The sequence below is a fragment of the Pseudomonas sp. S8 genome, from assembly GCF_050473925.1.
Classification (GTDB): domain Bacteria; phylum Pseudomonadota; class Gammaproteobacteria; order Pseudomonadales; family Pseudomonadaceae; genus Aquipseudomonas; species Aquipseudomonas parakoreensis.
This window is the reverse complement of sequence record NZ_JBFDVZ010000016.1, coordinates 1,439,140-1,496,810: the sequence shown is the minus strand read 5'-3', so window position 1 is coordinate 1,496,810 and position 57,671 is coordinate 1,439,140. Positions and strand designations below refer to the sequence as shown.

At 60.9% G+C, this 57,671-nt stretch carries 42 protein-coding genes and 1 pseudogene (2 of these 43 only partly in view); 10 read left to right on the top strand and 33 right to left on the bottom strand.

All coding sequences use genetic code 11. The annotated features are described in order from the left end of the window. On the top strand, nucleotides 1–1,435 hold the 3' portion of the coding sequence (gene glgB, locus AB1J88_RS07945) for a 1,4-alpha-glucan branching protein GlgB (RefSeq protein WP_430290704.1). Its footprint begins 797 nt before the window's first position; the window shows 1,435 of its 2,232 coding nt (coding positions 798–2,232); its start codon lies beyond the left edge, outside the window; the stop codon is at nucleotides 1,433–1,435. Between the two features lie 115 nt (nucleotides 1,436–1,550). Here glgB and AB1J88_RS07940 read toward each other — a convergent pair. After that, a pseudogene (locus tag AB1J88_RS07940) lies at nucleotides 1,551–4,093 on the bottom strand (autotransporter outer membrane beta-barrel domain-containing protein). A gap of 195 nt (nucleotides 4,094–4,288) precedes the next feature. After that, nucleotides 4,289–5,071 carry an endonuclease/exonuclease/phosphatase family protein gene (locus AB1J88_RS07935; protein WP_041067024.1) on the bottom strand — a complete coding sequence of 261 codons (783 nt, stop codon included), beginning with the start codon at nucleotides 5,069–5,071 and terminating at the stop codon, nucleotides 4,289–4,291. Nucleotides 5,072–5,612: 541 nt separating this feature from the next. On the opposite strand from AB1J88_RS07935, the gene AB1J88_RS07930 reads away from it, so the two are divergent. Together AB1J88_RS07930 and AB1J88_RS07925 are read left to right on the top strand one after the other, a co-directional pair. After that, nucleotides 5,613–5,984, top strand: coding sequence for a DUF6124 family protein (locus AB1J88_RS07930; protein ID WP_222019211.1), 372 nt, complete (start codon nucleotides 5,613–5,615; stop codon nucleotides 5,982–5,984). Between the two features lie 137 nt (nucleotides 5,985–6,121). Next, nucleotides 6,122–6,481, top strand: a complete 360-nt coding sequence (locus AB1J88_RS07925; protein ID WP_430290703.1) for a DUF6124 family protein — start codon at nucleotides 6,122–6,124, stop codon at nucleotides 6,479–6,481. Nucleotides 6,482–6,723: 242 nt separating this feature from the next. Here the strand turns inward: AB1J88_RS07925 and AB1J88_RS07920 are convergent, their stop codons facing one another. The 17 genes from AB1J88_RS07920 to AB1J88_RS07840 all read right to left on the bottom strand — a co-directional run bounded on the left by AB1J88_RS07920 (nucleotide 6,724) and on the right by AB1J88_RS07840 (nucleotide 32,196). Beyond that, complete coding sequence (locus AB1J88_RS07920) at nucleotides 6,724–11,013, bottom strand: hypothetical protein (protein ID WP_430290701.1); 4,290 nt, start codon at nucleotides 11,011–11,013, stop codon at nucleotides 6,724–6,726. 331 nt (nucleotides 11,014–11,344) lie between these two features. After that, nucleotides 11,345–12,103, bottom strand: coding sequence for a PIG-L deacetylase family protein (locus tag AB1J88_RS07915; RefSeq protein WP_430290700.1), 759 nt, complete (start codon nucleotides 12,101–12,103; stop codon nucleotides 11,345–11,347). Nucleotides 12,104–12,260: 157 nt separating this feature from the next. Continuing rightward, a complete protein-coding gene (locus AB1J88_RS07910; protein WP_041067035.1) occupies nucleotides 12,261–12,947 on the bottom strand; it encodes a glycosyltransferase in 687 nt (228 codons plus the stop codon). Further along, complete coding sequence (locus tag AB1J88_RS07905) at nucleotides 12,944–13,543, bottom strand: SAM-dependent methyltransferase (RefSeq protein WP_430290699.1); 600 nt, start codon at nucleotides 13,541–13,543, stop codon at nucleotides 12,944–12,946. Before AB1J88_RS07905 ends, AB1J88_RS07910 begins: the two co-directional genes overlap by 4 nt. After that, on the bottom strand, nucleotides 13,540–14,313 hold the full coding sequence (locus tag AB1J88_RS07900; RefSeq protein WP_430290698.1) for a PIG-L deacetylase family protein: 774 nt from the start codon (nucleotides 14,311–14,313) through the stop codon (nucleotides 13,540–13,542). The genes AB1J88_RS07905 and AB1J88_RS07900 overlap by 4 nt, the downstream gene beginning before the upstream one ends. Further along, nucleotides 14,310–15,308, bottom strand: coding sequence for an acyl-CoA dehydrogenase (locus tag AB1J88_RS07895; protein WP_430290697.1), 999 nt, complete (start codon nucleotides 15,306–15,308; stop codon nucleotides 14,310–14,312). Before AB1J88_RS07895 ends, AB1J88_RS07900 begins: the two co-directional genes overlap by 4 nt. Before the next feature lies 1 nt (nucleotide 15,309). Further along, nucleotides 15,310–17,469: a glycogen debranching protein GlgX gene (glgX, locus tag AB1J88_RS07890; RefSeq protein WP_041067046.1), complete on the bottom strand. Its 2,160-nt coding sequence runs from the start codon at nucleotides 17,467–17,469 to the stop codon at nucleotides 15,310–15,312. 294 nt (nucleotides 17,470–17,763) lie between these two features. Beyond that, nucleotides 17,764–18,084 (bottom strand): DUF2934 domain-containing protein, encoded by a 321-nt coding sequence (locus tag AB1J88_RS07885; RefSeq protein ID WP_041067049.1) that lies wholly within the window; start codon nucleotides 18,082–18,084, stop codon nucleotides 17,764–17,766. 27 nt (nucleotides 18,085–18,111) lie between these two features. Then, nucleotides 18,112–20,880, bottom strand: a complete 2,769-nt coding sequence (locus tag AB1J88_RS07880) for a malto-oligosyltrehalose synthase (RefSeq protein ID WP_430290696.1) — start codon at nucleotides 20,878–20,880, stop codon at nucleotides 18,112–18,114. Beyond that, nucleotides 20,877–22,955, bottom strand: coding sequence for a 4-alpha-glucanotransferase (malQ, locus tag AB1J88_RS07875; protein WP_430290695.1), 2,079 nt, complete (start codon nucleotides 22,953–22,955; stop codon nucleotides 20,877–20,879). The genes AB1J88_RS07880 and malQ overlap by 4 nt, the downstream gene beginning before the upstream one ends. Then, nucleotides 22,952–24,754 (bottom strand): malto-oligosyltrehalose trehalohydrolase, encoded by a 1,803-nt coding sequence (gene treZ / locus AB1J88_RS07870; RefSeq protein WP_430290694.1) that lies wholly within the window; start codon nucleotides 24,752–24,754, stop codon nucleotides 22,952–22,954. Before treZ ends, malQ begins: the two co-directional genes overlap by 4 nt. Before the next feature lie 18 nt (nucleotides 24,755–24,772). Continuing rightward, nucleotides 24,773–26,359 carry a glycogen synthase GlgA gene (glgA, locus tag AB1J88_RS07865; RefSeq protein ID WP_041067060.1) on the bottom strand — a complete coding sequence of 529 codons (1,587 nt, stop codon included), beginning with the start codon at nucleotides 26,357–26,359 and terminating at the stop codon, nucleotides 24,773–24,775. A gap of 574 nt (nucleotides 26,360–26,933) precedes the next feature. Then, complete coding sequence (locus AB1J88_RS07860) at nucleotides 26,934–27,887, bottom strand: D-2-hydroxyacid dehydrogenase family protein (RefSeq protein ID WP_430290693.1); 954 nt, start codon at nucleotides 27,885–27,887, stop codon at nucleotides 26,934–26,936. A 13-nt stretch (nucleotides 27,888–27,900) separates the two neighbouring features. After that, complete coding sequence (locus tag AB1J88_RS07855; RefSeq protein WP_430290692.1) at nucleotides 27,901–28,950, bottom strand: alpha/beta fold hydrolase; 1,050 nt, start codon at nucleotides 28,948–28,950, stop codon at nucleotides 27,901–27,903. Between the two features lie 86 nt (nucleotides 28,951–29,036). Further along, entirely contained in the window at nucleotides 29,037–29,471 is a 435-nt protein-coding gene (locus AB1J88_RS07850) for a YqaA family protein (protein ID WP_041067067.1), read from the bottom strand. Continuing rightward, complete coding sequence (locus AB1J88_RS07845) at nucleotides 29,471–29,917, bottom strand: DUF411 domain-containing protein (protein ID WP_430290691.1); 447 nt, start codon at nucleotides 29,915–29,917, stop codon at nucleotides 29,471–29,473. Before AB1J88_RS07845 ends, AB1J88_RS07850 begins: the two co-directional genes overlap by 1 nt. 287 nt (nucleotides 29,918–30,204) lie before the next feature. Then, entirely contained in the window at nucleotides 30,205–32,196 is a 1,992-nt protein-coding gene (locus AB1J88_RS07840; protein WP_198759359.1) for a methyl-accepting chemotaxis protein, read from the bottom strand. A 380-nt stretch (nucleotides 32,197–32,576) separates the two neighbouring features. Between AB1J88_RS07840 and AB1J88_RS07835 the strand changes: the two genes are divergently transcribed. Then, the gene (locus AB1J88_RS07835) at nucleotides 32,577–33,104 is read left to right on the top strand and encodes a hypothetical protein (protein ID WP_041067079.1); all 528 of its coding nucleotides are present in this window, start codon (nucleotides 32,577–32,579) and stop codon (nucleotides 33,102–33,104) included. Nucleotides 33,105–33,149: 45 nt separating this feature from the next. On the opposite strand, the gene AB1J88_RS07830 is transcribed toward AB1J88_RS07835, so the two are convergent. The 6 genes from AB1J88_RS07830 to AB1J88_RS07805 form a co-directional block, all read right to left on the bottom strand. After that, entirely contained in the window at nucleotides 33,150–34,073 is a 924-nt protein-coding gene (locus AB1J88_RS07830; protein WP_430290690.1) for a GNAT family N-acetyltransferase, read from the bottom strand. Next, entirely contained in the window at nucleotides 34,073–35,362 is a 1,290-nt protein-coding gene (locus AB1J88_RS07825) for a phenylacetate--CoA ligase family protein (RefSeq protein ID WP_430290689.1), read from the bottom strand. The genes AB1J88_RS07830 and AB1J88_RS07825 overlap by 1 nt, the downstream gene beginning before the upstream one ends. A gap of 49 nt (nucleotides 35,363–35,411) precedes the next feature. After that, the gene (locus tag AB1J88_RS07820; RefSeq protein WP_430290688.1) at nucleotides 35,412–37,814 is read right to left on the bottom strand and encodes an acyl-CoA reductase; all 2,403 of its coding nucleotides are present in this window, start codon (nucleotides 37,812–37,814) and stop codon (nucleotides 35,412–35,414) included. Between the two features lies 1 nt (nucleotide 37,815). After that, nucleotides 37,816–38,946, bottom strand: a complete 1,131-nt coding sequence (locus AB1J88_RS07815; RefSeq protein ID WP_430290687.1) for an acyl-protein synthase — start codon at nucleotides 38,944–38,946, stop codon at nucleotides 37,816–37,818. Then, nucleotides 38,946–40,211, bottom strand: coding sequence for an MFS transporter (locus AB1J88_RS07810; protein ID WP_430290686.1), 1,266 nt, complete (start codon nucleotides 40,209–40,211; stop codon nucleotides 38,946–38,948). The genes AB1J88_RS07815 and AB1J88_RS07810 overlap by 1 nt, the downstream gene beginning before the upstream one ends. Nucleotides 40,212–40,459: 248 nt before the next feature. Next, nucleotides 40,460–40,597, bottom strand: a complete 138-nt coding sequence (locus tag AB1J88_RS07805) for a hypothetical protein (protein WP_177327908.1) — start codon at nucleotides 40,595–40,597, stop codon at nucleotides 40,460–40,462. Between the two features lie 157 nt (nucleotides 40,598–40,754). On the opposite strand from AB1J88_RS07805, the gene AB1J88_RS07800 reads away from it, so the two are divergent. Further along, nucleotides 40,755–40,943, top strand: coding sequence for a hypothetical protein (locus tag AB1J88_RS07800; RefSeq protein WP_041067099.1), 189 nt, complete (start codon nucleotides 40,755–40,757; stop codon nucleotides 40,941–40,943). Nucleotides 40,944–40,961: 18 nt separating this feature from the next. Here AB1J88_RS07800 and AB1J88_RS07795 read toward each other — a convergent pair whose 3' ends face one another. Then, complete coding sequence (locus tag AB1J88_RS07795) at nucleotides 40,962–41,339, bottom strand: fe2+ zn2+ uptake regulation protein (RefSeq protein WP_047294218.1); 378 nt, start codon at nucleotides 41,337–41,339, stop codon at nucleotides 40,962–40,964. A gap of 288 nt (nucleotides 41,340–41,627) precedes the next feature. Here AB1J88_RS07795 and AB1J88_RS07790 point away from each other — a divergent pair, with 288 nt between their 5' ends. Continuing rightward, on the top strand, nucleotides 41,628–43,973 hold the full coding sequence (locus AB1J88_RS07790; protein WP_430290685.1) for an acylase: 2,346 nt from the start codon (nucleotides 41,628–41,630) through the stop codon (nucleotides 43,971–43,973). A gap of 89 nt (nucleotides 43,974–44,062) precedes the next feature. Here the strand turns inward: AB1J88_RS07790 and AB1J88_RS07785 are convergent, their stop codons facing one another. Further along, complete coding sequence (locus AB1J88_RS07785; protein WP_430290684.1) at nucleotides 44,063–45,064, bottom strand: FecR family protein; 1,002 nt, start codon at nucleotides 45,062–45,064, stop codon at nucleotides 44,063–44,065. Nucleotides 45,065–45,216: 152 nt separating this feature from the next. Here AB1J88_RS07785 and AB1J88_RS07780 point away from each other — a divergent pair, with 152 nt between their 5' ends. Continuing rightward, a complete protein-coding gene (locus AB1J88_RS07780) occupies nucleotides 45,217–45,486 on the top strand; it encodes a PepSY domain-containing protein (RefSeq protein ID WP_007961867.1) in 270 nt (89 codons plus the stop codon). A 53-nt stretch (nucleotides 45,487–45,539) separates the two neighbouring features. Here AB1J88_RS07780 and AB1J88_RS07775 read toward each other — a convergent pair whose 3' ends face one another. Then, nucleotides 45,540–50,357 carry a hypothetical protein gene (locus AB1J88_RS07775; RefSeq protein ID WP_430290683.1) on the bottom strand — a complete coding sequence of 1,606 codons (4,818 nt, stop codon included), beginning with the start codon at nucleotides 50,355–50,357 and terminating at the stop codon, nucleotides 45,540–45,542. Nucleotides 50,358–50,590: 233 nt separating this feature from the next. Between AB1J88_RS07775 and AB1J88_RS07770 the strand changes: the two genes are divergently transcribed. Then, a complete protein-coding gene (locus AB1J88_RS07770; protein ID WP_198759366.1) occupies nucleotides 50,591–51,631 on the top strand; it encodes an Ldh family oxidoreductase in 1,041 nt (346 codons plus the stop codon). A gap of 89 nt (nucleotides 51,632–51,720) precedes the next feature. Here the strand turns inward: AB1J88_RS07770 and AB1J88_RS07765 are convergent, their stop codons facing one another. Continuing rightward, nucleotides 51,721–52,038, bottom strand: a complete 318-nt coding sequence (locus tag AB1J88_RS07765) for a DUF883 family protein (RefSeq protein WP_007961870.1) — start codon at nucleotides 52,036–52,038, stop codon at nucleotides 51,721–51,723. 153 nt (nucleotides 52,039–52,191) lie between these two features. Between AB1J88_RS07765 and AB1J88_RS07760 the strand changes: the two genes are divergently transcribed. After that, the gene (locus AB1J88_RS07760) at nucleotides 52,192–52,446 is read left to right on the top strand and encodes a hypothetical protein (RefSeq protein WP_003224595.1); all 255 of its coding nucleotides are present in this window, start codon (nucleotides 52,192–52,194) and stop codon (nucleotides 52,444–52,446) included. Between the two features lie 8 nt (nucleotides 52,447–52,454). On the opposite strand, the gene AB1J88_RS07755 is transcribed toward AB1J88_RS07760, so the two are convergent. Beyond that, the gene (locus AB1J88_RS07755; protein WP_430290682.1) at nucleotides 52,455–53,369 is read right to left on the bottom strand and encodes a LysR family transcriptional regulator; all 915 of its coding nucleotides are present in this window, start codon (nucleotides 53,367–53,369) and stop codon (nucleotides 52,455–52,457) included. 84 nt (nucleotides 53,370–53,453) lie between these two features. On the opposite strand from AB1J88_RS07755, the gene AB1J88_RS07750 reads away from it, so the two are divergent. Then, a complete protein-coding gene (locus AB1J88_RS07750; RefSeq protein WP_430290681.1) occupies nucleotides 53,454–54,377 on the top strand; it encodes a carbon-nitrogen hydrolase family protein in 924 nt (307 codons plus the stop codon). 141 nt (nucleotides 54,378–54,518) lie between these two features. On the opposite strand, the gene AB1J88_RS07745 is transcribed toward AB1J88_RS07750, so the two are convergent. The 3 genes from AB1J88_RS07745 to AB1J88_RS07735 all read right to left on the bottom strand — a co-directional run. Continuing rightward, nucleotides 54,519–54,989 carry an LEA type 2 family protein gene (locus AB1J88_RS07745; protein ID WP_430290680.1) on the bottom strand — a complete coding sequence of 157 codons (471 nt, stop codon included), beginning with the start codon at nucleotides 54,987–54,989 and terminating at the stop codon, nucleotides 54,519–54,521. A gap of 64 nt (nucleotides 54,990–55,053) precedes the next feature. Next, on the bottom strand, nucleotides 55,054–56,520 hold the full coding sequence (locus AB1J88_RS07740; RefSeq protein ID WP_086791097.1) for a nucleobase:cation symporter-2 family protein: 1,467 nt from the start codon (nucleotides 56,518–56,520) through the stop codon (nucleotides 55,054–55,056). A 242-nt stretch (nucleotides 56,521–56,762) separates the two neighbouring features. After that, a protein-coding gene (locus AB1J88_RS07735; RefSeq protein ID WP_430290679.1) for a LysR family transcriptional regulator crosses the window boundary here: on the bottom strand, nucleotides 56,763–57,671 show its 3' portion. The gene runs 6 nt beyond the window's last position; 909 of the gene's 915 nt are visible here — the last part of the coding sequence; its start codon lies beyond the right edge, outside the window — the gene reads right to left on this strand; its stop codon occupies nucleotides 56,763–56,765.

Genomic DNA, 57,671 nt, shown 5'->3' with positions numbered 1-57,671 from the left:
GTGGCAGTGCGAACTGGACGATCTGGGCGAAGTCGCTCGCCAGTACACTTGGCCGGAACTGGCCGAGCGCTTGATTCCTTACGTCAAGGAACTGGGTTTCACCCACATCGAACTGATGCCGATCATGGAGCACCCGTTTGGTGGTTCTTGGGGTTATCAGTTGCTCTCGCAATTCGCCCCGAGCGCCCGTTACGGCACGCCGGAGCAGTTCGGTGAGTTCGTCGACGCCTGCCACCGCGCCGATATCGGCGTGATCCTCGACTGGGTGCCAGCGCATTTTCCTACCGATACCCATGGCCTGGCGCAGTTTGACGGCACGGCGTTGTACGAATATGGCAACCCGCTGGAAGGCTTCCATCAGGACTGGGACACGCTGATCTACAACCTGGGGCGCACCGAAGTGCACGGCTACATGCTGGCGTCAGCGCTGCACTGGTTGAAGCATTTTCACGTGGATGGCCTGCGCGTCGATGCGGTGGCCTCGATGCTGTATCGCGACTATTCGCGCAAGGCCGGCGAGTGGATTCCGAACCGCCACGGCGGGCGCGAGAACCTTGAGGCGATCGATTTCCTCCGGCACTTGAACGATGTGGTCGAGCTGGAGGCGCCGGGCGCGCTGGTGATCGCCGAGGAATCCACCGCATGGCCGGGCGTCAGCCAGAGCACCCAGCAGGGTGGTCTCGGTTTCGCCTACAAATGGAACATGGGCTGGATGCACGACTCGCTGCACTACATCCAGCAGGATCCGGTGTATCGCGCGCACCATCACAATGAATTGAGTTTCGGCCTGGTTTACGCCTGGTCCGAGCGCTTCATCCTGCCGATCTCCCACGACGAAGTGGTGCACGGCAAGCACTCGTTGATCGACAAAATGCCCGGCGACCGCTGGCAGAAATTTGCCAACCTGCGCGCCTATCTGAGTTTCATGTGGACTCACCCGGGCAAGAAGCTGTTGTTCATGGGCTGCGAATTTGGCCAGTGGCGCGAGTGGAACCACGATCAGCAACTGGACTGGTACCTGCTGCAATACTCGGAACACAAAGGCGTGCAGAAACTGGTCGGCGACCTCAATCGCCTGTACCGCGAAGAACCGGCGCTGCACGATCAGGACGATGCGCCGCAGGGCTTCCAGTGGTTGATCGGTGATGACGCGATCAATAGCGTGTACGCGTGGCTGCGCTGGAGCAAGGACGGCAAACCGGTGCTGGTGGTCGCCAACTTCACCCCGGTGCCGCGTCAGTCGTACCGCGTCGGCGTGCCGTTTGCCGGACGCTGGAATGAATTGCTCAACAGCGATGCCGACACCTACGCCGGGTCCAACTATGGCAATGGCGGCGGGGCGTTTACCGAAGAGGTGCCGAGCCATGGGCAGTCGCTGTCGCTGGAACTGAATCTGCCGCCGCTGGCGGTGTTGATTCTCAAGCCGGAGGGTTGATCGGCAACCGTGTCGCTTGCAATCGCCAGCAGGCCGGCTCCCACAGGGTATGCATTGCAACTGTGGGAGTTAGCCTGCTGGCGATGGCGTCGATTGGCACACCGCGTCAAGGCGCTTACCAGCTGATGCGAACCCCCAGATTGCCTGCCAGTCCGCGCAAGTCATTACTGTCGATGTTGCTGCTGTAATCGGTGCTGGCATAGGCACTCACCGCACGGTCAAGTGTCACCACCAGGCCAAGGCCGATATCTGCGGTGGAGGATTTTTGCTGGCTATTGATGGTATCGGTGCCATCGAAGGTCACTGAATCGGTGCCGGAAAAAGTGTGCCAAAGGTTGGCCCGCAGGTACGGTTCCATTGGCAGACCATTGATTTGGTAATGGCCCCTGAGTCGCGCGCCGAGGCGACCGGTCCAGGCACCGTCAGAATCGAATGACACCCTTGAGATGCCGTCGTCCTGGCTGTCGAGAGAGATTTTCTGGTGGATCACCTGCACCTGTGGCTCGACCACCCAAGTGTCGTTGAGCGCGAACGGGTAACCGGCCTCGGCCGAAAGCGTTAACGCATGGCCACGGTTGTCCAGTTCGAGCCCGCGGTCAGATCGGTTATTGCCATCGAAACGCGTGCCCATCGCCACGGTGTCGATGTACCAGCCGAAGGGATCGGTCAGCGTCCAGTACAGGCCATAACTGTCGCCTTCGAGTTTGATTTTGCCCGCGCTGTTGTTTTCGAAGCCTTCGTTGAAACCGTCGACATCGCCCTGAATCCGGCTATGGCCGACGAACAGGCCGATACGTTGGGTCTGGCCGGCGGATGTTGGCGCGCTGTATAGATCGTTGCCGACCTGGAAACCGTTGAGCGAACCGTTCAGACGTGGGGTGACGGAACCGGCCCAGGTCTGGTCGAGATTCTTGCCGTAGACCCGACCCCAACCGGCGCTGAATGCACCGGTTTCGCCGAGCAGCCGCTGATCGCCCTGGCGCTCGTGGAACGTGCCGAGTGCGCTGAGGGTCAGTTGCGCGGCGGCGGGCGCAAGCACCGACCAGTTCGGTACCTCGGGACGAAAGATCGGGATCGGCGCGGCGCCTGCCACGGCGGCTGGCAGTACAGGCAGACTGGCGCTGAAGATCGGCGGCGCCGATTCATCTGGCGCGGGTGCCACGGGTGTGATCGCTGCAGCAATCGGTGTTGCCACCACCGGTACCAGAATCGGCGGCAGGCGCGGATCGGTGTTGGGCACGTTGACTACCTGCGGTGCGACGACGGCGGAGCGCAGGTACCAGCTGTTTTCGGTGCCGGCAGTGACGCCCCCCTTGAACAGATAATAATCGTAAGCCCCGACCGACACCGGACCGCTGAAGCTGAAGGCATGGTTGGTACTGACGGTGGAGCCTTGGGCTTGCACTAGTTGAATGCCGTTTCCCTGGGTCAATCCACCGAGGCCGCCGATGTTGGTCACGCGGATGACAGTGCTACCGCTGAGGCTGCCATTGTTGACCACCAGTTTGTCGCTGGGCGAACCGTCGGCACCGAGCTCGCTCTGCAGCAACAACTGGCCGCCGTTGCCGACGTAGTTGCCGTTGATGGTCAGGGTGTCATCGGTGCGACTGTTGTTGCGGGTCAGGTCGATGACCCCGGCATTGTTGAGGGTCACGGTTTGCCCGACCACGGCGGGTGACACCGCGCCTTGGGTCGAGAACACGCTACTGCTGGCGTCGACGTTGAGTACGCCGCTGCCGCTGACGGCATCGCCAAGCACCAGGCTGCTCGACCCCAGGTCCAGTTGCGAGTCGTTAGTCAAGTTCATCGTTTCCCAATTGGTAAAACGACCGGACAGCTCGGTTCGGGTGTGGTCGAAGGTCAGGGCATCATTGCCCGCGCCGCCATCGACGTCGGGTGTCAGCGTCAGCACGGTGTCATCGAGATTTGCAGCGTTGCGCTGTCGTTGCCGTCGCCCATCAGGATCGTCGACCGGATGATTCCGCCGCCGCTCCACAGCAGCGTATCGTCGCCAACACTGGCGCGGATCTCGCCGACGATTTCGCCACCGGTCACGGTGATGCTGTCGTTACCGCCGCTGACACTGATGTTGCCGCCGATGCGGCCTCCGGAAACGATGATGGTATCGGAGCCGAACCCGGTGACCAGGTTGCCGAGGATCCGCCCGCCGGACAGGTCGAAAATATTGTTGTCGAGTTTCATGTCGACGCGGCCGATGGTGCCGCCGGTCATGCGCGCGACATCGCCGTCTTCGAACGCCGCAACGATGGTACCGCCGGTCATCAGAAACCTGTCGCGACCGTCGCCCTGGGCCAGAAAGCCGAGTGAGCCACCGGTCATGACGAAGTCGTCGATGCCCGCGCCTTGATTGATTGCGCCCGTGATGACACCAGAATGGATTTCGACAGGGTCGGTGCCAGCGCCAAAGGTCACGCTGCCATTGATCTGGCCGGTGCCGTTGACGGGGAGGGTAAGACTGTTGTTACCGGAGACGTCGGTGAGGGGACCGCTGATACCACTGTCGCAGGTATATACGTCGTTACCTGCGCCGGGCGTCAAGACACAGGCCGACCAGGCAGGTGTACTGACGAGCAGCGCAAGGGACGCGGGCAAAATATAGGTGTACGGCAAAGCCCTCAGAGCAGTAATAGATCGCATGATGGCAATTCCCAGCGTTAGCCAAAGGGAAATTCATCCTTGAAGGGGTGCCTGATCTAAAAAGCCTCTGATGTTTATGAACTGCGTGAGATCTGAACCCTAAGGTTTTGAAAGTGCCGATCCTTCAGCTTTTTAAGGTTTAGTCGTTTTTTTGCGCTGATCAAACAGTTCTGACGGACGGTTTTGTTGCAACTATCAAAGATGTACTTCAACCGCCAGCGGCAAGTGGTCCGACAGGTGCGTCCATGGTTTGTTGCCGAGGATCTGCGGGTCGTGGCTGCTGGCGTTGCGCAGGTAGATGCGGTCCAGGCGCAGCAATGGAAAACGCGCTGGATAGGTCTTGGCCGGACGCCCATGGTGGCGTTCGAACGCTTCGTGCAGGTAGTCGCGGCGGGCGAGGGCGGCATTGCCTTGCAATTGCCAGTCGTTGAAGTCACCGGCAATGATCACCGGCGCGTCCTCGGGCAAGGATTCGAGCAACTGGCAGAGCAGCTGCAACTGCAATTGGCGGTGACTTTCCAGCAGACTCAGGTGCACACAGATGGCGTGGACTTCGGCGTGGCCCGGCACGTCCAGTACACAATGCAGCAAGCCACGGCGTTCGGGGCCGGTGATCGACACGTCGAGATTGCGGTATTCGCGGATCGGGTATTTTGACAGCAGGGCATTGCCGTGGTGACCATCGGGGTAAACCGCGTTGCGTCCGTAGGCAAAATCGCTCCACATGCTGTCGGCAAGAAATTCGTATTGCGAGGTTTGCGGCCATTCGTTGTAACGATTGGAATGGCGCTCGTGTTCGCCCACTACCTCCTGCAGAAACACCAGATCGGCCGAGGTGCTGCGCACCGCTTCGCGCAGTTCCGGCAATATGAAGCGCCGATTGAGGGCGGTGAAGCCCTTGTGGGTATTGACCGTCAGCACGCGCAGGCGATGGATGACGGGTGCGTCGACGACGTGACGCTCGGGATCGCTGGACACGTTCACTCCTCTGAAAAAACGGCTTCCTGTTCATGCGACTGGTCTGTGCGCGGGCAGTTCCTTCCAGATGCCTCAGGCCGTAACACGAATCCCCCGAGCCGCCAGGAAACCTGTGGGAGCGAGCCTGCTCGCGAAGGCGCTCGACCCGACAACATCAAAAAACCGAGCAGTCCTCGGACATAAACGTAAACCCGCAGCCACGTTTAAAGTACACGAACCGTTACGCCATACCGGCTACAACGCCTTGCGCCGTTACCTACGCGTACGCCAGAATCCGCCGGCTTACACGGCTATGCGTTGGGCTTATCGTTTCCCTGTCACTGGAAAACAGTGATCGGGTTTGGTAGCCCATTTCGGTACGGTCGTATGGCGTCACCTTATGTAGCCTCTTTTTGGGGCTCAGTTTTATGGTGGGCATGCGTGGGGCTCATTCGTGAGCGCCGGGTTCCGTATCGACCGGTCTACCAACCCGCGCATGGCCGCCACCCATCGTTTGGTAGCGAGGGTGATGGCTCCTAATTCTCGATACGGAGTTTCATCCATGTTCAAAGCCACACCCAACCCCCCGGACACCTCAATCCCGTACGACCCAGCCCTCGACCCGCAGAAGATAAAAGCGGCCACCGACCGCGCCATCAATTTCTACCTCAACCCCGGCGCACTGAAGATCTCGATCCCTTCAGCCTCGTCATGCAAGGCGAACAGAATCTTCCTCATCGACCCCTCCGTGGACGAAGAAACCTTGCTCGTCGAAGCCTGCGAATCATTAGCCGCCGCCAGCGACATGGCCCGCGACATCAGCGACACCGTCGACCACCCACAGCGCCGGGCCATGCTGATGCTGCATCAGGTGATCATGCTCAGTGAACTGATGGTCAACCGAGTACTGGACGGCCGCCGCGTGCCTCAATAGTCGGGGATCCCTGTAGGAGCTGCCGCAGGCTGCGATCTTTTGATGTTGCGTTTAAAAACAGGATCAAAAGATCGCAGCCTGCGGCAGCTCCTACAGGTCATCATTCATTCAAAATGCCTCGATCGGAGTTCCAACTGATGTCCGAAACCCCACCCAATCCGCCGATCACAGAATCGGTATCGCCGTACGAATCCCTCAACTCCAGAAAACTCCACGAAGCCGCCGAACGCGCCCTCGACCATTACCTCGCGCCCGCACACATCATGGCCACACCGTACACCCCCAGCAGCATGTTCCTGGTCAACCCGCAAACCGATACCGAATCGCTGCTGGCCAACGCCTGCGAATCCCTGGCGTCGGCCACGGTCATGCTCGGCGATTTCGCCGGCACGCTCGAAGGGCCGAGCCGTCATACGGCGTTGGGCATCGCGCAGGTGGTGATGCTGGGGGAGCTGGCGGTGAATCAGGCGCTGGATAATGTTGTGCCAGAGGATTAGGCGCCAGCCGTTGTAGTTACATCGCGAGCAGGCGAAGGCCTGCTTGGGATCTGCGTTGGTCACAGGTTAAGTACCCGGCAAAGATTTCTTGTAGGCGTGAACTTGCTTGCTATTGTCATTAAATAAATCCGTCAGGCTATATTGTATTTGCAACTTTAGTTTATTCCCTGAGTGCGAAAGAAGGACAGGGGCGGGTATTTTAGCCGCCCCTGTAGTTTCAATGTCTGTTACTTTTTATAAGGTTAGGGGGTGAGTATAAAGTTATCAAACAAAACAGCCGAATTAGTGGTGGTGACAATCATTTTTCTTATGCCATTCCCTTGGAAATGAACAGATTTCGCCTGGAACTCGCTCTCTGTTAGAAGTGCTATTTCTCCTAGCAGTCCATCCGTGGAATCATAAAATTTAGCTTTCGCTGGGTAGAGTGTGTGTGCGTAATCGAACGATATAGATGAGTAATTATCCTTGAATGTAAATGTAGACGTGGAGTCGCCACCATTTATCAATAAAAATTTTCCAGCGAGAGGTGGTTCGTAACTGCTATTAGTCCAAATTCCTATATATAGTCCTGATCCCCGGTTGCGCTCTATTGTCATAGTAGGAAGATCCATTCTTCTTGGATAAGTACCACTCCTGTTCTCAAAATCCTCCCTCAGTGGGATTGATGGCGATACGACCACGACCCGCGATCCCGACACCTGTCCACTGCCATACAGCGCAGTGGCAGTGAAGCTGTGAGTGGCCACGCTCAAGCCCGTCACGGTCAGTTCCCACAGGCCGGTCGTCAGGTTAACCGTCGCCTCATCTTTGACGGTGGTGCCATCTTTGATCTGGACTTTCTGACCTTTAGCCCCACTTCCTTTAAGCGTGACAGAAGTTTCAAAGGTCGAGCCGCCCGGAAGAATTTCTTCCCCTCTAGAGTTCTCCGCCCGAGTGATGGTCGGCGCGGTACTGGCCGTCACCGTCAACGTCCACGCCGCGGACACCTGACCACTGCCATACAGGGCGATAGCGGTGAAGCTGTGAGCGGCCACGCTCAAACCTGTCACGGTCAGTTCCCACAGGCCGGTCGTCAGGTTAACCGTCGCCTCATCTTTGACGGTGGTGCCATCCTTGATCTGGACTTTCTGACCTTTGGCCCCGGCCCCTGACAACGTGACCTGGGTGTCGACGGTCGTCCCGCCGTTATCAATTGGCGCCCCTTTGGAGTCTACGGCCTGGGTGATGGTCGGTGCGGTATTGGCCGTCACCGTCAGCGTCCACGCTGCGGACACCTGACCACTGCCATACAGAGCGATAGCGGTGAAGCTGTGAGCGGCCACGCTCAAGCCCGTCACGGTCAGTTCCCACAGGCCGGTCGTCAGGTTAATCGTCGCCTCACCTTTGACGCTGATGCCATCCTTGATCTGGACTTTCTGACCTTTGGCCCCAGCCCCTGACAACGTGACCTGGGTATCGACGGTCGTCCCGCCGTTGTCAATTGCTGCCCCTTTGGAGTCTACGGCCTGGGTGATGGTCGGTGCGGTACTGGCCGTCACTGTCAGCGTCCACGCCGCAGAGACCTGCCCACTGCCATACAGCGCGATAGCGGTGAGGCTGTGAGCGGCCACGCTCAAGCCCGTCACGGTCAGTTCCCACAGGCCGGTCGTCAGGTTAACCGTCGCCTCATCTTTGACGGTGGTGCCATCCTTGATCTGGACTTTCTGACCTTTGGCCCCGGCTCCTGACAACTTCACTTGGGTATCGACGGTCGTCCCGCCGTTGGCAATTGGCGCACCTTTTGAGTCTATGGCCTGGGTGATGGTCGGTGCGGTACTGGCCGTCACCGTCAGCGTCCACGCCGCAGAGACCTGACCACTGCCATACAGGGCGATAGCGGTGAAGCTGTGAGCGGCCACGCTCAAGCCTGTCACGGTCAGTTCCCACAGGCCGGTCGTCAGGTTAACCGTCGCCTCACCTTTGACGGTGGTGCCATCCTTGATCTGGACTTTCTGCCCTTTGGCCCCGGCTCCTGACAACTTCACTTGGGTATCGACGGTCGTCCCGCCGTTGGCAATTGGCGCCCCTTTGGAGTCTATGGCCTGGGTGATGGTCGGCGCGGTACTGGCCGTCACCGTCAGCGTCCACGCCGCAGAGACCTGCCCACTGCCATACAGGGCGGTGGCGGTGAAGCTGTGAGCGGCCACGCTCAAGCCTGTCACGGTCAGTTCCCACAGGCCGGTCGTCAGGTTAACCGTCGCCTCACCTTTGACGGTGGTGCCATCCTTGATCTGGACTTTCTGACCTTTGGCCCCGGCTCCTGACAACGTGACCGTGGTATCGACGGTCGTCCCGCCGTTGTCAATTGGCGCTCCTTTGGAGTCTACGGCCTGGGTGATGGTCGGCGCGGTACTGGCCGTCACCGTCAGCGTCCACGGCGTGGATACAGTTCCTTCGCCATACAGGGCGATAGCGGTGAAGCTGTGAGCGGCCACGCTCAAACCTGTCACGGTCAGTTCCCACAGGCCGGTCGTCAGGTTAACCGTCGCCTCATCTTTGACGGTGGTGCCATCCTTGATCTGGACTTTCTGACCTTTGGCCCCGGCTCCTGACAACGTGACCTGGGTATCGACGGTCGTCCCGCCGTTGGCAATTGGCGCCCCTTTGGAGTCTACGGCCTGGGTGATGGTTGGCGGGTCGAGCGCTTGGGCAGCGCCCACATTGAAGTCCAGTGGCTGCGAATACCGGGTGCGCTCCCCCGCACGTTCGACGAAGTATCTGGCCTGGACCGTGCCGTCCTCGTTGGCTTTGATCAAATCGGCGCTGATAGGGAACGGCACCTCTCTACCGGCGGTGAACGAGTTCAGTGTGATCCAGTCGCTGTCCAGGCCGGTTTTCGAGCCCACCCACTCTCGTGTCACCTTGTCGTCGACCAGAGTACTGAGCCAGGTAACGCTCAGCGTGGTGCCGTTGCGATCCGGGTCGAGAACGTTGTCGACCACACCCTCTACCTTCGGCATCGGCAATTCCAGGCGTGGCTCGCCGACCGCGAGCAGCGGCGCGTGTTCGGACTCACGGACCGCATTGATCGCGCTATAGCGATCCAGCTTCGCCAGTACGCCGTCGTCGCTCAGCAATTGGTAATAGAGCTCCAGCTTGCCACCTTCCAGTACCTTGATATGGGCACTGTCAACGGTGATGTACAGAGATACTTTATCGTTGACGTCGCCATTGGTGATCGGTCGCAATGGCAGGTCGGGCAGGTACGGCGTGAAATCCGGCAGGGTGCCGAGCCAGAACAGTTTGATCGCCTGACTGGCCTCGAAGGAGTCATCCCACGGGATTTCGATGCGGGTACGCGACAGGTCCGGATCGAGTGCCCCTTGCTTGGCGTCTTCGGCAATTGGCGCCTTGAGACGCTGGAGTTGACCGATGACGCTGATGAACTGCCCCTTGGACAAAATATCGGCCGTGCCATCGGCTTTCTCGATGCGGTACAACAGCACCATCTGGACCTTGGCAAAGCGGCGCAGCAGGGCATTGTCGATCGGTATCTCAAGGATGCTCGGTACGCTCTCCAGGATCACGCCCGGCAGCTCGTGGTCGATCGGTGTCCCTTCCACTGGCGTGCCTTTGATTTGGAGGAAGACGGTGTCGCCCTTCGCGAACAACTTGCCGTCCACGGCAACAACCTGCCCGGTGCCCTTGGCATTGCCCAGCTTGTCGAGATCCAGCACGTTGTTCCGCGCTTCCCTGAGCAGCGGTGCCTGTGGGCGCGCCGTGTCGATGCTGACCACCACCCGCTGGGCGGCACTCCAGTCCTCGGAACGGTTGTCGGCTTTGTCGTAGAGTTCGAAAGTCACCGCCAGCCCGATGTTGTCAGAGTCCCCCGCTTTACGGATTGTGGCTTCGTCGACATGGATGACGATGGGTGTTTTGCCTTCGACCTGGTCCTGGGTCAGTGGCAGGCTTGACACGAAGACCCCGCCCCAGCTCAGGCGGATCACGTCACCGGAGAAAATGTTCGGGTACGGTTCAATCCTGATGTCGACGCCCGCGGCGACGTTGTCCTTATCGATGCCACCCTCGAGAATCTCGCGGGGAATGTGCATGATCAGCTTGGAGTGGCCGGGTTCATCGTTGTCATCATGACCACCGGGGCGGGTGAGCTTGACGAACACCTTCATCACTTCAGAGGGCTCGGCCGTCTGGCCCAGGGGGGTCACGCTGTAGGAGACATCGAAGTTGCCGGCCAGGATGTGCCGTGGCTCCACGAATAACTGCAGTTGGGTGCCGACCTCATTTTTCTCCACGGTCTTTTGCAGTACCTGATTATTGGGACCCCAGAAAATGACCAGGCTGTCGCCTTGCGCCATAGTCCCCCAGGGGCCGGCCTTGCACTGCAGACCGTGGCGCGGGAAATTGTCCAGTACCGCCGCGATGTTCAGGCCCCACACATCAGGACTGGTGGAGATCGGTTCCTTGGTGCGCCCGGGAATGCCCAGCTCGCGCAAGAGGTTGGTGTGCTCGTCGGGGGAAGGGGATGAGGCCATGGGAGGTGCTCCGGTCGAGGGCTGGGGGACTGAGTGATTTAAAGCCTGACGGAGTGGAGCTGCCTACTGTCAGATCTGACAGGTCGGGAGGGGTTTTCGATGAGTGGTAGATGTTTCGCCGGGGATGATTCTCGGCCAATGATACTGGGGTGTCGATCTCACCTCGTGTCACAGGGCGTTTTAGCAAGAGACTTTTTTTAAACTGGATCTGCGCTGACGAAAATCCCTTGTGGCAGCGGGCTTGCTCGCGAATGCGGTGTATCAGTCAGCAATTTAAGCGCCTGACACTGCCTATTCGCGAGCGAGCCCGCTCCCACAGGGGAAAAGTGTTTCAGATGAGGACGATTTCGTACGGCAAGCGCATGCGCTCGAGGATCACCCGCGGCAGCATCGGCGCAATGCCGATCGCCGGTTCGCCCTTGAGCTGGCTGGCATAGGCATGGGTGGCGTGGCTTTTGCGCGCCACGGTCCAGGTGTCGAGTCGCAGTTTGCGCGCACGTTCCCAGGGAATCAGGTTCTGCTCGCGCTCCGGCCAGTGCCAGGCCCAGACTGGCACGTCATGGAAGGTCGCGCCGACTTGCGCAGCCGCTTGGGCACTGGCACGGCCGACCGCTTCATGGTCGTCGTTGCTGTCGTTGCGCCAGGTGCTGAACACCACGTCGCCGGAGCGCAGGTAGCGCGCGATGAAGTGGGTGATGTCAGCCTCGCAGTCGAGCAGCGCATTGTCGGTAAACCCGCCGCGTACCCATTTCAGACTGTGCATCGGCAGGCCGAGCCGGCGCAGGGCTTCGACGCTTTCCTGGGGACGGAATACGCTCAGGCGTTTTTCCGACCATTGTCGTGAACCCGGGTGGCTGGCGCTGCCGTCGGTGATCGACAGCAGTTGCAGCGGATGACCGAGGCTGGAAAGCAGTTGCAGGAGACCGCCACAGGTCACCACTTCATCACCCGGATGCGGGGCGACCACGACGGCGCGGGCACCGGGGGGAACGAGGCTGTGGGTGTTGATGACGGGAATGTTGTCCAGCTGCGCAGCGCTGTTCCATATCTGCGCCGGCAGCGAGTGTTCGCTGAGGAATAACGGTTTCATGGGTATGACGTCCTTGTTGTGTCTGGCCCTCAGTCGTGTCTGCACCGTGAAAAATCCGGCGCGCGCGACCTGTGAAGGCGGATGGATTGCTGTGCGACGCTCCGAACCCTGGATTGCCGCGCAGCAGAGTATTGCTCATGAAAACCGGTTCGTCGCGTCACAGATCAATCTGATCCGCTTTTTTTATGTCTATCTGTACCATTTTTCGCAAGTAATCACCGAATCCGCCCCGGGCTCGGCTGTCCAGACGGGCGCTGGTGTGCACTTGCGGGCGATGGCTCCAGGCGATGTCGGCACCGGACAGCTCCAGTTGCCGCACCAGTTGGACATCTTCATCGCAGGCCAAAGGTTTGAACCCCCCGGCCCAACGATAGGCGTCTGCGCTGATTCCGAGGTTGGCACCGTGAATGTGCCGATGCCCGTCACGCGCCTGATAGTGGCTGTGATAGCGGATTTGCGCGGCTTCGTCGAACGATTGATCCCAGTGCTCGACGGTTACCGTGCCGCATACCGCGTCGGCGCCCAGGCCCAACTGCGCCACCAGCCAGTCGTCGGCCACGCGGCTGTCGGCGTCGGAGCAGGAGATCCAGCGTGCACCACGCTCCAGCAAAACCTGCGCGCCGGCGGCACGGGCCTGGCCGACGTTGCGAGCGTCGATGTGCAGGCTCAGCACCGGAAAGCCGCTGACAATCTGTGCCGACCGGTCGGTACAACTGTCGAGCACCACCAGCACCTCCACCGGTTCACCGGCCAGCAGTCCATGTTTGCTGGCACGCAGAGCGGCTGTCAGGCACTGCTCGAGCAAGTCTTCTTCATTGTGCGCGGGAATCAGAATGCCGATCATCGCAGGCCCTCCAGTGCGGCCACCGAGCGCGGCTCGCGGCTCCAGACCTCAAGGATGAAGTCGGCTTCCTGATGCAGCGCCAGACGTGGCAGCGGCAATTGTTCGTGAATCAAGTCATGCACCTGGCGGGCATTGAGCGGGCAGCCGTCGATGGACGGGCGCCAGTGGCACGCAAGCAATTGCCCGTCTGCGGTCAGGGAATCGCTGATGCGCCGGATCACTTCTGTCAGATCCTGGGCATCGAGGTAGTAGCCGACTTCGCTCAATACAATCAGGTCGAATTTTTCTTCCGGCCAGTCGCCGGGCAGGCGACTCTGGCGGACTTCGGCGTGGTCAAACAGGCTCAATCGATTGCGCGCCAGGTTGACCGCCGCACTGGCGGTGTCGCAACACAGCAGACGGTCACAGCGGCCAGCCAGTTCGGCGCTGAGTTCGCCATTGGCGCAACCGGGTTCGAAGATCGCCCGATAGTGCGCGCGGGGCAGGGCGGCGAGGGTGATCGCGCGTTTGCGTTGTTCGTACCAGCGCTCGCGAAACGCCCAAGGGTCGTCGCTGGCGCGGAACAGGCCTTCGAAGTAACGATCATCGACACTCACAGGAACACCACTTCGAAGGGTTGCAGCAGTCGATCCAGCACGTACGGCGCCAGCACCGGTTGCAGCCCGGCTTGCGGGTCGCCTTCCAGTTGGCTGGCAAAGGCATGCACCGCGTGGCGTTTGCGCGCCACTTGCTCGGGTGACAACAGGATTTTGCGCGCGCGCTGCCACGGCACCGCGGCGTCTTCGGGGGAGGCCCAGTGCCAGGTCCATACCGGCAGTTCGTGGCAGGTGGCGCCGACCCGGCGTGCGGCTTCGATACTGGCGCGACCGGCGGCTTCGTGATCGCAATGGCCATCCTCGCACCAGGTGCTGAACACCACATCGCCGGGGCGCAGGTGGCGTTCGATGAACGCGACCAGCGACGGCTCATCCGCGGCAACCTGGCTGTCGCTGAAACCGCCGCGCAGCCATTTCATCCGGTGCAGCGGCACACCGAGGCGGCGCAGGGCTTCCGCCGATTCCTGCGGCCGCACCACGCTCAGGCGTTCGACTGGCCAGCGCTCGGAGCCGGGATGACTGGCGCTGCCATCGGTGACCGAGATCAGTTGCAACTGACGCCCGGCAGCGGCCAGCCATTGCAGCATGCCGCCGCAGCCAAGCACTTCATCGTCCGGGTGCGGGGCGACAATCACCGCCCGCGCGCCCGGCGGCACCAGACTGAGGACATCGACGCTGTCCAGCGCCGCCAGGTGCCGGGAATGTTGCCATTGCAACAGGGAAGTCCCTTGGTGGCCGATGATCGGATCGGGTTTGTTCACGGCATTCATAGCGTCCAGGCCTCCTCGGGGTGTTCAGCCAGCGTTTGGCCAAGGGCCGCCAGATCACGCTCGGCATGGCTCTGGCGCAGGAACACCGGCAGATCGGCGTTCAACCGGGCGAAGTGTCGATCCTTGCAGAACGGCCCGGCGCCCAGCGCCCGGCCGACATCGCGCATCACTTGCTCAGCCGATTGTTCGACCACAGCGCGGGCGCGCTGGGCCAACAGTCGGGCATCGGCTTCGGGGTGCGCATCAATGTGCAGAGCACTGAAACGCAGCACATTCGCCGCTGCGTACAACGCCGCATCGACCGCACCGAGGTGGGCGAGGGCGTGTGGCTCCTGGCGTTGCGCGCAGTGTTGCCGCAGTGCCTCGGCGATCTGCCTTGCCGCGCCGTACCAGCATGCGGCAATGCCAATCCCGCCTTGCCAGAAACCGGGGCGCTGCAGGTAATCGCCGGGGTTGCCGATAGCCTGGGCTTCGACGCCGTCGAACAGCACTTCGACGCTGCCGGTGGCCCCCATGCCAACTGCCTGCCAGCCCTGAGCGGTGATGGTCACCCCCGGTTGATCGAGCCCCACCGCCACCAGTTGCTGGCGATCTTCGGCGTCCCACGCCGTGAGCAGTGCGTGGCTGAGCACCGCCGCACCGGAACACCAGGCCTTGCGCCCGTCAAGGCGCACCATGTGCCCGGCCGGTCGCACGTGCACCCGCGCCTGCGGCGGTTCCGCCGCCCACATGCCCCAAGTGCTGCCCGGCGTGGGCGTCCCCCCTAGTTGTTCGATGATCGACAGTGCGTCGGTGTGGCCTTCATAGAGTTTGCACAAGCCCAAGTCGTGTCCGCCGACTTCGGCCAGACGCTGAAAACGCTCCAGCGTAAGACCACTGCCCGGTAACGGCAGTTGATCGAGCCCGGCTTCGACCAACGCTCGCAGGCAGTGGCCGAGGGCGGCGGTGTCGGCGTAGTCCGGCGGGCGGCGCGCCAGATAGTGTTGCAGGTCCATATCAGTCTTCTTCTTCGCGTTGCAGTTCGAACAGCAGCAGCGAACGCCCGGTGACCGAGTATTCATGGCCGAACTCGAAGCGCTCCTGACCGCGAATGGCCGGTTGGTTGGTATCGATCATGCAGGTCCAGAAACTGCCTTCCGGCACTTCCGGCAGGCTGAAATTGACGATGTCGTGATGGGCGTTGACCACCAGCAGCAGCGTCGCGTCGGCACCCTTGCGGCGGATCCCGGTCTCCTGCGCACGGCCATCAAGGAGCATGCCCAGGCAACGGTTATGCGCGTCATGCCAATGTTCGGTGGTCATCTCGGTGCCATCCGGCGCCAGCCAGGTGACGTCCTTGACGCCAATGTCCTCGTTGTACTCGCCGACCAGGAAACGCCCTCGGCGCAGAATCGGATAAGCCATGCGCAACTTGATCAGGCGTTTGACGAACTTGAGCAGCGCCTTGCCGTCTTCGCTGAGGTCCCAATTGACCCAGCCGATCTCGCTGTCCTGGCAATAGGCGTTGTTGTTGCCGTCCTGCGTGCGGGCGAATTCGTCGCCGGCGACGATCATCGGCGTGCCTTGCGACAGCAGCAGCGTGGCGAAGAAATTACGCATCTGCCGGTGGCGCAGCGCGTTGATCTCGGGATCGTCGGTCGGGCCTTCGACGCCGTGGTTCCACGACAGGTTGTTGTTGCTGCCGTCCTGGTTGTTCTCGTCGTTGGCCTCGTTGTGCTTGTCGTTGTAAGACACCAGATCGTTGAGGGTGAAACCGTCGTGGGCGGTGATGAAATTCACCGACGAATACGGCCGTCGCCCACGCTGGTTGAACATCTCGCCGGACGCAGTCATGCGGCTGGCGAAGTCGGCAACCTGACCGTCGTCGCCTTTCCAGAACGCGCGCACGGTGTCGCGGAACTTGTCGTTCCACTCGACCCAGCCCGGCGGGAAGTTGCCAACCTGATAGCCACCGGGGCCGCAGTCCCATGGCTCGGCGATCATTTTCACCTGGCGCAGCACCGGGTCCTGGCGGCAGGCGACGAGGAAGCTGTGGCGTTCGTCGAAACCGTCGTGATAACGCCCGAGAATCGTCGCCAGGTCGAAGCGGAATCCGTCGACATGCATTTCGCTGGCCCAGTAACGCAGCGAGTCGGTGACCATCTGCAGCACGCACGGGTGGCTCAGGTCGAGGGTGTTACCGGTGCCGGAATCGTTGATGTAGTAGCGCTTGTCGTCCGGCATCAACCGGTAATACGAGGCGTTGTCGATGCCGCGCATCGACAGGGTCGGGCCTTGTTCGTTGCCCTCGGCGGTGTGGTTGTAGACCACGTCGAGGATCACTTCCAGGTTGGCTTCGTGCAGGTGCGCGACCATCTCCTTGAACTCGGCGATCTTGCCGCTGGCCAGATAGCGCGGGTCGGGGGCGAAGAAGGCGATGCTGTTGTAACCCCAGTAGTTGGTCATGCCCTTGTGCAGCAGGTGCTGGTCATTGACGAAGGCGTGAATCGGCAGCAGTTCCACCGACGACACGCCGAGTTTGCGGATGTGTTCGAGCACATCATCGACCATCAACCCGGCGAAGGTGCCGCGCACGTTCTCCGGCACCGACGGATGACGCATGCTGATGCCGCGCACGTGGGTTTCATAAATGATGGTTTTGTCCCACGGCACGCTGACGCGATGGTCATTGCCCCAGGTGTGCGCCGGGTCGATGACCTTGCACTTGGGCACGAAGGGCGCGCTGTCGCGCTCATCGAAACTGAGGTCGGCGTCGGGATGGCCGATGGTGTAGCCGAACAGCGCCTCGGACCATTTCAATTCGCCAACCAGTTGCTTGGCGTAGGGGTCGATCAGCAGTTTGTTGTGGTTGAAGCGGTGGCCGTTGGCCGGGTCATACGGGCCATAGACGCGGTAGCCGTAGATCAGCCCCGGGTGGGCGTCGGGCAGATAACCGTGATAGATCTCGTCGGTGTATTCCGGCAGTTCGATTCGTTCGAGTTCGACTTCGCCGGCGTCGTCGAAGATGCACAGCTCAACCTTGGTGGCATTGGCGGAAAACAGCGCAAAGTTGACCCCCAGACCATCCCAGGTCGCACCGAGCGGGAAGGGCAGGCCTTCACGGATTCTCGACGGTTCAGCGTGCGCTGCGGGCTCGGCTTTTTTTGGACTGGTCATGATTGCTCCTGCAAAACGATAGAGTTCGGGTCACACCGATTACCTGTGGCGGGCTGTGTGGCGAGGGGATTTATCCCCGATCGGCTGCGAAGCAGTCGCAAAACCATTGCACGCGGAATGTCGGATACATCGCCGTTGCTGCTTTGGGGCCGCTGCGCGACCCATCGGGGATAAATCCCCTCACCACAGAACGCTCTCCAGACAGGGAAGTAATGTGTGTTTTTTGAGGACGAGTTGGCCCTCGGTGGCGAGCAAACCCGCCACACGGTCATTCAGTTCAACAATCCGGGTGTGTCAGTTGGCCGGGGGCTTGCGTGGGGCGCGGGGCTTTTTCTCGGCGGCTTTTTCACCCGGCGGGACGACCTTGGCGGCGCCTGCCGGTTTGGCCTTGGCGGCCGCGGGCGCCTTGGGCTTGGTCGCCGCAGCCTTGCTGTCGGTGCCTTTGCCGGCGGTTTTGCTGCCCGCCGCTTTCGGCGCTTTCTTCGGTGCCAAAGCTTCGGCTTCAGCCAGTTTGCGCGCCATCTCCCAGTGGCGTGCTTCATGACCTTCAGGTTTACCCTCTGATTCCCAGATCTGATAGGCGAACTCGCGGATGCGTTTATCGTCGGTACTCATCGCAATGCTCCTGAACTGAACTCGTCGTTACGTAAAGAGTTGGATAAACAGATTGACCGGGATATCCCCCAGCGCGGCGCTGACGTTCAGCTCCCTGTTTTTTGTGACTGCGCTGCTGTGAAAAAGTCCCTTCAGGTTTGTGTCAGAGGCGGCGAACGGTAAAACCACCCGTGTATCGCCCCAGCGCAGCGCATCAACTTGAGGGACGGCACCGTTTTCCAGCAGCGTCGCGCAGCGCACCGGGACGATCACGATGGCGTACATCCCCTCGTGCTCACGGGCAAACGCGAGCACGTTGTGCGCCTGCTCGCCCAGTACCTCCAAGGCCTGGTACGCGCCGCGCCGGAACAGCTCGGCGTGTTCGACGCGCAGGTTCAGCACCTCGGCGATCAACGCTTGCTTGATACGCCCGTCACGCCAGTTCGCCAGCAGAGTCTCGACTTCAATGCGTTGATGCAGGGCCTGCTCGCGAGCGGCGTAGTCCACCGGCCGGCGGTTGTCCGGATCGACCAGGCTGAAATCCCAGAACTCGTTGCCCTGATACAGATCCGGCACCCCCGGCACCGTCATGCGCAGCAAGGTTTGCGCCAGACTGTTGAGGGCGCCAGCCGCAGCGATGCTGTTCACGGTCTTGCTCAGCGCGGCGCGCAGCAGCTCGCCTGCTTCACCGGTGAGCAGGCGTTGAGTGAACGCCTGCGCAGCGTTTTCATAGGCTTCATTCGGCGCACTCCAACTGCTTTGCAGCTTGGCTTCGCGCAGGGCTTTCTGCTGCCATTGCCAGATCCGCTCGGCGTAATCGGCCAAACCGGCCTGATCGTCATCGCGCAAGTGCAGCGGCCAACTGCCGAGCAGGGCTTGATAGAGGATCAGTTCATCAGCGGACGAGGGCTGTTGATCATCGTCACGCAGCGGACGGGCGAGGGCGCGCCACAACTCGACCTGTTCGGCGTACCAGTGGCTGCGCTCGCTGAGCACCGCCAGCCGCGCACGGGTGTCCTCACCGCGTTTGTGGTCATGGGTGGCGGTGGCCAGCAAGTTGTCGGGAAACGCCTCCATGCGCTGTTGATTGATCGCGTGGAAGTCACTCAGCGGTGCGCTGAACTGTTCGGTGTTGTAGCCGACGTCGTTGCGCGACAGCAGTACCGCCGAGCGGTACAGCGCGGTGTCTTCCACGGCTTTGGCCGCCGCAGGGGAGGTCAGTTGCTGGAAACGTACGCAGGCGTGCTTGAGAATCTTGCGTGAGCGTCCGCGCGGTGTGTGCCGCCACGGCGTGCCACCGAGCCATGCGGCCACGCAGTCGAGCACCGGCCAGTCGCCTTCGCTCAGGGTCTGCCGGGCGCCGTCCATGGCTTGCTGGAAGAAGTGCTCATCCTGCGCCGAACGACCGAGTGCGCTGATGTAGGTGCGATACACCGGAAAATGCACGATCAGCGCTTGCAGCACGCGGCGAATCGCGCCGAGGGTCAGGTCGCGGGTCATCAGGTCGTTCCGGGCAACCTGCAGCAGCGCCTGAGCGACGCTTTCGAAGTCGCTGGCCAGCGAGCTATTGAGAATCTGCTGGCGCGCCAGTTGCGCTTCTTCGATGAACGCCGCCGGACGTTCGGTGCGCCGCTGCCAGAGGTCGCCGAGGACGTGTTCGCCATCGGGGTCGTGTTGCAGCAACGAGAGCTGATTCATGAACTCGTAACCGGTGCTGCCATCCACTGCCCAGTCGGTGCGCAGGGTTTCGCCTTCACCGAGAATCTTCTCGACGTAGATCGGCAAGTGCCGTCCCGGTGCGAGCAAGTCGAGGCGCCGCCGCAGCTTGCGGCAATAACCGCGCGGGTCGGCGAGGCCGTCGATGTGGTCGATGCGCAAACCGTCGACCAGCCCTTCGGCGATCAACTGGAAAATCTTGCCGTGAGTCGCTTCAAACACCGCCGGGCGCTCGACACGCAGGCCGCCGAGTTCGTTGATGTCGAAAAAACGCCGCCAGTTGATGTCATCCGCTGCGGTGCGCCAACTGGCCAGACGGTAGCTCTGGCGTTCGAGCAATTGATGAAGCTTGTCGAAACCTTCGGCAGTGGTGGAATCGTAATGCGCGAGACTTTCCTCGATCGCGGCGAAGATCTGCGGATCGCTTGCCAGCTCCTTCAATTCAGCTTTGAGCGGCATCGCCAGCGCATGCGCGTCGTTCTGATAGCTCAACGCACTGAAACGATCAGCCAGTGACTTGAGCGTCTCAATGGGCTTGAGCAGTTCACCGTAGTCATTCGGGCAGATCGGGAAGTGGTGTTCGTAATGCTCGACGTAAAAGCGCCCTTGCTGTGCGTCGAAGTGCAGTTTCAGTGTGCCTTCCTGCAACGCGACGCCGTAATCGCTGCCCAGAAACGGCAGCAGCAACTGGCCTTCCATCAACGGATCCGGCGAGTGCCACTGGATGTCGAAGAACTCGCCGTAAGGGCTCAGTCGGCCCCATTCCAGCAGGTCGAGCCACCACGGATTGTCCCCGCCGCCGACGGCCATGTGGTTGGAGACGATGTCGAGGATCAGCCCCATGTTGTGTTCGCGCAGGGCGCTGACCAGACGCCGCAGCGCCGGCTCGCCGCCGAGTTCCGGATTGACCTGGGTCGGGTCGACCACGTCGTAGCCGTGCATGGAGCCGGCGCGGGCCGCGAGCAGCGGTGAGGCGTAGAGGTGGCTGATGCCAAGGCGGGCAAAGTACGGCACCAGCGGCACCGCTTGCTCCAACGTGAAACCCTTGTGAAATTGCAGGCGCAGGGTGGCGCGCAGGGGCTGGATAAGGGTCTGGTTCATTGGTCACGCTCGGCAGCTTGCAGGCGGGCACAGGCCAGCAGTTCGAGGCGGCGCGCGGCATCGGCGCCATCGAGCAAGGCTTCGCTGTTGCCGGGCAGGCGTCGCGACCAGTTCGGGTGGCTGTCGATGGTGCCCGGCAGGTTGGCCTGCTCGTCAATGCCCAGCGCATCTTCCAGCGGCAGCAACACCAGCGGTGCGCGAGTGTGGCCGAGGAAACGTACGCTGGCATCGACCACTTGATCGGCTTCGTGGGACTCTTCGCGAAAGTTTTGCGGGTCCTGACTCAGCGCCCCGCGCAGGCCTTCGCGTTCGCGCTGGCGATGACGGCGCCAGTCGATTTCACCGTTGGCATCGACAAAGCCCAGGCGCGCATTCCAGTCGATGTCACGGCCATGCCACCAGCCGTTGAGCGTCGGCAGGTCGTGAGTGCTGGTAGTCGCCAGCGCGTTGTCCGGCCAGTCGAGGATCGGCTTGAAACGGGTATTGTCCTGTTCAAACAACAGCACGCGCATGCCGAGAATCGAACGGGCGCTGAGCTTTTCTCGCAGCCCCTCGGGCACCGTGCCCAAGTCTTCGCCGAGGACGATGGCCTGATGCCGGTGGGATTCGAGGGTCAGCAGGCGCAGCAGGTCGTCGAACGGGTAATACAGATAAGCGCCATCGGCCGGAACGGCGCCATTGGGGATCACCCACAGGCGTTGCAGGCCCATCACATGATCGATGCGCAGTCCGCCGGCATGGGCGAAGTTGGCCCGGAGCATGTCGATGAACGCGCGAAATCCATTACGGATCAGGCCCTCTGGAGAGAATGCGGAAATCCCCCAGCCCTGACCGGAGCGGTTGAGAATGTCCGGGGGCGCGCCCACGGTGAGCGAGGCGAGCAATTCGTCCTGAAAGCTCCAGGCCTGACTGCCGGCGCCGTCGGCACCGACCGCGAGGTCGGCGATCAGGCCGATGCCCATGCCGGCGCTACGGGCAGCCGTCTGCGCGCGCTCCAGGCAGCGGTGGATCAGCCATTGGCAGAAGGCGAAGTAACCGATGCGTTCGGCGTATTCCTCGGCAAAGGCTTCAAGGGCGGCACCGCGCGGGTCGTGCCAGTGTTCCGGCCATTCCCGCCAGTCGAGGCTTTCGCCACGGGCAGCGCGCATTTCCTGAATCGCTTCGAAGCGGCAGTGGTTTTCCAGCGCTTCGCCACCGGCATGACGGAAACTGGCGAAGTCCGGGTGCAACGGATGCTCGCCGGCGACAAAACCATCGTACAAGGCTTGCAGCAATGCCTGTTTGGCGTTGGCGGCGGTCGGCCAGTCGATCAGTTTCGAATCTTCCAGTTGACGAAATTGTTCCGCCAGCCCGCTGGCGTCGATCGCATCGCGCAAGGCCCGTTCGCCAAGAATGGCGCCCGGTGCGGCATACAGGGGGTTGAGAAACAGACGGCTGGAGGGCGAATAAGGGCTGTAGCGCCCGGTGTCGGCGCTGAACATCGCGTGCAACGGACTGATCGCCAGCGCATCGGCGCCGCGTTCGCCGGCCACACGAGCCAGTTCCTCCAGTGCCTGCGTGTCACCAAAACCGCAGTCGCCGGGGCGACGCAGACTGTACAGCTGCGCACTCAAGCCCCAGACGCGAGGGATCGGGTTGTCCACCGCATCGCCCACGCTGAAGCAGCGCTCGGGGGCCACGGCCAGAGTGAAATACTGATCGGCGATATGCACCTGCTGATAACCGACCGGGATCAACCCGGGCAGTTTCGCTTCGGCGTCGAGTTTGAGGTTAAGGCGGGAGCCGTCTTCGAGGTGGATTTCGCAAGGCGTCTCGGGCTCGAAATAGCGAGCCAGATCAACGCCGACCCCGACATCGGCGGTCAACAGCGGTGGCAAGTGACGATCTTGCTGTACTTGTTGCAGTTGCAGCAGGCTGGCATCGATTTCCTGCGCGGTGTTGGCCGGATGACCCAGGCCGGTAAGGACATTGCGCAGTACCGCCGGGGCGACCTTCTGCGGGCGGCCGTTGGCGTCGATCCAGTCGACGGCGAGGCCGGCGCGGCTTGCGAGTATTTCCAGTTGCGCATCGCTCATAGGCGCTCTCCATCCAGAGGTTGCAAGGGGGTTGCGGCCGTGAGGCTGACAAGCGCGCAATACGCGGGCAGTTGGCCCGGTTCCGACAGGGCAACGGCGGGCGGTTGCTGAAACAGCCACACAGCGTCGCTCTGTGCTGGGTTGACCACTGGCGTGTCGCTGAGGTTCAGGTCAATTCGCAGCTCACTGCCATCGCCCAGGCGCCAGCGCGCACTGACCGCGCCACGACCGAGCATGTGCGCCCCGAGCGCCTGAGTGCCGGACAGGTTGGGAATGATGTATTGATGGCGCAATTGCAGCAGGCGTCGGTACAGCGCGAGGGTTTCCTGCTGTTTTGCGCTGCCACTGCCGATCAAGCGTGGCTGTGAGGCGTGGAAGGTCTGTTCAGCATTCGGATCGGGAATTTTTTCGCGCTGGTGCGGATCGGTGAAGGCGCTGAACGCGGCGAACTCATTGCGCCGACCTTCGCGCACCAGATCCGCCAGTTCACCGTGGTGGCTGGTGAAGAACAGGAACGGTTGCTCGGCGGCGAACTCATCGCCCATGAACATCAGCGGAATCATCGGTGACAGCAGTAACAGCACGGTGGCGGCCTGCACCGCGCGTAGGTCGGCCAATTGATGCAGGCGTTCGCCGAAGGCCCGGTTGCCGATCTGGTCGTGGTTTTGCAGAAACAGGATGAAAGCGGTGGAGGGCAGGTGTTCACTGGGCTCACCGCGAGGTTCGCCGTGGCGGGTGATGTGGCCTTGAAACACGAAGCCCTGGCTCAGGCAGCGGGCCAGTTGCTCAGTGGGTTGCAGCGCATAGTCAGCGTAATAGGCATCGGTTTCGCCGGTCAGCAGCACGTGCAGGGCGTTGTGCCCGTCGTCGTTCCACTGGGCGTCGTAATCCTCTTCGAGCAGGCTTGACTGGTTGAGCTCGTTTTCCACGGTCAGCCAGACGTGGCGCGTCGGATCGATCTGTTGACGGATGCGTTGTGCCAGCTCCGGCAGGAAATCCGGGCTTTCGATCGCATGCACTGCGTCCAGGCGCAGACCGTCGAAACGGTATTCGAGCACCCACATCAGCGCATTTTCGATAAAAAAGTCCCGCACTTCACGGCGGCGGAAGTCGATCGCCGCCCCCCAGGGTGTGTGCTTGTCTTCGCGAAAAAAACCTTTGGCGTAGCGACCCAGGTAATTGCCGTCAGGGCCGAAGTGGTTGTAGACCACGTCGAGAATCACCGCCAGACCATGGCCGTGGGCACTGTCGATCAGGTGTTTGAGTTGCTCCGGGGTGCCATAGGAGGCTTGCGGTGCGAAAGGCAGGACGCCGTCGTAACCCCAGTTGCGGGTACCGGGAAATTGCGCGACAGGCATCAGTTCGATGGCGGTAATCCCCAGCTCGACCAGACGTGCCAGATGCTGCTCGACTTCCGCAAAACCGCCGAGTGCGCCGACGTGCAGCTCATAGATCACCGCTTCGCTCCACGGCCGGCCGTGCCAGGTGGTGTGCCGCCAATCATAGGCCAGCGGATCGACCACCACGCTGTGACGGTCAAGGTCACCGTCCTGAGCGCGGGAGGCCGGGTCGGGCACCTCCAGTTCACCGTCGATGTTGAAGCGGTAGCGGGTGCCCGCCGGGCACCGGGCCTTGATCACGAACCAGCCATCGCCCTGCGGCAACATCGGCAGGGACTGGCCGTCTTCAAGTTCGACACTGACGTAAAACGCATCCGGTGCCCACAGCGCAAACTGAGTGTGTTCGGCGTCCTGCATGATCGCGCCGTGGGGCCAGTTTTCTTGGGTCCGTAACGGCATCGTGAAAAGCTCCCTGAGTTATTTGTGGCCGGCTTTACCCAGCGCCTTGGCGACCAGTCGTTCGTAGAGTTCGGCGTAGGGTTCGACCGCTTTGCACCAGTTGAACGGCGCGGCCATGGCCCGGCAGCGCATCGCGTTGAGCAATTCGGGGAAGGCGAAGACCTTGAACGCACGGCTCAGGGCTTCGCGGTAGCTGTCGGCGGTGGATTCGTCGAAAAGGAAACCGGTGACGCCATTCTCGATGGTGTCGGCCAGCCCGCCGGTATTGCGCGCCACCGGCAACGAGCCGAAACGCTGGGCGTACATCTGACTGAGGCCGCAAGGCTCGTAACGCGACGGCATCAGCAGGAAATCGCTGCCGGCGAACATGCGGCGGGCGTCGGTTTCATTGAAGCCGATGCGCACGCCGATCTGCCCGGGGAAGCGCAGCGCCAGTTCACGCATGGCCTGTTCTTCTTCCGGCTCGCCACGGCCGATGATTGCGATCTGGCCGCCGTTCTGCACGATGTATTCGGAGACGGCTTGCGTCAGGTCCAGACCTTTTTGATAGACCAGTCGCGAAACCACGGCAAACAGCGGGCCGCTGGAGTCGCTCAGGCCAAACAGTTCACGCACATGGGCGGCGTTGATCGCTTTGCCTTCCCAGTCGCCGATGGCGAACGGCGCAAACAGGTGCGGATCAGTCGCCGCATCCCAGCTTTCGTCGATGCCGTTGGGAATGCCGCTGAGCAAGCCTTGCTGGGTCTTGGCGGCGAGGAAACCGTCGAGACCGCAGCCGAAATCCGGAGTGGTGATTTCCTGCGCATAGGTCGCGCTGACGGTGGTGATGTGGCTCGAATAGGCCATGCCAGCCTTGAGGAACGACATTTTGCCGTAAAACTCCATGCCTTCCTGTTGCAGGGCATGGGTCGGGATGCCGAGTTCCGGGCAGGAGCCGAGGCTGGTCACGCCTTGATAGGCGAGGTTGTGAATGGTGAACAGGGTCGGCGTGCGCTGCCCGCGCCAGTGCATATAGGCAGGAGCCAGACCGGCCGGCCAGTCGTGGGCGTGCACCAGATCCGGGCACCAGTGAATCTGTGCGAGGTTGGCGGCGATATCGGCAGCGGCCAGGCCCAGGCGGGCGAAACGAATATGGTTGTCGGGCCAGTCGCGGCCGTTGTTGGCGCCGTAGGGCGAGCCTTCACGTTCATACAGTTCAGGGCAGATCAGGACGTAGATCACCAGTCCGTCCGGCATGTCCATGCGCCCGATCTTGCACGGGGGCAGCGCGGCATGGCCGCCGAGTTCGCCGATGATATGGATCGGGTTCTCGCTGTGCATCACCTGCGGGTAGCCGGGGATCAACACCCGCACATCGTGCAAGTGCGCCATGGCGCGGGGCAGGGCGGCGGAGACGTCACCCAGACCGCCGGTCTTCACCAGATCGGCAATTTCCGAGGTGACGAACAGCACTTTCTTCTTGTTCGGATTCTGGCTGGCGACTGGCGTCAGCGTTTTGGTGCCCGGGACGCTGATCGACCGGCTGCCGGGAAGACTCATGGTGCTCGATTCACCAACCGCCTGCTGAGCACGCTCTCCCTGAATATCCAATGCCGCACTGATCATATGAATCTCCCGTGTCGTTGATCTGATTCTTGTATCGAACAAGCTGTGGCCAAATCCTGTGGCCGGGCGCAAACGCGCCACGCATCGGTGAGCAAACGCTACCCAACACGCGCAAGCAGAATGGGTGAAAGGGCCGTTGCAAGGATTGCACCAGTCGCGTTGACCCTGCCTTTCAGATGACCCGCCGCCATCGGCAAAAGTTTCGACAATTTTTCGGCTTTGTGACTGGCCGGTTTTAACCCGCGAAAATCAGTCTAGGCCAGATCCTAGAGCGGGCGAGAGCAAACGGGTAAATTGTTCGACAATCGGTTTGCAGGCAGCGAAAACCGTGGTGTTCAAGCAGGAACGCACCGACGAAGGGCAGGTTTTTTTGATGGAGAGGGCTAAAACGGTGACTGGCCGGTCACGATTTTGTGCTAGCGGAAAGGCGAAGCGCACTGTTGTGGTGCGGTCAGTTTGTTGCTTTGCTGACTAAGGACAAAACCTGTAGGAGCTGCCGAAGGCTGCGATCTTTTGATCTGGTATTTAAGATCAAGATCAAAAGATCGCAGCCTTCGGCAGCTCCTACACGGGGTCAATTGAGGATTCGGATTGGGTTGCCGGCCGCCCAACCCTGAATATCGTCGATCATTTGCGAAAAGAACTGTTGGTAGTTCTGTCGGCTGACATACCCCACATGCGGTGTGGCCAGCACATTGTCCAGCGTGCGAAACGGATGCAGTTCAGGCAATGGTTCCTGATCGAACACATCCAGCGCCGCTGCGGCGATCTTGCGTTTCTGCAATGCCTTGATCAGCGCCGCTTCATCGACGATCGGCCCGCGGGCGGTGTTGACCAGCAGCGCGCCGGGTTTCATCCAGTCCAGCGCCTGTGCGTCGACCAGCCCACGGCTGCGCTCGCTCAATACCAGATGCACCGACAGCACATCGGCCTGCTCGAACAGTTGCTGTTTGCTGACCCGGGTCACGCCGACGGCTTCAGCGCGTTCGGCGGTGAGATTCTCACTCCAGGCAATTACGCGCATGCCAAACACCTGACCGAATTGCGCGACCTTTTGACCGATGCTGCCCAGACCAAGAATGCCCAGGGTTTTACCGTGCAAATCACCGCCCAGCCCTTGCTGCCAGCCGCCGGCGCGCAGGGCATTGGCTTCATTCACCAGATTGCGCGTGGCGGCCATGATCAGTGCCCAGGTCAGTTCCGGCGCCGCGTGCTTATAGCTGTCGGTGCCGCAGACCTGGATCCCGAGCCTGGCAGCCGCCTGCATGTCCAGCGCCGCGTTGCGCATGCCGCCGGTGACCAGCAGCTTGAGGTTGGGCAGGCGCTGCAGCAGGTCCTGATCGAAACGCGTGCGCTCGCGCATTACGCAGATCACCTGGTACTGGCCAAGACGTTCGGCCAGTGTGGCGTTGTCCGCCGGGTAGTCGTGCACAAACGTCACTTCGCCGATGCTGTCGAGCACCGACCAGTCGACCACGTCACGCGCCACGTCCTGCCAGTCATCGATCACTGCAATCTGCACCGCCATCAGCCTTACCTCATCAACGAACGGGATTGGGGTTGTTCAGCCAGCCGAGCAAGGCCTGGTGAAATTTCGCCGGCTCTTCCATCTGCGGCGCGTGGCCCATGCCGGGGAATTCCACCAGCGTCGACTGTGGAATCAGCTTGGCGACCTGCTTGCCGAGCACCTCATAGTGGCCGATTTTCGCCTTGACCTCGGGGGACGCGAGATCCTTGCCAATGGCGGTGGTGTCGGACGTGCCGATCAACAGCAGGGTCGGCATCTTCAGGTCCTTGAACTCGTAGTACACCGGCTGGGTGAAGATCATGTCGTAGATCAGCGCCGAGTTCCATGCCACCTGGGTCTTGCCTGGCCCATTGCTCAGGCCGGCGAGCATGTCGACCCAGCGGTCGAATTCGGGTTTCCAGCGGCCGTCGTAATAGGTGTTGCGTTCGTAGTCGCGAATGCCTTGGGCGGTGACCTTGAGTTCGCGCTGGTACCACTGATCGACGGTGCGATAAGGCACGCCGAGGGCTTTCCAGTCCTCCAGACCGATCGGGTTGACCAGCGCCAGTTGTTCGACCTGTTCCGGAAACAATAGCGCGTAGCGGGTGGCGAGCATGCCGCCGGTGGAGTGGCCGAGCAGCGTGGCTTTCTGGATGCCGAGGGCCTTGAGCAGTTGTTGGGTATTGGTCGCCAGTTGCTGGAAACTGTACTGATAGTGGTCGGGCTTGCTCGAGGTGCAGAAGCCGATCTGATCCGGCGCGACGACGCGGTAACCGGCCTCGCTCAAGGCCTTGATCGAGCTGTCCCAGGTGGCGGCGCAGAAATTCTTGCCGTGCATCAGCACCACGGTGCGGCCGTTGGCCTTGCCATGGGCGGCGACGTCCATGTAACCCATCTGCAGGGATTTACCCTGGGACTGAAAGGCAAAGTGCTTGAGTGTGTAGGGATACTGAAAACCCTGCAGCTCCGGACCATAGGTCGGGCCGTCGGCGGGGGCTGCTTCAGTTGCGGCGGCATGGGCAAACAGCGGCAGCGCGGCGCTGAGGAACAGGCAGGGCAGCCAGCGGGAGAGCGTGACGGACATAAGGACAAACTCCATGAAAATCGGCCGATGCTGGAACGCCCGGATTAGGGCGACGTTAACCACAGGCAACGCCGCGAGCGGAATGTTCAACCGAGCCAGCCCAGGGTCAGCATCGCCACCACCGCGTAGCGCGCGCCCTTGGCCAGGGTGACGATCAATAGAAAGCGCCCGAGTGGCTCGCGCATGACGCCGGCGATCAGGGTCAGCGGATCACCGATCACCGGCAGCCAACTGAGTAACAGTGACCAGTGACCGTAACGCTCGTAATGTTTGCGCGCGGTGGCCATGTGTTTCGCGCTGACCGGAAACCAGCGTCGATCCTGAAACCGTTCGAGGCCACGCCCCAGCCACCAGTTGACCAGCGAACCGAGGACATTGCCCAGCGTCGCCGCGCCTAACAGACCCCAGAGCCAGTAACGATCGCTGGCGATCAGGCCGACCAGCAACGCTTCCGATTGCAGTGGCAGCAGCGTCGCAGCGCCGAACGCTGCCGCGAACAGCCCGAGGTAACCGGCAGCCATCAATGCGCCGGGTAGTCCGCCACCACCACATCCGTGCCGTCTTTCTTCAGGCCGATCACTTGATAGGCATCGCTCATGCCGTCCATTTCCATGCCCGGCGAACCCATGGGCATGCCCGGTGCGGCGATACCCAACAGATCGTCACGCTTGCTCAGGGCCAGTACTTGTTCAGCCGGCACGTGGCCTTCGACGAACTTGCCATTGATCAGCGCGGTATGGCACGAGCCCAGGCGCGGTGGTACGCCGTGTTGCTGCTTGAAGCGGCTCATGTCGCTTTCGACGTGGTCTTCGACTTTGAAGCCGTTGGCTTCGAGGTGGCTGATCCATTTTTTGCAGCAGCCGCAATTGGCATCGCGATGCACTTCGATCGGAATCAGGTCGGCCGCCTGGGCCAGGGAGGAGATAAGCAGGGCGCTGAGGGCGGTCAGTCGTAAAGGGTTTCGCATGAGGGTTCTCGACTCGCAGAAAAACCAATGAAGTAAAACTATAGCGAGGGAATTCAGCGAAACATCGCACCGCCCCGATGCACTGCGCAGCGGGCCCAAAAAAGGGCGCTTCGCGCCCATCGGGGATAAATCCCCTCGCTACAGGTCATTTTTCAGGCGGCCATTTTGACCGGATTATCCTGCCCGGCATCAACGGAGTGTTTCAAGTTGATACAAGACAGGCTGGCAGGATGATCATTGATCAAGCCTGACAGCCTGCTGAGTGAAAGATTACAAATCTGTCAGGCTCAACGAACCTTGAACCGCCCCATGATCGCGCTCACCCGGTTGTTGGCTTCCAGCAACTGGTGGGTGTTGCGTTCGCTGGCCTGGCCGCTGTGCACCAGTTCTTCGACCATGTGCCGGATCTGCACCATGCTGCGGTTGATCTCTTCGGTGACTGCGCTCTGCTGTTCGGCAGCGGTGGCGATCTGCGTGCTGAGGCTGTTGATGTGACTGACCGAGCCGGCCATTTCATCCAGACCCGAGTTGACCCGCGCCGTGGCGTCGGCGGCGGACTGGCAACTGGCCTGAGTGTTTTCCATGGCGCTGACCGAGGAACTCACGCCTTGGGTCAGGCGAGTCAGCATTTCGTTGATCTCCGAGGTGCTGGCCTGAGTGCGGGCGGCGAGGGCGCGGACTTCGTCGGCCACCACGGCAAAGCCGCGACCCTGTTCACCGGCCCGGGCGGCTTCGATGGCGGCGTTGAGCGCCAGCAAGTTGGTCTGGCCGGCGATGGCGCCGATCACCCCGAGAATTTCGGTGATGCGCTGCGCGTCCTGCTGCATGTTCTCGACTTTTTTGGTGGCGCTGGCCACTTCATCGATCAAGGCCACCACGCTGTTGGTGGCTTCACCGACGACCACCCGCGAACGGTCGGCGTTTTCGTTGGCGCGTTGGGTGAACGCTGCGGTTTCTGCGGCGTTCTGCGCGACGCTTTCGGCCGTCGAGCTCATCTCGGTGATGGCGGTAACGGTCTGATCGGTTTCCGATGCATGGCGCAGCAGAATCTGGCTGGTGTTGGCCGACGTGCGTTGCAGATCGTCGAGGCTTGAGGCCATGGCGCCGGTGGCCTGCGTCACTTCACCGATCATGTTCTGCAAGTAGGCAATAAAGGTGTTGACCGAGTGGCCGATGGCGCCCAGTTCATCTTCGGCGCGGATGGTGATGCGCCGGGTCAGGTCGGCATCGCCGCTGGACAACGAATCGATATTGGCCTTGAGCGCCTTCATTCGCGACACCAGTTGGCGGATCGCATACACCTGCAACAGCACCAGCAGAATCACCAGCGGAATCTGCAGCAGGCTCAGGCTGCTGAGCACGTCGTCACGCTGGGCGGTGAGCATTTTCGTTGGCAGGGCGGTGGCGAGGAACCACGGCGTGCCTTCGATCGGGCGCATGAAGAACGTGCTGGCCTCGCCATTGTTGTCGAACTCGACGCGTTGCGCCTGATCACGGTTTTGCAGGCCGGCCTTGACCTGACTGGCGAAGGTCGAACCGGCGGCCAGCTCGCTGATGTTCTTCAGCACGATCGGGCCGCTGATGCGCGAGCTGTTGCTGATGATCTTGCCGTCGGCCTCGACGATCAGCATTTCAGCGTTGAGGTCTTTTTCCTTGCGCGCCACCAGATCGTTGAAGAAGCCCAGCGTCACGTCGATGGTCGACACGCCCCAGGCCGCACCGTTTTTCTGGATCGCCATGGCGCAGTTGGTGCGCGGCTCGGCGCTGGCGTCGTCTTTATAGGCGGCCGCCCAGGCGCACTGGCCGCGCGGGGTCTGCATGCCACCCTTGTACCAGCTCTGATCGTAGTAGTTCGGCGCCGCGTCGCTGTTCCAGAAGGTGTTCACCGTCAGTTTGCCCGAAGCATCGCGGTGCCAGAACGTGCTGAACTTGTTACGTCCGGCTTCACGCTGACCCGGCAACGGCCAGATCCCGCCACCAAACACTTTCAGTTCGCCGTACTGATCCACCAGCCCCGGCAACACCGTGTCGATGGCCGCGCTGTCGAGCAGGGGAATGGTCTGGGTGATGCTGCGCTGCTGCGACTGAACCTTATTGAGTTCGCCCTGAATCTGCTCGGCGACTTCGGCAATCCGATTGAGCACCACCTGTTCTTCGGTATGCCGCAGTTTGGGTGCGACCAATTGGCTGATACCGACCACGGTCAGCACCGACAGCAGCAGGATGAACAGAACCAGAAATAACGTGTAGCGAGCCTGAATGGTGCGGAATGCGGGCATGGAGACCGGTCCTTGAGCTGCGATTCTTATTGTGGGGTCGAGGGAAAAACGGCGGGGTCACACCAGCGTATCGTCGGCGAGCGGGGAAGCTTTAGGTACTTACGTGCAAGAAAGTTTCTGGCTGACAGAAGGGGCGTATCGACCCTGATACAAATGAATTGACCGCCTGTTTAACCGGTGCGGAAAAAGCATCGCCAGCCATCGTCAAACTGCCATGAAGTCCAGTGATAGTGAGCTTGCGGTGATTTGTATCGAGAATGTACAGAAATTGTAAGCGACTGCACTAAAAGGGTTGGTGCCACTAGTTGGCCGGTAGATACTTCGCGTCATTCAAAGTGTCACCAAGGACATTTCATGGTTATTTCACAGGGAGTCTTCTCATGACGATCGGCATTGTCGGTGGTTGGGAAAGCAAGGCAGGGGTGCTGGTTCGCAATACGGGCGCGAAAAAGCAGGTGAATCAGAGCGTCAAGGTGCAGCAGATGCTGACCATGGTCGGCAACGATCCGAACGCGCTGAACACCGCGGAAATGGACAAGCAGGGCCTGCGCAAGAACATCAAGGGCTTCGACCCGTCGAACACTTCGGTCAAACAACTGGGCAATCTGAGCGTTTTCCTGCGCAGCCGCGGGCTGATCTCCGAGATCACCTCGTTCACCTTGCTCAATGCCGGCGACAAGTTTGACCGGTTCGGCGTGACCAAAGACGTCGATGCCAAATTCAACGCACTGGAATATTTCGCCACCCAGCTCGACGCGATCCAGAGCAATGGCCTCAATGGCAACGCTTACGGCAAGAACCTGATCCCCGAATTCAAAAAGGCGATCTACGTGCTGCAGAACCTGAAAACCTACGGTGAAGGCAACGCGCCGAAACCGGTGGATCAAGGCGTCAAAGCCAAGGCCTGAATCTTGAAAACGGCCCGCCCATTTTTTTGTGGGCGGGCCGTTTTTTTAGCCTCGGTACATTTCCCCAGCGTGGCGGGCCTGATCCTGCAAGCGTTGCATGTGCGGGCAGTGCAATGTCAGCGTTGACGGCTGGTAGCCGCGATGAAACAGCGCCAGCCAGCCTTCGCTACGCTCATCGGGGACGATCCCGGTGAAAGCGAAACCTATATCGGCAAGTTGGCCCATTGCGGCGGGAAAACCCTGGGCGAGCCTGAGCCTTAGCGAAACCAGCCATTGCACCGGCAGTCGCTCAAGTTGCCTGAGCAGGTTGTCATCGAGTTCCTTGAGCACGATGTCATAGCGCCCCGAGGCGTGTTCGACATGGACCTTCGGGCCTCTCCAGGGCGCGGCTTTGTCGGTGGTACCAAACGCCCCCTCCAGATGCGACATCAATTCGCCGCAATCCGTTGGCCAGACCAGCGCGGGCAGTGGGCGTCGAAAACCCTCGATGTCGTAGTGGCCGACAACGATCGTCTCTCGGCCCTGTCCATCGAAGGGCGAAGAGGCGTAATCCGGCAACAGACCGCAGCTGTGAAAACCGAGACTGGCGGCCATACGCTGAGTGTACGGATGGTGCGTGACCTGCTTGATGGTGACGCCCCGGCAATCCAGGGCCTGGGCATGAATCAGCAATTGCCGGCCCAACCGTGTGGCGATGTTCTGCCCGCGGGCATCCGGATGTACCACCGTCAGTGCCAGTTCTGCCAGTGAGGATCTGCCAGACCGGCGAAACAGGGTGGCATGCCCGCGAATCTGCCCGTTCACCTCCGCCACCAGCGAGTGCCAGCGTCCGTCACTGTGATTCTGATTGATCATGCACGGCAGATACACATGCGGTTGAGGATAACGAGTGCTGTAAATGGCTTCGAACAGGCCATTGACTGCCGGTGCGTCGGTGATGCGATAACGCCGCAGGATGGTCTTGGCCATCAAGCTTGCTGCTCGCACGGAGTCTGATAGTCGCGCCGGTCCACAACCCGCTGTTGCTTGCCGGAACGTGGGTGACACGTCAGTTCATCGCTGGCGCAGGCGATCACATGCAGATCGAGCAATTGCTCGCCGTGCAGCTTCTCGATCAACGGATATTGCTCGATCAGCGTGCTGCGCAGGTTTGCGCTGGCCTGGGCGATATCAGTCATGTGCCTGTCGGGTACCCATCTGAGACTCAGCAGGTCTTTTTTTCCCTGCTGCTCGATGATCAATTGCCAGTCGGCGCTTTTCCCGAGGCTTTGCACCAGGTCGCCAGTGTCACGCATGTCCAGACTCAAAACGCCCACCCGCACTCGCTGGCTGCTCATACTGCGTCCCATCAGCGCGAATTTGCGCATGGGCGTGCCGGGCGGTTCACGCCAGCACGCCAGATCGCCGACGGGATAGCGGATGACGGGCATCAGGCGACGGGTCAGATTGGTCATGACCAGTTTGCCGTTACGGTCGCATTCTTCGATGACTGCGCCGCTCACCTCATCGATGATCTCCAGCACGCTGTGGTGCTCAAGCATCCGGTGTTCGCCCAGGGCGCAATCGCGGGTGCTGACGCCGATCAGTCCGGCATCGACGCTGGCGTAACCGATGGAGGCAATACGCGCGTTCGGAAGCACCCGACGCAGCATTTGCAGTTGTGCGCCGAACAGGCTCTCGCCGCCGTAGAGCAGGGTTTCGACGCCCTCCAGAATTTGCGACCGACGCTCGAGCCAGGCGGCAAATTTCAACAGTTGCGCCGGCACGCCAGCCAGCACGTTGATCCGGTTCGCCATGATCGATTTGGCCAGTACGGCGCTATCAACGGCCCCGGTGAACGGAAACTCGCTGACGGGCGTCTCGACATGTGCAAGGGCATCGTGGACAAAGATGAAGCTGGCATACAGGTCACCGACGAAAAACAGATTGGCGACTCGGTCGCCGGGGTTCAGTTGTGCCGTGAGGTGGACGCCGAAATCGCGCGTCAGGGTTTGCCATTCGCCGCGGGTGAACAGCGACAGTTTGCCTGATCCGGTGGTCCCCCCGGTCTGGAAGACCAGCGCATCCGCGGTCGGGCCGGTCAACGGCGACCACTGCTGCAGGGGCTGGCTGCCGTGCCAGTACTGCCCGGGATCGACCAGGGGCAACTCGTTCAAGCTGCTGAGGGGACCTGCAACGTCCTTGAAGTGTTCAAGGTAATAAGGCGAATGTTGGCGGGCAAAATCGAGCAAGGCATTCAAATCTGTGGTGGTGTTCATGGTGGTTTCATATGCAAAGGAGCGGTGGGGCGCCAGCAGGCGCCCGTCTTCAGCGGCGTGAATCAATCACTGAGGGTGTCTTGCCGCTGTGTCTGTTGCGGACAAATTGCGCAACGGCGCATTGCTCGACGTCCACGGTGAGCAGTCCGGTCTGCACCAGCGTGTTCAGCGTCTGATAGCCCTGCAACTGAAGATGGGCCTGAGCCGGCTCCAGAGGACTGCGTAGTCGCATGCGTTCCCGGCCGTCAGGGCCGTGGTCAAGGATCAGTTGAAACGGTGCTTGCAGGTGCTGCTCCAGCGTTGTCAGCGAGATGAAGTCAGTGCCGATGCGCAGCAATTTGCCGTGCCGTTGCAGCAGCTCGAAGCGCGGTGAGGTCAGACCGCAGGGACATGGGCCGGATAGCCAGCGTCCGCTGTCACCGATGTCATAGCGCTGCACGGACTGGCCCTGACGCGCCCGGGAGGTCACCAGCAGACGCCCCGACTCACCGTGATCGACCGGCGCGTCCTGATCGAAATGGACGATTTCCAGGTGCTGAATGTCGCTCATCAGGTGGAACACACCGTCTGCCGTGGCCTGGCAGGCATGGCCGAGCGGACCGGCATCGACACTGCCGTAAATCGCCGACCGGATCAGCCTGACTCCGCAGCTTTGCAACAACTCGCGGGTGGGCGCGCTCACATGCTCGCCGCCGAGAAAAACCTTGTCGATGGCGCCATAGCGCTGCAGCGTCTGCTGTTCATTGAGAAACAACCGGTGCACGGTGCTGGGCATGCCGATCAGCACCGTGATCCGTTGTTGCACGATCAGTTGCGCGATCTCCCGGTAATCGTCATCCGCTGGAGCGCCCATCGGCCAGTGTCGGGCCTCCAGTTGTTCCAGCGCCTTGGCAAAACTTGAAAACCCACCGTACAGCCCGCCGCTGAAGAACAGGTTCATGACGTTGTCTTGCGCCGGATCGAGGCCGGCCGCGAGCAGGCCGTCGGCGGTGGCACGCATCTGAAGCTGGAAATCGTGGTAACTGAAAGCGGAAAGTGTGGGCGTACCGCTGCTGCCGCCGGACCGAAAGTACAGTTGTGCCTTGGCATTCGGTGGCTGACTTGCAAATGTCGCCTTGTCCATGATCGAAACCCCTGATAGCCCTGGCGCAGGAGGCTGGCGGTCAAGCGTGGCACACCCCGCCAGCGCGTCAGGCGGCAGGCTGACCGAGACGCGACGGCTCAGGCGCTGCAGGGCGTAAACACCGTCATGGGGTTCGCCGTCGTAGCCGTCGTGGATGGCTTCAATCGGGGCGATGCGGGTCACACCGGCGGCGATCAGCGTCTGCGCCAGTTCGGCGATTTGCGCCTCAGGACACAGCAAGGCACAGCTCTGCAGTACGTTGCGCCACGGCGACAACGTAGCGCCGAGCAGTTCGCGGGGCAGGGGTTTGAGCAGCAGGCTGCGAAACAGCGCAGAAGGTTCGAGCTGACGGTCATGGCTCCAGATCACCCGCCAGTGCGGCGTACTCCAGACCCGGCCGGTTTGCTCGGCAAAACTCTGCGCCAATCGCGCCATCGCCGCACTGGTGGTGATTTGTGAGGCTTCTTCGAGCGTCGGGATAAGCGCCGGCCAGTGCCCGGTGCGACGCTCGAACGCGGCAGCCAGTTGCGCCCCGATATCGTTCAATACGCTCGCATCGTCGCTGTCCACCAGCAACCATTGCGGGCTGGAGCAGGCTTGCTGATCGAGGCGGCAGACTTCATCGGCAATGGCATCGAGGACGGCGGGTGATGCCGCATCCGGGGTCAGGTAAGCGAAGCTGATGCGGTGACCCCAGTCGATCCAGCGACAGCCTGGCGGGATCTGCAGGCGGATGGCTTGCAGCGCGGTTTCGCCGCCCCAGGCGGAGACACCGTTGGCGTGTCTGCACAGCTGACCGATTTGTCCAGTCGTTGTCGGCAACACCGCGACGTATCCATCGAGTTGTCCGCTCGGGTCACATTCCAGCAACTTCTGGAGCAGGCGCGCAGTGAGTCCGCCGTCGCTGCTGCTGGGCCGCAGCCAGTTGACGTTGCCGCTCAAAAGACCTTCCAGGACTGCACAGAATGCCAACAGCGGCGCGTTGGCCGGCGTGATGTGAACCACCAGTCCCAGAGGACTCCAGCGCTCGAAACGCGACTGCCGATAGTCGATGCGGCGCAGGGAATCGGGTCGCAGGCCCAGCTCATGATCAAGCTTGGCCTGCAGCGTCGCAGGCTGGCAAAAGTCGATCAGGGCCTGGCGCTGGCTGGTGTCGAGTGACAGCTCCAGAGCTTGATGCTGCAGGCGTTCGGCGAACGCCCGCGCAGCGGTCAGTAAAGTGGAGGTCTCAAGGGGAGTCTGCAGCCGATTTGGCAGTTGCGGGTAAAGTTGTTGCAGCGCACTGTCGAGATCGCAGTCGCAGCGCAGTTTTCCGTTGATCAAGTACATATCAGTGTTTCCCCAGGAATTCGGAAGCGGCCATGGCGCAGCTCCTCGCGGCCGTCGTGCCGGCGCGGCCATGCAACTGGAACCAGTCGCTCGCCAGACCACAACCGCAACTTGCAGCGGGATACAGCGTGGCGAGGTCGCTCATGACCACCGCGTGGGCGGGACTTGACGAGATGTAAGGCGAGACCAGACTGAGCAGACCGCACTGCCCATAGAGCAGGACCGAAAAGTCCACGGGGCTGCGTACGTACACTTTCGAATAGACCGGCACATGAAAATGGTGGTGGGCACACTCGATGTAAGGCACCGCGTGCTCGACGGCGCCGTAGCCATCGCGACAGTCTTTGGCATCCATGCCCAATTGCTGCTGGATCCGTGCGTACAACTGTTGCTTGGGGACTTCTTCGGCGGCACGGGTTTTCCAGCCGCCTCCAAAGAACGCCAGCGACCCGGCCGGCAGTTGCAGATCCGTCGCGCCGGTGGCGCGCATGCGTTGCAGGGTTTCCCATAGAAAAGCCGGGAAACCGAAGATGCGCACCGGCAAACCTTCTTCAGCAAACGCTTGCAGGGCCGTGATCACGCCGAACAGATCGAACCGATGACCGTCACCGTCGGCCCGTAGCGCATACACCACCCGATTGACGGGGGCAAAGCCACACAGAAACTGATCGGTGAACGATGTGCCCAAGGTGATTCGCGCCTGGGGTTCGTAGCTCAGCAACAGGTAATTGCAGGGCGTATGCGGTGTAATCCAGCCGTACTGCGCGAAGATCCGCTCGACCATGTACTGCGCCGCACCCAGGCTGCGCGCGTCATAACGCATGCGGCTTTTTTGCCCGCTGGTGCCGGAGGACGTCAGTTCCAGCGCGTCCTCGCCCGTGGAGCTGAGCAGCAAATGCTGTTTGAAGAAATTGGCGAAAATCGGTGGCAGCTGCGACCAGTCCTCCAGGGTTTCGAGGTCTTTGGCTGCAATGCCATTGGCGTTTAGCCAATGTTCATAACCTGGGGTGTGTGCGATGTGAAACCCCGTGATTTCGAGCATGGCCCGATCAAACAGACCGGGCGCCAACGAGTCCGCACAGTAGGCGGCCGGGGATGCGCAGAGTGCGTCACTGTGAGGGAAAAGGTGCATTAGCGGGCCTCCTCAGGTGTAGCCGGTGCAAGGTCGGGTTGCTTTGACAAGTGCACAAAGCGCTGGATCAGCGGCAGGCACAGCAAACCAGCGAGTGCCGCGCACAGGGCGAAACCCTCGAGACTGTCGGCACCGCCAACAGCGGCTATCAGCGAACCGCCCGTGCCCATTACGACAATCGAGAGCATGCCGATGGTCGCGGAAACCAGGCCCTTGCTGTCATCGCTGGCGAAAAGTGCCAACCGGTACAGCGCCGCATTGCTCATGCCCAAGCCAATGGCATACAACGACAGGCTGGCAATCAACAGCGGCAGCGCTGCGCTGGACAGGGCGGTGCCAATCAATGCGGTCAGGCCCAGGCACAGTGGCCATCGTGCAATGCGAATGACCCGGGTCAACGAGTGGCTGGCGAGCAAACGATCAAGGATCAGATTGCCGACAATCACGGCGCCGAAGATCGGGACTTGCCACAGCCCGTATTCGCGCGAGGACAGGCCCAGCAACTGCATCAGCAGCAGCGGCGACAGCCCGATCCAGGCAATCAGGGGCAGGCTCATCAAGCCCAGTGCGAGGCTGGCGTACAGGAAGTGGCGGTTGCCGAGCAGCGTCAGATAGCGCTGCCCAATCTGCCGTAAATTGAACTCAACGGGTGCCTGTTGTTGGCCGTCGTTGCGCATGACGCCGATTGTCTCGGGCATGCAGACATACAGCCCCAGCCAGGCAACAGCCGCCGCCAGGCCCAGGCCGAGAAACAGCGTCCGCCAGCTCAGCCATTCGAGCAGCAGGCTGCCAAGCAATGGCCCGAGCAGCGGCGACAGCAATGCCACATTGCCCAACAACGCCATCAGGCGCACGGCATCCGCTTCACGGAAAACTTCCTGCAGGGCCGGATAACTGACGGCCACGACGAAGCCCAGGCCCATCCCCTGCATCAGCCGCAGCAGGTTGAACGCCTCAATGCTGCTGGAGCCAAAGGTCGCGGCACAGGCCACGCCGAACAACAGGCACCCGCTCAACAGCAGCCGCCGCCGGCCAAAACGGTCGGAGAGTGGCCCCATCAGCCATTGCAGGCAGACACCACCGATCAGGTACAGATTGAATGCGTAGGGAACATGCTGCGCGTCTGCTTCGAATTCCAGGGTAACGGCCAGCATTGCCGGCATGATCAGGTCGCTGGCCATGTAGGTCAGCAGTTCAAACAGGGAGACGGCCAGACAGAAGCCGAGGGCCTGTCCGGGGCTGATATCGATAAGTGTTCGTTGCATGCGCGGGTGTGCTCGTGGTTGGGCATCAGGAGCGCAGAGGGTAGGGCGGTGAGGAGGGGGATTTACACCCGGCAGGTGTGTCCAGAAATATCAAAAATGCGCAAATCGTTGCAGCTCGAAGAGTCCTACAAAAGCTTGATCAGCGTCTTACACGCGCAGGTCACATTAGAGACAGAAAACGCCTGCTATTCAGCAGGCGCGGTCGTTCCGGGAACACAGTTTTTAACGTTTATCCGGGGAGTCATCGCCTATCGATGTTGGTAATAACCGGGACCTTCCTGGTACCGATGGTGGTCGTCATGCCAGCCGCCGTGGGGGAAAATGATGCAGCCGCTCAAGGTCAGTACGGCAAGGACGGGAATCAGCCAGGTGATTCGACGGAACATTTCAAAAATCCTCATGGTTACGCCGTCATGAAGCCAAAACTCTTCATCGGCTGTAACATGAGACCGCGTTTATCAAAGCCCATCCCCGCAACACGGTATGTGCATGGCATGCAACCGGATACAAACCGGATACATTTGAAAGGTTCAGGAACCCGCAATGACCCAGAAGCAACGTTTGAAATATTCGATACTGATCGCGCTGTCGGTGCTGGCGATCATGCTCGGCCTGTCGTGGCTGCAAAATGCCGGGATGATCAGCGAGAAGACGTTCCAGTACATCGCCATCGGTGTGGCGGTGGTCGTGGTGGTGATCAACGGGGTGATGCGCCGCAAGGTCAAACCCTGACGGCGATCGCGGGACGCTTCAATCGTGATTGAGCACGGCAGCAGCCTGTGGATGCAGGCTGTAACTCTTGTCCGGGTTGAAGGTGACCACACCTTCGGCACACAGACGCTTCAACACTTCGCGCACGCTGAGAAAGGACAACGGAATATCCAGGTCCAGCAATTGGCTGTGCACACCGCGCACGCCCAGGCGTCGATCGTTTTGCGCGGCGACCAACAGCGCGTCGATGACCTTCAGGCGAATCAGGCTGGTACGCAGACCGAAGCTTTTGAGCAGCAGGCGAATGCGCTCATTGCCCTGGCGTTCCGGGCTGGGTGCGAAACTGCTCGCGCGGGGACTCATGGAAGCTCCTTGTGACGCCTGGCTACCGTCCGTTGGTAGTTGCGAGTTGTACATGGGTTACTCCTTTGCAGAGCCTGTTCAGGAAACGTTTTGGCTGCTCTCAGTAAACAAGACGTTTCAGCACGACAAATCATGAAAGGAAATATGTAGAAATTTTGTCGGTTATTCGTTGTTTTCCCGTCATCGGCGGTTTGTCCCTTGGGCAAACGGGCTAAATATTTTTTTGCTGCATTCGTTTTCTGAACAGCCACCTTGCGCCCAGGCGCAGGCGTCAACTTCAGACCGAGTTCGGACCTTGCGCAAAGCACGCGTCGAACCGTGTCCTATCGATCAGGAGCGAGTGTGATTATTTCCAGGCAGTTAACCGGGCTGGCCCTCGCCAGCGCGTTTCTCGGGCTCAGTCTGTCGGCCCATGCATTCAGTCCCGCCACGCCAGCCAGTGCCGATATCCGCCGCACCGCGTTTGGCGTACCGCACATCCGCGCCGAGAACGAGCGCGGGCTGGGTTTCGGCATCGGTTACGCCTACGCGCAGGACAACCTGTGCTTGCTGGCCAACGAGATTGTCACGGTCAACGGTCAGCGCTCGCGCTATTTCGGGCCGGAGCAGTTCACTGTCGAACAACGCGAGAATCGCGTCAGCGACCTGTTCTTCACTTGGCTCAACACCCCCGAAGCGGTGAAAGCCTTCTGGGACGCGCAACCGGCGCAGGTGCACGATCTGGTGGAAGGTTATGCCGCCGGCTACAACCGCTATTTGGCCGAACGCCGCGAGCAAGGTCTGCCGCAACAGTGTCAGGGCGAGTGGGTGCGCGATATCGCTGCCGAAGATCTGGTGAAGCTCACTCGGCGCTTGTTGGTCGAGGGCGGTGTCGGGCAGTTCGCCGAAGCCCTGGCGGGCGCGACCCCGCCGCAGGCCACGGCGCAGTTCGACAGCAAGGCGCAGGCCTATCAGCTGGCGGACGCGCGCCTGCAGCGCTTCGCACTGGATCGCGGCAGCAACGCCGTGGCGGTCGGCAGTGAACGCTCATTCAACGGACGCGGCATGTTGCTGGCCAACCCGCATTTTCCGTGGGTCGGCGGCATGCGCTTTTACCAGATGCACCTGACCATCCCCGGCAAACTCGACGTCATGGGCGCCGCCTTGCCGGGGCTGCCGATGATCAACATCGGTTTCAACCAGCATCTGGCCTGGACCCACACGGTCGATTCATCCAAACACTTCACTTTGTATCGCCTGCAACTCGACCCGAAAGACCCGACCCGCTACCTGCTCGACGGTAAATCGTTGCCGCTGAACAAGCAGACCGTTACCGTGCAGGTCAAGCAGGCGGATGGCCAAGTGGTGCCGGTTTCGCGCGATGTCTACAGCTCGCAGTTCGGCCCGATCGTACAGTGGCCGGGCAAACTCGACTGGGATCATCAGTACGCTTACAGCCTGCGCGACGCCAATCTGGACAATGATCGCGTGCTGACGCAGTGGTACGCGATGAACCAGGCATCAAGCCTCAAAGCCCTGCAGGATTCGGTGCACAAGATCCAGGGCATCCCGTGGGTCAACACGCTGGCCGTGGATGACAAGGGGCAAACGCTGTACATGAACCTGTCGGTGGTGCCGAACGTCAGCGCCGACAAACTGGCCAAGTGCAGCGACCCACGCATCGGCTTGCAGATGATTGTGCTCGACGGTTCCAACAGCGCTTGCGCCTGGGATACCGATCCGCAAGCGGCGCAGAAGGGCATCTATGCCGCCAGCCAGCTGCCGCAACTGTTGCGCAAGGACTTCGTTCAGCACTCCAACGATTCCGCGTGGCTGGCCAACCCGGCACAACCGCTGACCGGGTTCTCGCCACTGATCAGTCAGGACGGCCAACCACTGGGGCTGCGATCACGATTTGCGCTGGAGCGTCTGAGTGCGCTGGGCAAAAAGGGGCCGCTGGCGGTCAAGGATCTGCAGCAGATGGTGATGGACGACAACGTCTATCTGGCAACCCAGGTGCTGCCCGACCTGTTGAAGTTCTGCGCTGCGGATCTGGGGGCAGACGCGGCTGCGTTGAAGCCGGTTTGCGTCAGCCTCAAGGGCTGGGATGGCCGGGCGAATCTGAATTCGGGCATCGGTCTGGTGCACTTCCAGAACATCATGCAGGCGTTGCAAGCGTCGCCGGATGTCTGGCGGGTGCCGTTCGATCCAAAAGACCCGCAACATACGCCACGCGGGTTGGCGATCGAGCAACCGACCGTGAGCAAGGCCCTGCGTGAAGCGCTGCTGGCGTCGGCTGCCACCGCGCAGAAAATGGGGCTCAAACCTGAAACCCGCTGGGGCGATATTCAAGTGGTGAGCAGCGGCGCTCGACAAACTGCGATCCACGGCGGGCCCGGGACGCTGGGAATCTACAACGCGATCCAGAGCGTGCCGCGTGAAGACGGCAAACTCGAAGTGATCAGCGGTACCAGTTATCTGCAAGTGGTGAGCTTTGACGACAACGGTCCGCATGCTCAGGGGCTGCTGGCGTTCTCGCTGTCGAGCGACCCCGAGTCGAAATATTCCCGGGATCAGACCGAGGCGTTTTCGAAAAAACAGTGGAGCGTCTTGCCATTCACTGAACAGCAGATCGCTGCCGACCCGCAGTATCAATTGCAGACCGTTCGCGAAGTCGCGGGCAAGAACGCAGAGGTGGTTGCGCAGTAAGTCAGCCTGAACGAAAAAGCCGCTGCCCCCTGAATGGGGACAGCGGCTTTTTATTGCGCAGAGTTCACCCTGGCAGGTGGTGTCGGGTTTCAGGTTTTCGGCGGCTGCCGCGGCATCGAATTGATTACCGGATCACCCTCGGTATTACGGGTCAGGTAGACCGGCAACACTTTGGGCAGAGTGTTGACGAGCCCGCCGAGTTCTTTGACGTTGTAGACACCGCCGACACGGATGGCGCCGGTACTGGCGTCAGCCAGTTTCAACGGTTTGCTCAGATAGCGATTGATCAGCGGCAAGGCCTCATTCAGTGCCAGGTTGTCGAGCACCAGTTTGCCACTGCGCCAGGCCAGAGCGTTGTCGTTGGCGTAGGTCTGACTGATCTGTGGCATGTAATCGCCATGCCGGTACTGCGCCTGCATGGCGGGCCCAAGGCGCAGACCGTCGCCGGGCAGTGCGGCGTTGCTGGTTACCAGCACTGAGCCTTCGATCAGATTGACCCGCACCTGATCTTCGTAGAGCCAGACATTGAAGCGGGTGCCGGTCACGCGGATCTTGCCTTCGCCGGCCCTGACCACGAACGGGTGGGAGAGGTCATGACTGACTTCGAAAAACGCCTCGCCTTTTTTCAGGGTGACTCGGCGTTCGTCCTTGTAATTGGTGAAAGTCAGCTCGGTGTTGAGGTTGAGTTCGACTTGACTGCCATCGTTCAAGGTAACTTGACGGACATTGTCGGTGGCTTCGAAGTGCTGATAGCTGTTGGGCAACCAGCCCAGATTCCAGCCACTGTACGCCGCCAGTGGCAAGGCCAGTGCGCACACGCTCGCCGCAATTGCATAGCGACGCCAGGCGGGAACCGCTTTATTCAGCGGTACATTCGGCAGTGCCTGCGGACGGGGCAAGTGCTCGGCAACGTCCCAGATTTCCAGCATGGCGTCATATTCGAACGCATGCAGCGGATGCGCATCACGCCATTGCTCGAAAGCCAGACGCTCCTCGGTGGAGCAGTCTACGGCGTGCAGACGCATGCACCAGTGCGCGGCGGCATCGGTGATTGCATCGTATTCGGCTTCCGAGAGGGATTCTTGGGTCATTGACTCGTCCTGATTTGCTGCATTCTAACCTTGCGGGTCGGGTGCCGAGAACATCCGTCATGGCAATTGCCCATCAAAGTGGAACTTATTTTTCCGTGTGGCGCCCAAAAACAGGACGTTAGACGAACATCATCCACAAATGGAGTGAAAAAATGATCAAAAAAACCTTGGCCGCTGCAATCGCCACTGCCGCCTTGTTCAGTGCCGGTGCTGCCATGGCTGACCGTCCCGGTGCGGGCTGGGTCACCATCGAAAAGGCTATCGAGATCGTGAAAACCAAGGCCGGTTACGTCGAAGTCTATGAAATCGAGGCCGACAATGACGGCTACTGGAAAGGTGAGGGACGCAAGGCCGATGGTTCGGTGTATGAATTCCGTATCGATGGTGCCTCGGGCAATGTATTGCGCGACCAGAAAGACTGACCTTGCCTCGCGATAAACAATGCGCAGGCCAACCGCCTGCGCATTTTTTTGCTTCAGTTGAGCCCTTCTTGAGCTTGGGGCACCGGATCGAGCTGGCGGCCCATTTCACAGATCAAAAAGGCGATCGAATCGGCATTGCGCAATATCGTGTCGATTCGTGGAGTCGGGTTGGAAGGGTTGAGAAAAGCGGTCCGCGCGTCATCCAGATTCGCGCTACGCGTGGTCTTGAGAATTTCCTTGCGTACATGATTCATGCCTTCAATCATGTCGATATCCAGCCACTCCTGAAGTTCATGGCTCCAGCGCGAGAACAGCTCTTCACGGGGGGTAGACAGTGACAGAGCTTCGCGTTGAAAACGTGTCTGCAACTGTTTGCGGGAAGCTCCGTAACCGGTCACCGTAGCAATCAGATCAGCAAACGGGCGCCGCGCTTCCAGCGAAGCAATGTCTACGGTCTTGCTGAACTGATGGGAAAACTCGTGGATGAGCGTCGCGGCCCGTGCATGCCCTTCGACATTGAAGGGCTCGGTCAGCCCGGTGTTGTACCACTCCAGTTCTTGATTGAAGAATTTTTCGGTGAAATGGACTTTCTTGAGTAAATCGCCATCCAGTACAAAGGCGATTACACCCGAGTCGGGCTGTCTGTTCGAGCCGACCACAAAGCGACGAGTATTCAACAGGTCTTCTGTTGGATCGACCAATGCATTACAGATCGGCACGATGGACAGCTTCAACTTGTGGAGCATGTCGGCATCAATCCGTTGCACGTCAAAAAACGACTTGAGAAAAGTATCGAGGCGGGTGCCCGGCACATCGTTTCTTAGCTGAACAAGATTGTGCAGGCTGTTGAACGCGTAATGCCGGGCCAGATCAATTGCCTCGATCAACATGAGTGCTTTTTCCGGATGGCGGGCGCGGATTTCTTCCATGCCTTGCGCTTCGATATTCAGCATGTACCGGGCCTGGCGATGGGTGGTGTAATGGTTGACCATCTTCGACAAGGCCTTGCCGAAATGCACGGTATGGCGATCCGGATCCAGCACCAGTTGCCGGGAGGCGGTGTGCTGCAACACCGGACCTGGCTGGCCGGCGCCCTTGATTTGCCAGACGACTCCCGGCCGCTCCACGGGATAGACTTTGCCGGCAATGGGGGCGTAGGTCGCTCTGGTGTTCAGGTCCTGATACGTGCCCTCGGCAGCATTATGGGTCAGATCCTTGAGGGCGATCTTCGAGGTTTCGAATGCCTGCAACGCGGTGCGCTGCGGATCGGTCGGCTTGGTCTGCGCAAGGACAGGGGCGCTCGGCGCGGTTGGCTGCGGCGGCACCGCCTCTTGAGATTCCAGACGTGACTCCAGAGCCAGCCGCCCGAGACTGATCATTTCCGCTGCGCCGGCGGTAAAGGTTTCCAGTGCACGTTTCCAGTGGTGATCCTGCAACGCTTCGGCGGAGCCCTTGAAATCCTTGTAGCTTTGCCAGAGAAACTGCGCACAGGCGAGTTTGCCCGGCAGCACGCCCCGGACCAACTGGATGCCCGAACTGAACAGGTGCTTCGCGGCGTCCCAATCCGTCTGCGCCGACGGCATTGAATGGCCGCTCAGCAAGCGTGGCAGCAAGGCCAGGTTATCGTCGAACAACTGCAGCAACCAGTTACCGTTGACCGGGGTGGTGGCCAGGGTCATCTCCCTCGCCTGGCCGCTGCTTGCGTTGAACAACGCGCTGAAGATCGAACGTTGAGTTTCCGGCAAGCGGCGCAGCAACAAGTCCTGCAGTGAGCCCGGCGAATTCAGCGCGGCGATGACTGACGCCTCATCCTCGAATTCACTGAATGCGTATTCACCATGGTAGGGCGCATACAACACTTGGGGACCGGGTTTTCCTGCAGGTCCGATCAAGTACAGGCCCAACGCCTTGACCGCTGCAGCCCCGGCGGTCTTGATCAGCGCCAGCGGCCGGGCAATGGCATCGGCCCCTTGCACGGTCGCGCGGGCCACGGCGTCGGGCATGTCGAACACCTGAGCAATCAAGCCGAAGGCCTTCGGCGACAAGCGTTGTTGCAGTTGTAACTGATGGGCATGTTGCAGCAATTGCCAAGGCAGTTGGTGGAGGAAACGCTGTTTGCGTTGTTCAGCAGCGACGTTACTGGCGGACAACGCCGAGGTGATTTTATCGGCAAACGTCGTTGCAACGTTCAGGGACAGCAGCAGGCTTCTGACGGCTTGCTGGTCAAGCCCTGTCGGCAGCGCCCGGTCGGTACCCGAGCTGAGGGTGAATGCCGTGCTCTGTGCGAGATGTGCATGGTTCAAGGCGAAATCGGTCAGGCTCATCGCAGACCCGATCAGCGTCTGTGCCGGGGTGATGGTGATCTGTTCGGGGTCGAGATCCTGCCTCTGCAAGCGGGTTCTCAACAGCGTTTGAAGAGTCTGCCTGATGTAGTCACGCACGGTTGGCAGCGCGTGGAGATAATCCTGATCGTCAATGACGCTGTGGCGCCACTGTTCCAGCAGCTCCAGATGCAACTGCTGCGCTTCAAGCGTGGCCATGCCCAGCCAGGCAGGCAACGAATGCTGTTTGCCGATCGCCCGCGCCAGAGCGGTGGCGCGCTGCAGGTTGGTCTCTACGACTTGCTCACTCAGCGTCCTGAGGATTTGAGTTTCCCGCGGCTTTGGCCATTGACGGCCCCGTACCTGTTCACAGCGCTGGAGAAAATGTTCGATCGCCGACTCGGTCCGATCCTGCAAGACACTGCGGCTGATCAGCTGCCACTGTCCCAGCGTGAAGTGTTGATGGAGCCCTTGGTGCCGGGGGGAAAGGTTTTCCAACAGCGTCAGGCGTTTTTGCGGATCCGCCAGTCGCTGGTCCAAAACCTGTCTGGCATGCTCGATTGAGCGGAAGACTTCCAGGCCCAGGGCTGGTGTCCACACCATCGCGCGTCCTGAGTGCTGCGTATCGCGGCCACCGCGTTCCGTGAGCAGGACGCAGTTGGCCAGCGGCAGCATTTCGCTTTGCCCGGCGACCTGCAACGTCAATGACCAGGCATCCGGCTGAAACCCGTTGAGTGCCCTGCGGCGGCTGCGATCCGGTTGATCCGGATTGAACACGGTGTCGACCAGCGCTTGCTCATGGCGGCTCAGCGTCCCGTTCAGGACTCTCAACCGTGCTTCACCTGTGATGCCGACAGACAGGGCGTGCGCCAGCTTCGCGGCGATTCCTTGCAGGTAGGTGCGCTGCAGCGCCGTGACGGTCAGCGGTTGGGCGGCGAAGTCGGCGGCGAGGGTGGGCATGATGCTGCCGAACTTGCGCACTTCGCCCGCGGCGGTGTCCGCCAGCACCCTTGAAGGTAATTGGTTGCCAGTGAGCATCGGCCGGGTGCTCCAGCGCCCGTGGGCATCCAGGGTCTCAAGCCGCTCGTGGAGCATCGAACGGATGTCCAGGGCCTTGTCGAACAGTGCGCGAATATCCACGGCGCCGTCGCTGTGCCGATACCACTGCAGGGCATAGTCGATGTTCTGTCGCTGCTTGGTGATGATCAACTCGAGCAGCACGCTGAAAACATCTCCGGCAATCGATTGGCCGGAAACCTGCGGCTTGTCGAAACCGAGGAAGCGTTGCCGCTCATCGAGACTCAGCAGACCGTAGAGTTCGTCTTCGTGCCCGGGGCTGGCAAATTTGCTGAGCAGCATGGCTTTGAGATCTTCGTAATCCCTGAGCACCTGCAAGCCGTGGGTCGGGGTATACAGGCAACTGTCGGAATGGCTGATCATCAGCGCGCCGGCCAGCTCCACGAAGTTTGCCTGATGCTCCCACAAGCGCACGGTTTCCAGCGTCGCGCGGCGTGCCGGACCGTCGCTGAAACCCAACGAGGTCAGCAGGCTGTCGAAGGTGTGCTGCTCGATAATGCCAGCTTCGCGTTTGAGCAAAAAGTCAGCCAGCGCCTGCTGTCGAATGCTTTGCGCAAATACGCTGCGCCGCGGGCCCCCGCCAGCGCTGGGCCCATTCCAATAGCGCTCCATTTGCTGATACAGCAATACCAGCAGTTTGCCCGAAGCCGTGGTGATGGCTGTTTCCCAGTGTTGCTGATCACTGGCCTGGACTGTCCGGTCCGGGTGCGAAAACTCATGGGTCTGGCCAATCGGCCATCCGGTGTGGCGAAAGTGCAACAGCAGCGCATCGCCAAGTGACAGCGCTTCAAATCCACTCCGTGAAGGACGGTCGGTCGATGCCGGACCGCTTGCTGCGGCGGCTGTGTAATGGTTCGCGCGTGTGCGGGTCTGGTCGACGCCACGCATGGTCGGCGTCAGGAGTGTGTCGAGTATGCTCTGGAGCAGGCTGTCTAGTTCGGGCAGTTGCATCAATTCATCGAGCATTGCCTGAGCGTTGAGTCGCAGGCAGTGTTCGATGGCAGCGCGTTGATCTTCGAAGATATCGCCCTCGACAAGCTGGTAGGTCACGCTGACGGCGCGTCGCTCAACCAGCCGTTCGCGTTGTGACAGGGCGAGCAATGCCAGCAGCCGATCATCTTCGGTGACACGGTTCAGGCGCTCTTCCAGGTGTGCGGTCAGGCTGGCGAGGCTGGCATGTTTTTTCAGCCCGTCGAAGGGGGTGTACAACATGACGCCGCGATCCTCGGGGGTGGCACTGAGTATGAAGCTGCCGGCCAGAGGCACTGCAGGCGTATCGTCGGTGTTGAGCAGGATTCGATGGGCAAGCATGGGCGGGGTTTGCTGACTGCGCAATGCATGGGTGGCCAGTTGCACGTGGTTCAGCCACTGGAAGTCAGCGATGGACAAGTGATGGACATTGCCGAGTTCACGCCACAATCCGGGGGAATCGAGAAAGGACAGGAACAGCAGGGGAGGCAGGGGAGCAGGCATCATCGGGTCTCGTTCAGGGCACCGTCCGGTGCACCGGTAAATTGAGACTCGAGACTAATGACCGGCCAGATGACGCGGGTGGTACATAGTTACCGCACAAGCGGCAACGCCGTGTGCTTGCTGCGACAAGCCTTCACCGCAACGGTTGACAGCACCCGTGTCTGACGTGGTTAATCGGTGGGCTGGATATTCGTACGCTGTTGTTCCCTCCAATAATTAGTCTGGAGCTTCAGATGTCTGCGCCACACGAACCCCTGTCTTCCCTCGCTGCGTCCACACTTTCGCTCGAAGCGTTGACGCAATTGCTTGAAAAGGTTTTTCTGCGCCATGGTACGTCGGCGTCCGTCGCCCGCACCTTGGCTGCCAACTGCGCCGGTGCCGAGCGTGACGGGGCACACAGTCATGGCGTGTTCCGTATCCCCGGTTATGTCTCGACCCTCAACAGTGGCTGGGTCAATGGTCAGGCGGTGCCGGTGGTCGAGGACGTGGCCTCCGGTTTTGTGCGAGTCGATGCCGGCAATGGTTTTGCCCAGCCGGCGCTGGCCGCTGCCCGGTCGCTGCTGGTGGAAAAGGCGCGCAACGCCGGGATTGCCGTGTTGGCGATTCGCAATTCCCATCACTTTGCGGCGCTTTGGCCGGACGTCGAGCCGTTCGCCGAGGAAGGCCTGGTGGCGCTCAGCGTGGTCAACAGCATGACCTGCGTGGTGCCCCATGGCGCCGACAGACCGCTGTTCGGCACCAACCCGATTGCCTTTGCCGCGCCCCGCGCAGGCGGAGCACCGATCGTGTTTGATCTGGCGACCAGCGCCATTGCTCACGGCGACGTGCAGATTGCCGCACGCAAGGGTGAACGGCTGCCCGCCGGAATGGGTGTGGACGGTTTGGGTCAGGCGACGCAGGATCCGAAGGCCATTCTTGAGGGCGGCGCACTGTTGCCGTTTGGCGGCCACAAAGGTTCGGCGCTGTCGATGATGGTCGAGCTGCTGGCCGCGGCGTTGACAGGCGGGAACTTTTCTTTCGAATTCGACTGGTCGAACCATCCCGGGGCCAAAACACCGTGGACCGGGCAGTTGCTGATCGTCATCGATCCAAGCAAAGCAGCCGGGCAACCGTTTGCCGAGCGCAGCGAAGAGCTGGTGCGGCAGATGCACGGCGTGGGGTTGAAACGTTTGCCGGGCGATCGTCGGCATTTGCAGCGCGCGAGATCACTGACCGAAGGCATCGTGCTGGATGAGCAGACGCTGGCGCAGTTGCGAGCGCTGGCGGGGGAATAATGGTCAGCTAACCGATGTGGCGAGGGAGCAAGCTCCCTCGCCACAGATTTATTGTCAGGCCTTGAACAATGCGCTCTGACAATCGTCGCTTAGCGACGACCGAGCAACAAGCCCACCACCAGGCCAAAACCGGCGGAAATCGCCACGGTCTGCCACGGATGGCCGCCAATGTAGCTCTCGGTGGCCTCGACCGCCGGTTTGGTGCGCTCACGCACGCTGGAGACCGAGTCCAGCGCCTGTTGCAGTTTCAGAGCGATCTGTCCGCGCAGGGTCTCGGCTTCTTCGCCCACCAGTGAGGCGCTGCTCTTGAGCAGTTTGTCGGACTCTTCGATCAAAGCCTGAAGTTCGCTGAACGCCTGATCCTTGATTTGGTCTTCGACGGCTTGCACGCGGGATTTGCGGGCCATTGGGTGACTCCTTGCAGATGGATGAACAGTGATCAATGGAGTGTGGCGCTGACGGAAAAGTTGCACTGATTTTAGGTGCGAAAGAAAAACCTGCGCGGGAGATTTCCGCCGAGCGTGTAAGATGTCGCCATTTTACGCAGCAGGTATTTCCCCATGAGTTTCAATCTGGCCGACAAATCCCTCGCCGAGCGCGCTGCGCTGGAAGACGAGAAATCCCGTCTGTTCGAACTCTGGCAGAACAATCTGGGCAAAGCCAAAGGCGAAGCCGCGCGGTTGTTCGGCGAACGCTCCAAGCGCAAGGGCAAATGGGCCGAGTGGGTGCGCGCTGAGCTGGATGGCATGTCCCCGCCGGAATTCGCCAACATGGTGCGCAGTGAAGTCAATCGCCTGATGGCAGCCAACAAGTAACATGCGCCTCAGTCCGCGTTGAAACACCCGACAATCGCCTCACGCACCTTGATCACCACCGGGTCGATCTGCGTGCTGGTGCGCCAGCCCAGTTCGATCGGGTAACGCGGCAGCGCCAGCGGGCAGGGCAGCAGCATCAGTCCGCTGAGCCCGGCAATGGCCTGGGCGGCATGGGTCGGGATGGTTGCCACGGCGTCGCTGCCCTTGAGCAGATGCGGCAGCGCGGCAAAGTGCGTGGTCGAGGCGCAGACCCGCCGGCTCAGCCCCAGTGCCGCCAGCCCCTCATCGGTGATGCCGATAAAACCGCCCGAGGACACCAGAATGTGCTCGCGAGCGACGAACTCCGGCAAATCGATGCCCTGTTGACCGGGCGCCAGACTGCCCGGATCGACCAGGCAGGCATAATCCCCTTCACCCAATACCAGACGACTGAGCAAGCGCTCGGCAAACCCGCCGGCGGTGATCGCCAGGTCGATGCTGCGCTCCATCAGGGCGCGAGCGACGATCTGGCTGTGGGTCTGGCGGAAGATCAGCCGCAGCTTGGGTGCACAGCGGGCGATTTCTTCGATCAGGCGCCGGCCATAGGCAATTTCGAAGTCATCCGACAGGCCTACCGTCACCGAACGGCCGTCATAGTGATGGGCCGCCGGGTCGACCATCGCCAGGCTTTGCCGGCATTTGTTCAGCGCCTCGCTGACCACCGGCTTCAGTTGATTGGCCTTGAGCGTCGGTGCCAGACCGCGTCCGGTGCGCACGAACAATTGATCACCATACACGTCGCGCAACCGGCGCAATGCCGCGCTGACCGCCGATTGGGTCACGCCCAGACGCAGCGCCGCACGGCTGGCGCTGGACTCCTCATGCAGCGCTTCGAAGACTTTCAGCAGGTTGAGGTCGATGGTTGCGATATTCATTTGGCTCATATCATTCAGCAGTGAATCGGTCTTTATTCATGATCCCGTGCCGCCGCAGAATCGGCAACACTTGAACCTGATGGAGTGACTGCAATGCCCAAATCAATCGTCGCCGCCCTGCAGATTGGCGCGTTGCCCGGTGGCAAGGGTGAAACCCTGGAACAGATCCTCAGCTGGGAAGACGCGATCAGCGAGTGCGGCGCGGCGTTGGTGGTCATGCCGGAAGCGCTGCTCGGTGGCTATCCGAAAGGCGAGGGCTTTGGCACTCAGTTGGGCTATCGCCTGCCCGAGGGGCGCGAGGCCTTCGCACGCTATTTCGCGAACGCCATTGACGTCCCGGGGGCAGAAACTGAAGCACTGGCCGGTTTGTCGGCACGCACCGGGGCCAATCTGGTGATCGGCGTGATCGAGCGCGCCGGCAGCACGTTGTATTGCACGGCGCTGTATTTCGACCCGCAGGCGGGGCTGGTGGCCAAGCATCGCAAACTGATGCCGACTGGCACCGAGCGACTGATCTGGGGCAAGGGCGACGGCTCGACGCTGCCGGTACTCGACACGCAGGTCGGCAAACTCGGTGCGGTGGTGTGCTGGGAAAACATGATGCCGCTGCTGCGCACGGCGATGTACGCCAAAGGCATTGAGGTCTGGTGCGCGCCGACCGTGGACGAGCGCGAGATGTGGCAGGTCAGCATGCGCCACATCGCCCACGAGGGCCGTTGCTTTGTGGTCAGTGCCTGTCAGGTGCAGGCTTCACCGAACGCGCTGGGCGTGGAGATTGCCAACTGGCCGGCGGATCGGCCGTTGATTGCCGGCGGCAGTGTGATTGTCGGGCCGATGGGCGATGTGCTGGCCGGGCCGTTGCGTGGCGAGGCGGGGTTGCTGACGGCTGAGATCGATACTGATGAGCTGGTTCGGGCGCGCTATGACTACGACGTGGTTGGCCACTATGCGCGGCCGGATGTGTTTGAGCTGTCGGTTGATGAACGCGCCAAACCCGGCGTGCGGTTCAGCGCATAACGTCGGGCTGATTGAAAAACCTGTGGGAGCTGGCTTGCCAGCGATGGCGGACTGTCAGCAACTACGATGTTGGCTGACGCGACCCTATCGCTGGCAAGCCAGCTCCCACAGGTATTTATGAGCGGTTTCAAAATTGTGTATTTACCACGTCGCAGCAGTGGCCTTTGGCAAGCTCAGCTTGCCGCTGTCGACAAAACGCAGGGTGCCGAACACCCCGCCCGCGAGTTTGCCGCGCAAGACGTAAGGCAGGTTATCGAGGGTTTGTGTCTGGCTCAAGCCGAGGGTCTGGCGCAGTACCGAGAACGCGGAAACGCTGACCGGCACGCTGACCACGGTTTCCGAGAAGCGCGGGATCGAGCCGGTCTGATCACTGACGCCCGAGGCCAGGGGACGGCCGTTGACCTCCAGATCCAGGGCGATACCGTTGTAATCGATGGCCGTTTCATTGGGGTTCTGCACCCGCAACTTGATCGCGAAGCGCACTTCCAGATCCTGGCTCGGCAACGGTTCGAGGCCGACCACGTTGATGTTCACCGGGTCTCGGTTGGGAAACAGCGCGCACGCGCTCAGGGACAGCAGCAGGGACAGGATGACGGCGTGGACGCGGCGCATAAACAGTCTCTCAACGAAAAGGGCTGAACCGTTGCCGGCTCAGCCCTTTTTTCATGGCGTCGCGTCAGCGGTTCAACTGTGCGACCGCCGCTGCGCTTGCAGGTTCAGCTTTGGCCGGCAGATCGGGGTTTTCCATGACCTGCAGAATCGACGCTTCCGGATCGAAATCGTCTTCTTCCAGCTCAATGAATTCTTCCGGCAGGAAGATATTCAGCACGATAGCGCACAACGCACCGACGGTGATCGGCGATTCGAAGATGTTACGCAGCGCTTGCGGCAACTCGCGCAGCACTTCCGGCACGGCGGCGATGCCCAGGCCCATGCCCACGGAGATCGCCACGATCAGCATGTTGCGCCGATGCAGGCCGGCCTCGGCGAGGATCTTGATCCCGGCCACGGCCACGGTGCCGAACATCACCAGTTCGGCGCCGCCGAGCACCGGTTTGGGCATGAGTTGCAGCACCGCGCCGATCATCGGGAACAGCCCCAGCAGCACCAACAGGCCGGCGATGAAGAACGCCACGTAGCGGCTGGCGACGCCGGTCAGCTGGATCACGCCGTTGTTCTGCGCGAAGGTCACCATCGGCATGCTGTTGAACACTGCAGCCATGGCCGAATTGAGGCCATCGGCGAGCAGACCGGACTTGATCCGGCGAATGTACAGCGGGCCCTTGACCGGTTGCCGTGAAATCATCGAGTTGGCGGTCAGGTCGCCAGCCGCCTCCAGCGGTGAAACCAGGAAGATCACCGCCACCGGCACGAACGCCACCCAGTCGAAATTGAAGCCGTACTTGAACGGCACCGGCACGCTGACCAGCGGCACTTCGGGCATCGAGGCGAAATCCACGGTGCCCATCAGCCATGCGACCACGTAGCCGAGGGTCAGGCCGATGACGATCGCGCCCAGGCGCAGAAACGGCACGTCGACGCGGTTCAGCACAACGATGGTGCCGATCACCAAAGCGGCCAGGAACACATGGCTGGCCGCGCCCAGATCAGGCGCGCCGAAACCGCCGGCGATGTCGGTCATCGCTACTTTGATCAGCGACAGGCCCATCAACGTGATGATGGTGCCGGTGACCACCGGAGTGATCAGCATCCTGAGCTTGCCGATGAACTGACTGAGCACCACTTCGATGAATGCCGCGAAGAAGCACACACCGAAAATGGTCGAGAGAATTTCATCGGTACCGCCGCCACGTGCCTTGACCATGAAACCGGCGCTGAGAATCACGCTGATAAAGGAAAAACTGGTGCCTTGCAGGCACAGCAGACCGGAACCCACTGGGCCGAAACGCTTGGCTTGAACGAACGTGCCGAGGCCCGAGACGAACAGCGCCATGCTGATCAGGTAAGGAATTTCACTTTGCAGGCCCAGGGCGCCGCCCATGATCAGGGTCGGGGTAATGATGCCGACGAAGCTCGCGAGCACGTGTTGCAGTGCGGCGAACACCGTGGCGGTCAAGTGCGGTCGGTCGTTGAGGCCGTAGATCAGATCGTTGTTGCGCGGGACTTTTTCAGAGGCGGTCATGGTGTTTTGCGCGCCGTGAGGCGGGGCCGGGTCAGAAAATGGAGGCGCAGGATGCCGGAAGCGGGCGGCGAGGGCAACGAGCAAAAATTGCCTGAAAGGTCAAGAAATACGGGGTTTGAACTTGTTGCTGTGCCTGTGGTGAGGGGATTTATCCCCGATGGACTGCGTAGCAGGCCCAGCTCCTGAATACCGAAGAGCCGGGCCGCTTCGCGCCCATCGGGGATAAATCCCCTCACTACAGGTTAATTGCTGGCAGAAATTTTTCGGGTGAAGGCTGCGAGCAAATCCTCCTCAAACGCCTTTTGCGCATCCCCCGGTACCTGTGCGCGGTGTCGGGCCAGATGAAACGCCACTTCGAAACTCAGTTCCCCAGGCCGCAGCGCGCGCAGCAGTCCCTTGTCCTCCCAGACCCGCGCATAGTGATCGGGCAAATAATCGATGTGCTTGCCGGAAAGAATGAACGCGAGGGTACCTTCGACCTGCTCCGAACGCGCGGAACAGCGCTGGTCCGCAAACGGCTCGCCACGGCGCATGAACCGATACGGATGATCGACCCGGTCGCAGGCTTGCAACGCCGCGTCATCCGGCGCATCGACGCTGAACAGCGGATGCCCCTGCGCGCAATACAAATGCTGGGTTTCCTGGAACAGTTCGCGGTAATCGAAAGCGCTCTGCACCTGTGAGAAATAACCGATGGCCAGGTCCAGCCGCTGTTGCAGCAGCAGGCGCTCCATCTCCCCGGGCATCGCGCTGATTAACTCGATGCGAACCGACTCGTCGCGTTCGCGAAAGCGCCGGATTGCATCCGCCACCCGCAGCAGCACCGACTGATCGACTGCTTCGGAAAGGCCCAGCCGCACCTCACCGATCAACCGTCCAGCGACGCCGTTGGATTGATGGCGGAAGGTCTCGATGGATTCAAACAGCGTGCGAATCGCGATCAGCAATTGCTCGCCCTTGGGCGTCACGCTGAACCCACCCTTGCCCCGGCTGCACAGACGATAACCGAGGCGGGTTTCCAGCTTGGCCATTTGCTGGCTGATGCTCGACTGGCTCAGGCCCAGCTCACCTTGCGCCGCGCTGAAGCCGCCACATTCCACGACCCGCACAAACAGGCGCAGCAACTGCAGGTCGACGTCGTGAAGCTGACC

Bases quoted from the DNA above. Each gene is read 5' to 3' on its own strand.
- AB1J88_RS07930 (WP_222019211.1), top strand. From the start codon at position 5,613: ATGTTCAAAGCCACACCCAACCCCCCGGACACCTCAATCCCGTACGAC.
- AB1J88_RS07925 (WP_430290703.1), top strand. From the start codon at position 6,122: ATGTCCGAAACCCCACCCAATCCGCCGATCACAGAATCGGTATCGCCG.
- AB1J88_RS07920 (WP_430290701.1), bottom strand. From the start codon at position 11,013: ATGGCCTCATCCCCTTCCCCCGACGAGCACACCAACCTCTTGCGCGAG.
- AB1J88_RS07915 (WP_430290700.1), bottom strand. From the start codon at position 12,103: ATGAAACCGTTATTCCTCAGCGAACACTCGCTGCCGGCGCAGATATGG.
- AB1J88_RS07910 (WP_041067035.1), bottom strand. From the start codon at position 12,947: ATGATCGGCATTCTGATTCCCGCGCACAATGAAGAAGACTTGCTCGAG.
- AB1J88_RS07900 (WP_430290698.1), bottom strand. From the start codon at position 14,313: ATGAATGCCGTGAACAAACCCGATCCGATCATCGGCCACCAAGGGACT.
- AB1J88_RS07895 (WP_430290697.1), bottom strand. From the start codon at position 15,308: ATGGACCTGCAACACTATCTGGCGCGCCGCCCGCCGGACTACGCCGAC.
- glgX (WP_041067046.1), bottom strand. From the start codon at position 17,469: ATGACCAGTCCAAAAAAAGCCGAGCCCGCAGCGCACGCTGAACCGTCG.
- AB1J88_RS07885 (WP_041067049.1), bottom strand. From the start codon at position 18,084: ATGAGTACCGACGATAAACGCATCCGCGAGTTCGCCTATCAGATCTGG.
- AB1J88_RS07880 (WP_430290696.1), bottom strand. From the start codon at position 20,880: ATGAACCAGACCCTTATCCAGCCCCTGCGCGCCACCCTGCGCCTGCAA.
- malQ (WP_430290695.1), bottom strand. From the start codon at position 22,955: ATGAGCGATGCGCAACTGGAAATACTCGCAAGCCGCGCCGGCCTCGCC.
- treZ (WP_430290694.1), bottom strand. From the start codon at position 24,754: ATGCCGTTACGGACCCAAGAAAACTGGCCCCACGGCGCGATCATGCAG.
- glgA (WP_041067060.1), bottom strand. From the start codon at position 26,359: ATGATCAGTGCGGCATTGGATATTCAGGGAGAGCGTGCTCAGCAGGCG.
- AB1J88_RS07860 (WP_430290693.1), bottom strand. From the start codon at position 27,887: ATGGCGGTGCAGATTGCAGTGATCGATGACTGGCAGGACGTGGCGCGT.
- AB1J88_RS07855 (WP_430290692.1), bottom strand. From the start codon at position 28,950: ATGTCCGTCACGCTCTCCCGCTGGCTGCCCTGCCTGTTCCTCAGCGCC.
- AB1J88_RS07850 (WP_041067067.1), bottom strand. From the start codon at position 29,471: ATGGCTGCCGGTTACCTCGGGCTGTTCGCGGCAGCGTTCGGCGCTGCG.
- AB1J88_RS07845 (WP_430290691.1), bottom strand. From the start codon at position 29,917: ATGCGAAACCCTTTACGACTGACCGCCCTCAGCGCCCTGCTTATCTCC.
- AB1J88_RS07840 (WP_198759359.1), bottom strand. From the start codon at position 32,196: ATGCCCGCATTCCGCACCATTCAGGCTCGCTACACGTTATTTCTGGTT.
- AB1J88_RS07835 (WP_041067079.1), top strand. From the start codon at position 32,577: ATGACGATCGGCATTGTCGGTGGTTGGGAAAGCAAGGCAGGGGTGCTG.
- AB1J88_RS07830 (WP_430290690.1), bottom strand. From the start codon at position 34,073: ATGGCCAAGACCATCCTGCGGCGTTATCGCATCACCGACGCACCGGCA.
- AB1J88_RS07825 (WP_430290689.1), bottom strand. From the start codon at position 35,362: ATGAACACCACCACAGATTTGAATGCCTTGCTCGATTTTGCCCGCCAA.
- AB1J88_RS07820 (WP_430290688.1), bottom strand. From the start codon at position 37,814: ATGTACTTGATCAACGGAAAACTGCGCTGCGACTGCGATCTCGACAGT.
- AB1J88_RS07815 (WP_430290687.1), bottom strand. From the start codon at position 38,946: ATGCACCTTTTCCCTCACAGTGACGCACTCTGCGCATCCCCGGCCGCC.
- AB1J88_RS07810 (WP_430290686.1), bottom strand. From the start codon at position 40,211: ATGCAACGAACACTTATCGATATCAGCCCCGGACAGGCCCTCGGCTTC.
- AB1J88_RS07805 (WP_177327908.1), bottom strand. From the start codon at position 40,597: ATGTTCCGTCGAATCACCTGGCTGATTCCCGTCCTTGCCGTACTGACC.
- AB1J88_RS07800 (WP_041067099.1), top strand. From the start codon at position 40,755: ATGACCCAGAAGCAACGTTTGAAATATTCGATACTGATCGCGCTGTCG.
- AB1J88_RS07795 (WP_047294218.1), bottom strand. From the start codon at position 41,339: ATGTACAACTCGCAACTACCAACGGACGGTAGCCAGGCGTCACAAGGA.
- AB1J88_RS07785 (WP_430290684.1), bottom strand. From the start codon at position 45,064: ATGACCCAAGAATCCCTCTCGGAAGCCGAATACGATGCAATCACCGAT.
- AB1J88_RS07780 (WP_007961867.1), top strand. From the start codon at position 45,217: ATGATCAAAAAAACCTTGGCCGCTGCAATCGCCACTGCCGCCTTGTTC.
- AB1J88_RS07775 (WP_430290683.1), bottom strand. From the start codon at position 50,357: ATGCCTGCTCCCCTGCCTCCCCTGCTGTTCCTGTCCTTTCTCGATTCC.
- AB1J88_RS07770 (WP_198759366.1), top strand. From the start codon at position 50,591: ATGTCTGCGCCACACGAACCCCTGTCTTCCCTCGCTGCGTCCACACTT.
- AB1J88_RS07765 (WP_007961870.1), bottom strand. From the start codon at position 52,038: ATGGCCCGCAAATCCCGCGTGCAAGCCGTCGAAGACCAAATCAAGGAT.
- AB1J88_RS07760 (WP_003224595.1), top strand. From the start codon at position 52,192: ATGAGTTTCAATCTGGCCGACAAATCCCTCGCCGAGCGCGCTGCGCTG.
- AB1J88_RS07755 (WP_430290682.1), bottom strand. From the start codon at position 53,369: ATGAGCCAAATGAATATCGCAACCATCGACCTCAACCTGCTGAAAGTC.
- AB1J88_RS07750 (WP_430290681.1), top strand. From the start codon at position 53,454: ATGCCCAAATCAATCGTCGCCGCCCTGCAGATTGGCGCGTTGCCCGGT.
- AB1J88_RS07745 (WP_430290680.1), bottom strand. From the start codon at position 54,989: ATGCGCCGCGTCCACGCCGTCATCCTGTCCCTGCTGCTGTCCCTGAGC.
- AB1J88_RS07740 (WP_086791097.1), bottom strand. From the start codon at position 56,520: ATGACCGCCTCTGAAAAAGTCCCGCGCAACAACGATCTGATCTACGGC.